Consider the following 57,671-nt stretch of genomic DNA (forward strand, 5'->3'; position numbering starts at 1 on the left):
GATTCATAAGAAAATCTCGGAGTGAACCATTTGAGTATAGTCCAGTGACAGGCAATTATTTTGCAAGAGGCTCACCCAAGGCACAGGATGTGCCAAGCTCATCAATATTCATTCACTTATCTAAGGAGAATCAATAAAAGCTATTGTTGAGACGATAGCAAGAGTCCTGTACAACACAGCCCCTCTCACATTTACTCTCACCAAAGTGTCTTCCTCGTATCAGAAGGGACATCCATAGCAATACTCAGTTAAGCAACTTTATAAGGGTTATAGTCAGATTTAAGCCTATTAAATTATGCATTGATACATCAACCATGCCACCTGTATTCTTTAGGAAACCAAGGCATTACAGACATGCTTACTTACTCACCCACTCAATCACTTAAGCAACCACGTACTCAAGTAAGTACATGATTAAATTGAATTATTTTGACTTATTCCTTATTTTACCTCATAGTTTCATGCATCTCTAATTTCGAGTCCAATGAATGCATAACCTACCCACATTTAAACTTCCAGCGCTCTATACTCTTGCTCTTATGCAAATGGCTCAACTTACAGGTAAAACCCCCGAAGCCTTACTCATTGAAAGCTTAAACTCATCATTCAACCTGCATAAGACCATAAATCAACTAGAATCTCGAGCCACAGAAAATCAAACAGTTCCTATCTATTCATCACAACTCAACATCATACCAACAGGCTCATCATATGGTATTTTGCTTGAGCTAGATAATGAATACTGGTTAAAGAATAAGCCATATACTAGCTTAGCGTTAGCACTCAAAGGCATCAAAGAATATGAGCAATTGGGATATACTCAACTCAGTAATTGGATTGCACTAAGCGGTGAATATCCCGTAATCACCTTAAAGAATAACAAAGGAAGAGCGCACTTGTGGTTAGGTCAAGATACAGCTTGCCGAATGTGGAGTACTTCCAGTATGAAACAGAGTAATGCCTATAAACTCACAACCAAGTTATCAGATGAACCCTACTGCACAATGTGTGTTAAAAACTATGCAAAGATAGCAAACCCCAAAGTGCAATTAGTTTTCGATGAGCAAAACAAACTAATCAGCCCCTTAACTCCAAACAAAGATGCCATATTTTAATGCGAGTGAATATACAGGCTCGTACATCCGATTTGGTATGGCCTTTCAAATACCACTAAAATAGGGAACCCTATATAACCATCAACACGGATGTTGAATATGATTGCCCTTTTAGAAACCAATATAGCCCCTGAAATCGTATCAAATGTTATTGATCGTATTAGCCTCACAGGACCTTTCCGAAAAGACGATGCTAAATCCACTTTCTTCGTTTCACCTCGCCTACATCGCAAACTTGACTTAGTCTGTGAATGTACTGGATTGACACGACAAGAAATTTACACCAAAGCTTTACGCGATTATCTGAACGGCAATTATTTAAAGGACATTGACCCTGAACTATTCAAAACCAATGTAATGTAAGCTTAGCCCCCTCTTTTTAAGGGGGCTTTACTTTGATAAGACTTACTACTTGGTATTGGTTAAGCTGCTTCTAGTAACATATTCATAAGGTGATACATAACCTCTACCCTCAATGTCTATTAAATACTGGCTCCACCACTGCATCATGCGCTTGCGCTCATACAAGTATTCAGCGACATGAGTATATGCCCCCACAATATCATTCCTCTCCTGATGGCTCATCTGCTTCTCAATTGCATCACGCTGAAATAGACCACACTCCCCCAAAGCTGAACGAGCCATAGCTCTAAAACCATGGAAACAGACTTCTTTCTGGGTGTCATAACCCATTCGTCTCAATGCAGCATTAAAGGTATTTTCACTCAGAAATGCTGCGCCGTTATAAGAGCTAGGAAAAACCAACTCCGAGCTACCGCCCAAGTTCTTTACCTGACACAATATTTCCACAGCTTGGTTAGATAGCGGGACTATATGAGGCTCTCTCATTTTGGCTCCACGATCCGAGTGCTTAATCCCATTTAGATGGGTTCTCTTACCAGGCAATACCCATTGCTTCTTCACCAAGTCAATTTCACTCCACCGTGCAAACCGAAGCTCTGAGGAACGAATGAAGATATGCAGACTCAGCTCTAGACATAACCTAGTCAGCACATAGCCAGTATCTGCTTTGATTCGTCGTATCAGCTCTGGAAGCTTCTGTAGAGGCAATGCTGGTCTATGGTTCTTGGGTGCTGATAGATCAAGGCTTTCCATTTCCCTTGCATGGTTTACTTCAATATAACCATACTGGACTGCATAACTAAAAATAAGGACAAGGTCTGCTCGAATACGCTGAGCATTATCAGCACTCTTCTCATAAATTTGGTTTAAGGCGAGCCTCAAGTCTTTAGGACGTATATCAGCAATTGAATAACGCCCCAACAAAGGAAATAGGTGATTCTCTAGTTTACGAATACGCTTATGTTTGGTGTGTTCTTCTAATGGTTTCCGCTTAGCGTATTGTTCGAGCCAAGTTCTAGAAATCAGCTCTAATGAGTTATCAATCTTAGGAGCATATTCTCCCTTACCGAGGATCTCGTCTAATTCCTTTCCCTCAGCAATAGCACGCCTGTAGCCCATTCGCTTTTCACGAGCCAAAGCTAAAGTCATTTCAGGGAATATACCCAGCTTCAGTTTATGGACTCTTCCAAAGTCATCCTTGAAGCGAAGCATCCACGTTTTTGCACCTGAAGGACGAATTACCAAATAAAGCCCTTCCCCATCAAATAAGTTGTACTCCTTATCTTTGGGTTTTGCTTTTTCAATTTGAGATGCTGTTAATGGTTTAATTGTTCTAGCCATGAGATTCCATACCGAGTACCCAATCAAAATTCAGGTACTCATGCAGGTACTCATTTTCTGCCACGACCACCCATTTTGTGGCTTATGAAATCTCTAAGAGATGGACTAGAAAACGATGTAATTCATTGTTTTTAGGCAATAAAAAAGCCCTTAAGTCTGATTGTGCTTAAGGGCTTTTCGTTTCATCTGGTCCCGAGGGTCGGACTCGAACCGACACGTTCTCTCGAACAGTGGATTTTGAGTCCACCGCGTCTACCAATTTCACCACCTCGGGATTAAGTATGGCTGGTTTACGCTGTGTATATTATCGTATTTTAAAAATGTGTCAACGCCATTTCCGCACCATTGCTCACTTTTAAAACAAACAGTTGATACACTGGTGTTTTTTTCAGCAAAATCGACCATAAAACGAAAAAAGTTTATACTAGCCCTAATCTATTTCCCAGATTTTGGCTATGCAACTCTCTGACTTTAACTTCGAACTCCCAGATCATCTGATTGCCCGTTACCCACTTCAGTCACGTACTTCATCACGTTTATTGCATTTACATGCCGATGGACAATATCAAGATCACTGCTTTACCGATATTTTAGAACTGTTCAATCCTGGCGATTTAATGATTCTAAATGACACCAAAGTCATGAAAGCCCGCCTGAAAGGCAAACGTGCTACTGGCGGAGCGGTTGAGGTGTTGGTTGAACGCATGCAAGATCAATTTATTGCGCATTGCCATATTAAAGCCAGCAACTCACCTAAAGCAGGTGCAGAGCTGTTTATCGGTGCAGATGAAGTCAAAGTGACGGTTCAAGGACGTCATGAAAACTTATTTATTGTAGAATTTTCTCAGCCGATCCTCACCGTACTAGATCGTTATGGTCAGTTACCGATTCCACCATACTTTAACCGTGAAGCTGAGGCGATTGATACTGAACGCTATCAAACCGTGTTTCATGACCCTGAAAAGCTGGCCAGTGTTGCTGCGCCAACAGCAAGCCTGCACTTTGACCAGCAGCTTTTGACTGAGCTAGAGAAAAAAGGGATACAAAAAAGTTTTGTGACCCTACATGTGGGTGCAGGTACGTTCCTGCCTGTACGTACCGACAATATCGAAAACCATATTATGCACAGTGAATGGTGCGATGTACCTCAGCACACCGTTGATCTGATTCGTGAAACGCAAGCTCGTGGCAATAAAGTCATTGCGGTGGGAACCACTGCAACCCGTGCCCTTGAAAGTTCGGCTCAAGCCCATGGTGGAAAAATTGGCGCGTGGACAGGCGATACACAAATCTTTATTTATCCTGGGTATCAGTTCTGTGTAGTGGATCGTTTAATTACTAACTTCCACTTACCTGAGTCAACATTACTCATGTTAGTTTCAGCACTCTCGAATCAAGAGAATATTTTAAATGCCTACCAACATGCGGTAAAACAGCAATACCGCTTCTTTAGTTATGGCGATGCCATGCTGATTGACCGTGCATAACTTTTCAAACAACCTTTAAAAGGCTACCTCAAGTAGCCTTTTTTTATAGATTACAAAAACATAAAGAATGGTTAAAATAACGCTATTCAATTTAAGTTGTATCACCATGCCCATGGATGCCATTCAGCAAATCCTGCATATTCAGCGTAAGAAAAATCAGCAAGTCATGCGCAATGTGGCGCGCCTGTGGGATATTGGACAGAAAGCTCAAACGCCTGATGAACTGCTGGATGCGTTACATCCTTGGGGTGAAGACCGCGATTTACGCTTTTATAATGTATTGCCCATGTTTTTGGTGATTGCCAGTGTTCTGGTGCTGTTTTTTGGCGGTTTACTACATCATTATTTTCCATTTTTCTTTAGTTTGCTGATCAGTGCGGCGTTGGGTTTTTGGGCATACCTGATTCATGAAAGCCAAGACCCGATTAATGAAGTCATTCAGTATTTGCGAGAGCGTATGCTCAGCCTACGTTACGATTTACACTTTCATCAATTGCCTGACAACTTTACTAACCCGAGCAGAACCTTTTCAGTAATGTCAGTAATGTCGCAGCTCAAAGCACTATTTCCAATGTTTTCCAAAGGTACAGAAGTCAATCGACTGGATTACTTTGCATCAACTACATGGCTGCATGACGGACAACGCTATCCTGTGATTATTTTTCAATATGATTATGTGATTGAGGTTGCAACCACCACCCAGCGCGGCGAGCGTAATGTGATTCGAAAAATCAACAAACGGCAATGGGGTGCGTTTATCTTTGATGCACCTGTACTGGGGTTAGCGATTAGCAATAAGGGCAATGATTTTTTCCCGCCTTATATCCAAGAATGGGAAACCAGTGATATTCAGACCAACCGAAAACTGGATATTTATGGCTGCGATGCACATGAGACTGCCAAACATATCACTCCGAGTTTCACATTAAAACTGTATGATTTTTTTGAAAAATTTACAGGTGATTTACTGTTTCACCCACGTGAAAGTATTGTATGTTATTTAGGGGAACAGGACTTATTTCGACTACAAAGCAAACAGATCGAGATTCAAGATATTTCTCACTTACGCGGGCATCTAAGAACGCTGGGCATGCTGGAATACGATTTGTTCAAAGAGCATATGCTCAAACTATTATCATAATTTTTATAGGATTTTATTCATGTTTGGCTTTATTGTCTTTTTCGGTTTTTTTATTCTGCTGATCGTTTGGGGCATCATGATCCGCAATAATATTGTGCGTTATCTGAATGCAACGCAACGTTCATGGGCAGAAGTGGCGAACTTTGAGCTACAGAAAGTCAAAACACTGGATCATCTTGAACAAACCCTGACTCAATATACTCATTTTGAAAAAAGTACGCTGGAAAAAGTGACTGAACTACGCCAACAGATCATGAATTTGAATCTGCATCATACTGACACCTCACATTTACAGCATATTGAACAACTCAACCAAGAATTGATCCGCAATCTAAATCTTGTGGTTGAAAACTATCCTGAACTCAAAGCCGACCAGCTATACAGTCAAATGATGCAGGAAATTCACGAACAAAATGAAAATATCAGTGCGGCAATTAGTATTTTTAACCGCAATGTGGAAGCCTTCAACAACCAGATTGAAGTCTTCCCGAATAATATGATTAACACGATAACGTTGTCGAAAAAACCAATTCGCCCGTTTCGTGATCCAATTATGAATCAGTCGTATAGCTACCGCCCCAACTTTTAACATCAGCACAATGATGAGCTGTCTGGTAATCAGAGCGAATAATATCGAACTTGATTTCGACCTTGATCTTTGGCCAGATACAATAGTTCATCGGCTGAACGGATAAAGCTTTCGACTGTTAAATATTGCTGAGTTTGTCCATGGGTATTCACCCCGATACTGACCGTAATTTTAGGGGTTTTGGGCGCACTCATCAGCGGAATTTCAATCTGATTGACAGCTTTTCTAAAATGCTCAGCCAACTGAATTGCTTCTTCCTGTGAGGTTTCTGGCAAAAGTACCACAAACTCCTCACCACCAAAGCGTGCCACAAAATCATAGGCTCGGTTAAACATTTGTTTTAATAACTGTGCCACTGCAATCAGGCAATGATCGCCTTGCAAGTGACCATGTTCATCGTTGTATTTTTTAAAATGATCAATATCAATAAACAGAATCGAAAGTGGTCTCTGGTTGCACTGTGCTCGTTTAAATTCTTGGTGCAAACGTTCTTTTAAGGCTTGTCGATTAGAAACTTGCGTTAAAGGGTCTTGTAATAAAAGCTCCTGATTGCGCTTATTGAGTTGTTCGAGCTCTAGTTCAAGTCGTTTACGTTCCGAAATATCAAACATAAACCCGATCAGTGCCATGGTTTTGTTATTTTCACGAAGCACATGCACGACATCACGAATCCAGACATAATCACCCTTTTGATTGAGCGCCCGATAATCAGCTTCATAATCTGTTCCTTTATTAGATAAGGCGATACACATATTGATTGTAGGCTCCCGATCATCAGGATGCATGCGATCAATCCAGTCCTGGGCTGTTTTACAGCTATCTGGCGACCAGCCTAAAATGTCTTCAATTTGTGGGCCAATATAGCTAAACTCCTTGGTGTTCCAATCCATTTTCCAGGGAATCGCTTTGGTTGTCTCAACCAGTGCTTTATAAAATTGCCATTCTTTTTGTTCATTCATATAATCTTCATCCTGTAATTTTTATATAAGAACAATCTATAATTTTTAGAAGTGTATGCTTATTGATTAAAAATTAATCAACAATATTTAATAAAAAACGCAACAAATCATTGCAGTCATAGAGTGCAAATCATTTACATTTTCAATCCTCATCCATGATGATTTTTCTTCATATTTTATGGGTGAATTTAACAGTTCCATACATCACAAAACTGGCGTTTATATACAGAATCAGGGAGAATAGCCCTCTTTTAGCTTGAACAATCAGCGAACTGTTTTTTCGCCTTGATTTGGATGTTATATGAAGTTTGAGAAGTTAACTCAGTCGGGTCGCGCCCGTCGTGGCCGTTTAAACTTGGAACACGGTGTTGTTGAGACACCTGTGTTTATGCCTGTGGGTACTTACGGCACAGTCAAAGGCATGTTGCCGCGTGACATTGAAGAAATTCAAGCCCAAATTATTTTAGGCAACACCTTTCATTTGTATTTACGCCCAGGCCTAGAAGTGATTAAAGCTCACGGTGGCTTACATGACTTTATTAAATGGAATAAACCGATTCTGACTGACTCGGGCGGTTTTCAGGTGTTTAGTCTAGGTGCAATGCGCAAAATTAAAGAAGAAGGTGTCACCTTCCGTTCACCGATTGATGGTTCAAAAGTGTTTTTATCGCCTGAAATTTCGATGGAAATTCAGCACACTTTAAACTCCGACATTGTCATGATTTTTGATGAATGTACCCCTTACCCTGCCACACATGACGAAGCGCAAAAATCACTTCAGTTGTCACTGCGCTGGGCAAAGCGTTGCAAAACCCATCATCATGATGAACTGAACAACAAAAATGCCTTATTCGGTATTATTCAGGGTGGCATGTACGAAGACCTACGCGATGAATCTTTAAACGGTCTTTTAGAGATTGATTTCGATGGTTATGCCATTGGTGGTCTATCTGTCGGTGAACCAAAAGAAGAAATGATTAAAGTACTGGATTATCTGCCAAACAAAATGCCAGCAGATAAACCACGTTACTTAATGGGTGTCGGTAAACCTGAAGATATCGTTGAGGCGGTGCGCCGTGGTGTCGATATGTTTGACTGCGTCATGCCAACCCGTAATGCACGTAATGGGCATTATTTTGTCACTGATGGTTTGGTCCGTATTCGTAACAGTAAATACCGTCATGACCAAAGCCCACTTGACCCGCACTGTGACTGTTATACTTGTCAAAACTTTACCCGTGCTTATTTGTTCCATTTAGAAAAATGCGGAGAAATGCTGGCATCAATGTTGGGTACTATTCATAACCTTCGCTATTACCAACGCTTGACTCAAGCCATGCGAGATGCACTCGATGCAGGTACTTTTGATGCCTTTGTCGAAGACTTCTATCAGCGTCGTGGTTTAGAGGTTCCAGCTTGCCCAGCCGACTAATTCGCAATATTTGCGCTAGAGAGCAAGACAAGGTAAATTGCTCAAATAAGTCAGTAAATTTTATTTTTATTAGGAAACACAAATGAGTCTGTTTATTTCTACAGCGTATGCCGCAGACGGCGCCGCACAACAACCTAGCATGATTGCCAATGTGGGTATGATCATCGTATTTGTTGCGATTTTCTATTTCTTGATCTGGCGTCCACAATCTAAACGTGCCAAAGAACACCGCACTCTGGTTGAAAGTCTAGGTGTAGGTAGCGAAGTGGTTTTTGCGGGTGGTTTGATGGGACGCATCCTCAAACTCGAAGGTGATTATGCTGTTGTTGAGCTTAGCCGTGGCAATGAAATCAAGATTCAACGTGCAAGTGTCGTTTCAGTATTACCAGAAGGCACTCTAAATAGTCTTTAATTTCCTCCTTAAGTCGTGCAATCGCACGGCTTTCTCATTTTAAGAAGATAGCAAATGCGTTACCCTGCATGGAAATATTTGCTGATTATCGTGGTTTTGATTATCAGTACATTATACGCACTGCCAAGCTTATACCCAGATGAACCAGCGGTTCAGATTTCAGGGGCGAAGGCTGGTACCAACATTGACCAGTCGGTCTTGCAAAAAGCAGAGCAAATTTTAAAAAGCCAAAATATTGCCAGTCATGACAACAGCTTTACCAACAATGCTGCCTTGCTGCGTGTCTCAAACTCAGATGCCCAGTTAAAAGCCAAAGATGTGTTGCGTCAGGCGCTTGGCGACCAATACGTTGTTGCCTTAAACCTTGCACCAACCACACCAGCATGGTTACAAAAAATTGGCGCCAAGCCAATGAAACTGGGTCTGGACTTGCGTGGTGGGGTTCACTTCCTGCTTGAAGTGGACATGGACAAAGCGTTATCTCAACGTATGGAAACCTCGGCAACTGATTTGCGACGTCAACTTCATGATAACAAACTGAAATTTAATAACCTTGCAATCAATAGCAACGTGATTAGCATTCAGTTTGCCAACAATGATGACCGCGATGCAGCCACTAGTTTCTTGCGTCGCAATAACACGGACTACACCTTGCAAGCATTGGCAACAGATACAGGTTCAACACTGAACTTGACCTATAGCGATGCGAAAAAACAAGAAATCCAGTCTTATGCAATCAACCAGAACTTAACGACGTTACGTAACCGTATTAATGAACTCGGTGTAGCAGAAGCCGTTGTTCAAAGCCAAGGCAATAACCGTATTGTGGTGGAATTGCCTGGTGTTCAGGATACTGCTGAAGCGAAACGTGTTTTGGGTCGTACTGCTAACTTGGAATTCCGTTTGGTCTCAGACCAGAATGATCAATATATTGATCCGTATTTAGGTAAATATAATGGTCAGCCATTACCTCCAGGTACAGAACTGTTTGCTTACCAGTCTTTAGACAGTGGTCGTCAGTTATTGCTTAACCGTAACCGTATCTTAACTGGTGAGCGAGTTCAAAATGCGACTTCTGGTTTGAGCCAAGACACAGGCGGTGCTGAGGTGAACATTACCCTCGACAGTGCAGGTGGTAAACTGATGTCGGATGCAACCCGCAGTGCTGTGGGTAAACGTATGGCAGTATTGTTTATTGAAAATAAACAAAAAATTGCTTACGTGAAAGATCCGAAAACAGGTGCACAAACCGAAGTTCGTACACCATATACTGAATCTGTAGTGATTAACGCAGCAACAGTACAACAAGTTTTGGGTTCACAATTCCGTATTACGGGTTTAAGTTCACCACAGGAAGCTTCTGAGCTTGCCTTGATGCTACGCGCAGGTGCTCTTGCAGCGCCAATGTACTTTGTTGAAGAGCGTGTGGTGGGCCCAAGCCTTGGTCAAGAAAATATCGACAAAGGGATTCTATCGACTGAAGTCGGTTTTATTCTGGTTGCGATCTGGATGGTGGTGTTCTTCCGTGTCTTTGGTGTGATTGCCAACTTTGCACTGGTGATTAACATTGCCATGATTCTTACGGTAATGTCTTGGATTGGCGCATCGCTGTCACTTCCAGGTATTGCCGGGATCATTATTACCATTGGTATGGCGGTGGATGCCAACGTCTTGATCTGTGAGCGGATTCGAGAAGAAATCAAATGGGGAGCTTCGCCCAAACAAGCCATTGTGGCGGGTTATGAGCGTGCCTATAACACCATTTTCGACTCAAACTTGACCACATTTATTGTTGCATTCATTTTGTTTGCCATCGGTTCTGGCCCAATCAAAAGCTTTGCGGTCACGCATATGATCGGTATTGTCTGCTCAATGTTCACGTCGATTACTGTGACCCGTGCCATTGTGCAGTTAATTTATGGCAAAAGCCGTGACTTGAAAAAGTTGAGCATTTAAGGAGATCGATGATGACCAATGTGACTCAACCTAAATCAAAACAATACGGTCGCCCTGACAATGAACGCATTATTGGCTTTATGAAGATCAGCAAACCTGCTGCCTTCGCGTCAATTTTAATTACCATTGCCAGTATCTTCTTTATTGCCTTTCGTGGTCTAAACTTAGGTTTAGACTTTACAGGCGGTATTGCTGCGGAAGTAACCTATCAGAAAGCCGTTGACCAAGATCAGGTGGTGAAATCACTTGAATCGGCAGGTTTTGAACATGCCGTGGTACAAACCCTCGGCAGTAATACGGATTTGTTGATTCGTATGCCTGTGCAAAAAGTCAAAGTAGATGACCTGAGCAATACTTTGGCAAAAGCCGTACAAGTGCCAAATAACACAGCAACCCTGCACAAAGTCGACTCTGTCGGTGGTCAAGTAGGGAATGAGCTGTATGTACGCTCTGCGGGTGCGGTCGCACTTGCACTGGTACTGATGCTGATTTATGTGACCATTCGCTTTGAGTTCAAACTGGCAGTCGGTGCGATTCTGTCTCTATTTCACGATATCTTGGTGATTTTAGGGGTGTTTGCACTGATGCAATGGCCGTTCGACCTGACCACTTTGGCGGCGGTACTGGCGGTAATTGGCTTCTCACTCAACGATAACATTGTGGTGTCTGACCGTATCCGTGAGAACTTCCGTAAGATTCGTGGTGCATCGCCACGCGAAGTGGTGGATATTGCACTGACAGAAACTTTGCGCCGTACTGTACATACCTCGGTAACCTTGTTACTGGTTGTCGTTGCCATGCTGGTTATGGGCGGTGAAGGTTTACGTTGGTTCTCTGTAGCCATGTTTATTGGGGTATTTGCAGGGACATATTCTTCGATTTATATCGCAACTGCCTATGCTTTGTGGCGTGGTTTGAACCGTCAGGACTTCATTGTTCAAGTGAAACCTGAATTTGAAGATGAACACAAATAATTTAGTGTTTTAGATTTACGCTTCAAAGAAAAAACAGCATCTTCGGATGCTGTTTTTTATGGCTGAATATAGCAAATATCAGGGACTATGCCTTCCCGATCTCGCCATGCGACGGTACACAGTGCATCATTCCAAATCATATGCCGATAGGCAAATTGCCCCAATTCAGAGTGCTGACAGTTACCCTGTTGCTGCCCTGCCACTGCTTGGGTATTTAAGGTATTTAAACTCAAACGGATACCCAGACCACAGGCTTTTAAAATCGCTTCCTTGGCTGTCCAGACCTGAAACCAGTATTCAGGGCTTTGTCCTGTGACTTGCCAGTACTGATATTCCTCAGGATGAAAGGCATGTTCTGCCAACGCCTGAAAACGCACCTTGCGCTGTAACGACTCAATATCCACACCGACATCTTGCACATGCCGACTCAGTGCCAAAGCATAATGCTCACGGCCATGACTATGATTAAATGCCAGTTCAGGATAATTACTTAGAAATGGTTTGCCATGCTCAGTTCTGTCAAACTGCAAATCCTGTTCAGCAAGAGTAAGCTGCCTTGCCAAAATCTGCGCACGATAGGCATAAATCAATTGTTGCTGATACTGCTTAAATGCAGCCCGACTCACAAAAGTATCGGACGGTTCTGGGGCAAGTTGGGACAGCAATTGCAAATAAATTTCAATTTTCATGTCACTGCCCCTTTCAGATTTTTAGAATTTAGCAAGATCACCTTTCAGAGCAACCCCTGCCATAGCCGTGCCTTTATGACATTCATAAGTAGTCGTGCTACGTGTTTGATTAGACTTGTAGTAACTGACAATATTGGTCACGGCATTGGCACCACTTTGTTTTGCGGCGGTTTGCAGCTGAATTAAAGCTGAACGCAATACCCAGTCACACGATTCCTCTGCCGACTTCATAAAAGCATTGGTCTTTTTGTTCGTCACTACACCTTTTTTCAGCACCTGACCGCCTGAACGTGTGCCCATCAAGTAGAATTTGACTGAGCCATCAAGTGTGCCATCGGCTATTGCGCTTTGCACTGCCTGATTAAAATTTAGATTATATACATCATCGGCAGCATGAGCAGACATACCCAACCCCATAAATAGCGCCGTAACGCATGCGATTTTTTTTATCATAGCGAGTTACCCTTATGAATAACGTTGAAAAATCAGTGAGGTATTAATCCCACCAAAAGCAAAATTATTGGTCATGATGGTCTGTGCCATCATTTGTTTTGGCTGCTGTCGAATATAATCTAATTCACCACAGAGTGGGTCAAGCTGATCAAGGTTTAAAGTCGGAATAAATTGCTGACGCAACAGCATTTCAATACTCAACCATGCTTCAATCGCGCCACACGCTCCCAAAGTATGCCCAAAATAGCTTTTTAACGAGCTAATCGGTTTATATCCCAATACCTGTGCCGTGGCTTGAGTTTCTGCCACATCGCCATGATCAGTGGCTGTGCCATGTGCATTGACATAATCAATCTGTTCAGGGCTTACCTTCGCATCTTTGAGTGCCATTTGTATACAACGCGCCATGCTTGCCTGATCGGGACGGGTCACATGCGTGCCATCGGTGTTGCTGGCATAGCCAATCATTTCGGCATAAATCTGCGCGCCACGTGCCTGAGCATGTTCTAATTCTTCCAAAATCAGACAACCTGCACCTTCACCAATCACCAGACCATCACGCTGAGCATCAAAAGGACGTGGTGCCTGTTCAGGATGTTCATTCATGCCACTGGTGGCGAGCAGCACATCAAATACGCCTGCACCTGGTGCGCTGAGTTCTTCTGCACCACCTGCCAGCATCACAGTTTGCTTGCCATATTTAATCGCTTCATACGCCTGACCAATCGACATAGAGCCTGAAGTACAGGCGCTTGAAGTTGGTAGAGATAAACCCTTAATGCCAAAATGTACGGTCATGTTGACCAGACTGGTGTGCGCCATCATGCGGATATAAGTAGTAGCATTCATCTGGCTCATATCATTGTCCAGAATCATTTTACCCATTTCGCAGACCGCATCGACACTGCCTGCCGATGAACCATAGGCAACCCCTGTGTCACCACTGCTTAAAATTGGATGATTCAGCAAGCCTGCATCTTCCAGTGCACGCTCGGCGCTAATCACCGACATCAGTGCCACACGCCCCATGCCACGCATCACTTTACGGTTAAAATGCTTAGGAATATCAAAATGATCGACTGGTGCACCCAAACGAGTACGTAAATCGGCATATTGATCCCATTCCTGCATATAGCGCACACCACTTTGACCTTGAGCAAATTTGGCAAAAATCTCATCGGCTGTTTGCCCCAGTGAGGTAATGCCTGACATGCCTGTGACCACAACCCGTTTCATCAGATCAGACCTCCATTGACCGAGATCACCTGACGGGTGATATACGCGGCATCATCTGAACATAGGAATTTCACCACACTTGCCACTTCATCGACCTGCCCCATACGCTGCATTGGAATCATTTTTAAGGCATGTTCTTTGACTTCATCCGTGACCATTTCAGTTTCAATCAACCCTGGCGCAACACAGTTCACTGTGATTTTGCGTTTTGCCAGTTCCATTGCCAGTGCTTTGGTTGCCCCAATCAGCCCTGCTTTTGCCGCACTGTAATTGACCTGTCCACGATTGCCCATAATGCCTGATACGGATGACATAGTGACGATACGCCCACCTTTTCTCAGGTGAATCATCGGCATGATCAGTGGTTTGACCACGTTATAAAAACCGTCCAGTGAGGTTGAAATCACTTCGTCCCAGTCATTGTCGGTTAAGGCTGGAAATGCGCCATCGTGGGTTAGACCTGCATTGAGGATTACCCCATAAAATGCACCGTGTTGTTCAATGTCCTGTTCCAGACATTGGCGTACCACTTCACGGTCATTTACATCGAACTGTAACGCATGACTGCTCCGTCCTAAAGCCTGAATCTGACTGACAACCGCTTCGGCATCTTGCATGCGTGAACGGGCATGTACAGTGACATCAAAGCCTGCGGCAGCTAACTGTAGTGCAATGGCACGCCCAATGCCACGGTTAGAACCCGTGACCAAAATTCGTCTGTTCATGACGCTTATTTTCCTAATTGTGGTGGTTCATGTGGCTGGTAAACACTAAGTACAGCAGAAATACAATGCTGCTCATAATGCAGTTCACATTGAAACTGTCCCAAACCTTCATGCAGATATGATTGTTGTGCCCGAATGGTCAAGATCGACCCAAGTGCAAAATGTGATACAGGCAACTGCATTTTGCGTGTACCGAGTAAATAACCAATTTTTGGCGCTTCACCGCCCTGTTGTCCATGCCGACCAGCAAAGACACTCACGGTTTGCGCCATGATTTCAATGGCAGCCCAGCTTGGCAAACCTTCCGCTTCACAAAACATCAGTTCAGGACGAATGGTCAGTTGTGTTACAGCATAGTCTTCGCCAAACTCGCTGACGGTATCGACAAACACCATGGGTGCCTGATGGGGAATAAACGCCGTTGCATCCTGAATCATGTCTGCTGCCTTGCAAAAATTAGACTAATGTTACTGCCGCCAAAGGCAAAGGAATTACTCATGGCATAATCCACGCGCTGGTTATGCTCAGGTTGCTGCACATAGTTCTGATCTGTCAGTCCAGGGTCAATCTGCCCTGCCTGATGCAGTGGTAACCAAGACTGATCGAGCAGAACTTGCTGGCAAATAAAGGCTTCAAGCGCACCTACCGCCCCCAGACAATGCCCAGTTTGATGTTTGGTGCTGCTCAAATATACTGGATGTGAGCCAAACACCTGACGCACGGCTTTAATTTCCATCGCATCATTTTGTGGAGTTGCCGTACCATGCAAATTTAAATAATCAATGTCGGATGGCTGTAAACCTGCGGCAGCCAAAGCTTGTTGCATGGCTTGCTGTGCACCGCGCCCTTCAGGATGTGGTGCAGAAATATGCCACGCATCCATCGACTCACCTGTACCCACCAGCATCACAGGGGCAGCGTCTTTGCTGAGCAAAAATAAACTGGCGGCTTCACCGATATTAATACCATCACGATCTACCCCGCATGGGCGGCAAATACTACTCGACAAACTTTCCAGACTGTTAAAACCATTTAAGGTAAGCTGACACAAGGTATCCACACCGCCGACCAACACCGCATCAGCGAGATCGGCATTGAGTAAACGCTGCCCTGCGGCAAAGGCTTTAGCGCTAGATGAACAAGCGGTGGAGATGCTATAGGCGATGCCTTCCCAGTTTAAATACTGTTTCAAGCCCTGCGCGAGGCTATTCATTTCCTGTTTCTGGTAGAAAATCGGCGCATGCGCCTGACCTACAAAATGCTGCTGTAGGACATGTTCATTATCGGCAATGCCCGAAGTCGATGTGCCGACAATCACCGCCAAACGCTGACGGGGAAACTGTGCGGTATAGGCATGCACCTGTGCTTCAATTTTCTGTAATGCCGTAATCGCCAAACGTAAATTACGTGAGTCCAAAACCTGTAACACATCAGGTAAATCCTGCTGAAATACCTCGCCTGTATAAGCACCCACCAGACAGCTTTGCGCGAGCAGCAAATCTTCGCGAGTACTCAGGCAACTTTCACGTTGGGTCAAGGCTTGGCGCACGTCATGTGCACCGACACCTAAAGCCGATAAACTGGCACTACATTGAATGCCCACTGCTGCTAAATGTTGAATCTGCACTGACATTAATTCCCTACCTGTAAAGCATCATCCATCGGGCTAAACACAATGGTGTACGGTACATGCAAATTGTCCAGTTGAATACTCTGTGCCTGCTTTTGAATGGTCAGTACATGCTGCTTGGCAATCTCGATCTGCTGGGTATCGCCCTGCTGTTTCACTTCGACCTGTGGTTGCCCTGCTTCTGCAAACTTGGGATAAGTTGCAAACAAAATATCACGTACCACAAAGTCAAATGGTAACAAGCGCATTTGCTCAATGCGCTGTTCCACCCTGACCTTTTGTCCGTCAAATTGCAGTTTAAACAACACCTGTCCTGTCAGGCTCAAACCCAGCATCGACAGGTTTTTGCCCTGCTGCTGCTGATACAACAGAAAGCTAAAACTTTGCTGTTTCCACTGCACTTCAACCTGATCTTGGCGTTGGTACTGCTGCGCTTGCCACTGTGGCGCTGCCAAAGCAGGCGCTTTAGGATAAAACGATTGGCAGGCACTCAGGCTCAATACAAGACCTAGCAGTGCAATCCGTCCGTATCTATGCATATTAGCCTCCTAAAAGCTGTTCCTGAGGCAAGCCTTCACGGCAATATTCAGCAATCATGCTCAGACGGCGCTTGGCATTTTTATGAATCGGGTTGCTGATATCCCACGCATAGCCTGCCAAAAGTGATGACACCATTTCACGCAGTTTAACATGCTGATCTGAGCTAAAAACCACCTCCTGAAATTCACCGCTATACCATGACTCGACATAGGCACGGAACACTTGAATACCCTGACGTAACGGTTGCTCGTACTCTGCTAACCAGTCCACCGCTTGTCCTTGTAACACCCGTTCCACCAATGGCACAGCCAAACTGGATGACTTAAGTGCAATGGTCACCCCCGATGAAAAAACAGGATCTAAAAACTCGCCCGCATTGCCCAGCAAGGCATAATTTTTCTGCGCCAAATGTTTTACATTCGCAGAATACCCCACCAGCGTCCGCACTGGAGTATCAAACTGGGCTCGGCGCAGCACATGTGACAGTGCAGGATCGTCTTGTAAAATACGTTTAAACAGAACTTCCAAGGCTTCAGGCGTATCTGTACATGTATAACCATAATGGTCAAAAAAACTTTGCTCTGCCACCACACCAAAAGAAGAACGCCCGTCAGCAAACGGAATCAGCCAGTACCATGCACGATGATCTTTTTCATGCACGGTAATCAGGATTTTTTCCCGATCAAACTCAGGATCATCCAGAATCCCATCTTCAATATGAGTAAATACCGCACGGCGTACGGGAAAATCGGACGGGCTTTCCAAATCTAAAAATTTTGGCAAGATGCGCCCAAAACCACTGGCATCCAGTAAAAATTTGCCTTGAATCTGATAGACATTTTCAGCTTCATCGCGTACTGTCAGTACAGGCTGCTCAGCGTCAACATCCACAGCAATCACTTCATGCCCATAACGAATGTCTGCACCATAGCTTTGCGCCTGATTCGCCAGGAGCTGATCAAACGGTGCACGGCGTACCTGCCAAGTTGTGCCTGGCCCTGAGGTAAATTTCTCGCGAAAATCATAAAAACTGTGCTGCTTGCCACGCAAAAAACTCGCGCCATTTTTATATTGAAAAGCAAATTCATCCACATGCTCACGTACAGTCTCGAGCAAACCTGCTTCTTCTAAAAACACCATACTTTGTGGCAATAATGATTCGCCAATCGAGAAACGTGGAAAATACTGACGTTCCAAAATCACCACCTGATGACCCTTTTGACGCAGTAATGCTGCTGCCGAACTGCCCGATGGGCCTGCCCCAATAATCAAAACATCAGTGTGCTGTAATTGTAATTCGGTCATTTTACATCTGACTCCGTTTGTGTTTTTAGTGTGCGAATCATCTGATACTTGGGATCAGCCATGGTAAATAATGTCGCGTAAAGAAAAGAGAAAATCACCCCAAGCAGTACGGTCAGACCAAAACAATGAATGGCATAAGTATGACTAAAGGACAGCAAGCCAAAACCGAGTAAGGTCGACAACATACACAAAAATAATGCCATGCTGACCACTTTGGGATGATCGTGCCCATGCCGATAGAAAATCGCATAGTCCACCCCGATCCCGATAATCAGGAACGTGCCCATAATGCTAAACACATTAATTTCCACGCCAAGCCATGCTTGAACCGCAAAGGTGCTGAGCAATGCCATAATCACAGGCAACACCAATGGCAACACCGAATGCAGCCCATAAATGACTCCTAGACCGACCACCAAACCAATCAGGGCAAGTAATAGTAACCACTGCGCCTGCACGCGATAATCACGGAACATATTGGATAAGGTGGTAATCGGCTGCTGTAACTGCACATTGGCAGTTTGCAGCTGCTTTAATGCAGCGACATCATGAATCCCTTGTAACAACATCAAACGCTGTTTGGAATTTGGCTGCAAGAAATACAGTGGATGCTGACGAAGATCCTGAATGGTCAACAATGGCTGTTGTGATAATTGTTTTTGCCATGTCAAAACTTCTGCGACAGGCAAATCTAATGCTTGAGCATAGGCGGTCAATGCTGACACAGGAATGTTGGCTAATAACTGACGATTTTGCTGCTGTTCGGCTTGTGATGGCAGCCATTGACCCAGTGCCTGAAAACCTTGTAGCTTGCCCTGACTCTGTAACTGTTGCAGTTGTTGAATCAGTTGCTGTTCACGCTGTTCTAACTGATCTGTCGATGATGCATGAATTACAAAATAATCCGTTGCTTGCTGCTGCGAAAAACGCTGGCGAATGTATTGATCTTCCTGCTTCAGCTGAGCATCCATACTTTGCAGATTGCGAATATCATCATTGCTTTGCAAACGCAGTACGCTCAAACCAGCCACAAGCAAAATGGCAATAACACTGACATAACGTAAAGTCGTCTTCGCCTGAAAATATTCGCGTGCCTGCCCAATCCAGTGCAAGCGCCGAATCGCAGGTTCAGCATTCAGTGGTGGCAAACGTGGTAACAGTAAAATACTGGTGATCCATGCCGATATTAAGCCCACAACTGAAAATACCGCAATTTGGCGAAAACCTGGAAATGGGGTAAAGCTCAGTACCAGATACGCCACCACGGTGGTCATCAAGCCCATAAACAGACTCGGCAACAATGGCATCAGAATCTGAAAGCCTTTGAACTGTCGATGCTGTGACTGCAACGCCATAAAATAAAATGAAAAATCGACACAGACCCCGATCAGACTCGCGCCAAACACCAGCGTAATCAGATGAATTTCACCAAACCAAGTGTGGGTTACAGCAAGTGCCACCAAGCTACCGCTACTGACCGCAATAAATTCAGTCAGCATTGGGCGCAGCGAACGGAAACCAAACCACACCAAGAAAATCAGCCCCAGACTTGAGCCTAGCCCAATGGTCGAAATTTCCTGTTGTGCCGACTGCGTTCCGAAACTGGCAAAGATTAAGGTTCCCGTCCAGTGACTGGTGACCTGCTGTGCCTGTAGCTGTGGTTTAACCTGGTCAATCCACTTCGAGACTTTTTCCTGATAATCAATGTTATATGGACTGTCTTTCAGCTCAAGAACCAACAGGCGCGAGACCTTACTCACATCGTGCAAAGTGGCAAAACCCTGCTCAAGCTGAATATTTTGGCTATTGTGCTGCGCCAACCCCATCACATAACGAGGAAACAACAATAACGGATCATGCTGTAACAGTTGTGCAGTGACAGGCATGCCTGGGCTCATCAGTTGCAGTAAACTTTGCTCTGACAATGCCGCATAGTCTTTTTGCTGGAGCAACTGCCGGTCTTGTGACGTCAGCAAGCCTGCGCGATGCTGAAACAGCAGCTTGCCAAACTGTTCACTGTCAAACTGTGGTCGTAGTGGCTGAATCAAACCACTCTGCGCCACTTGCTGCTGCAAGCGCTGCGTTGCCTGATCCAGTGCCTGACTATTTTTAGCATCCAGTACCACAAACAGCTTGTTATTGAGTTGCTGATTCATATATTGCTGCGTGTCTGCCAAATCTGCCTGCTGGCTAAACTTCGGCAATAACGCAAAAATATTGGTTTGAATATGAATGTCTTTTTTCAGCCAAAGCCAACCCATACTCACAGCACAGCACAGTAAAATGGTCAGCCAAATGGCGGTGGCTTTATTTTGCCAATTGGAATAACGCATGTTCTTGGGCTGTTAGATTTTGAGGTTGGCTAGTCTGCTGACTAAAATGGATTTGTGTGATATTACGGTCTTTTTCCTGAATCACGATCTGATTCACATAACGTCCGCCTTGCACATTGACCTGATTAAACAGTTTTTTGAACAAACTGCTTTTTGGCGTTAACGTTACTGCCCAAGCCTGATTGTTATGTGTGGCACTGACTATATTAAAATTGCTGGCCAAGGCTTTTTCATCACCTGCCATCAACTGTAAAAACAGGGTCGCCACCGAACCATACGGTGACTGCTGTACATTGATCTGGCTCATGGTACGTTGGGTCTTCTGTACCAGTTTTTGTGGGGTTACCACCAGATCAGCCTGTACAGGAGTTTGCATTTGCCAAAGTACACCCTGCTGCTTGCTAAACACCACGTTGCCTTTCGAGACATAGGTTTTATTCAGCGAAGCCAGTTGCTTTTGCTGTTCAAAATGCGCATGTACCACTGGCGTTGCAGACACTTGCTGGAAAATGTCACGGACTTCATTGATCGGTGCGGCAAATACGGCTTGACTGCTGACAGCCATGAACATGCCAGCACAGAACATCACACGGGTGTTGAATTTCATTTTGTTGCTCCTGTCGGCTGAAAATCCGACCATGCATTTAAGCGATCAAACAACACTTGTGGAGATTGTAAGCACAGTTCACGGGTCTGCGCATTGACCGCAACCTGCGTGGTATAACCTTTGGTCAGACGTTTACCTGTTTCAGCATCAAACACCAGATAATCAATTTTCAGGCGGTTTTCCCATTCTTTTAAAATGGCACGTACCCGAATTTTCTGCTGAAACTGAATCCCGTAAACATAGCGCACATGGCTTTCGATCACGGGCCACAAATAACCCGATTCCTGCATTTGCAGATAGTTGTAGCCGAACTGATCCAGCAAGTGACAACGGGCAATTTCAAAATATTTCAAATAATGCCCATGCCACACCACATTCATGCTGTCCACATCATGAAACGGGACATCAATGCTCACCTCAGCGTACATCTGCATTCTCCACTTGGTTGAACCATGTACTATTCAACAACTGTAACTGCTCGAAACGATCAACAATCTGTTGCAAATCGCATTGTAATGGTCGGTCTTCTTTTACGAGGGTAAAGCTCTGCAACGTCCACGCAACAAATTGCTGCAATACGGGACTGAGTTGCTCGGTCAACCCACGTAAATGAATCGCCTGCACACTCGCACAGCACAGCGCCGCCACCACTTGTTCAGTCAAGACCAACACACGGGTTGCATCACGGGCAGCAATCGTGCCCATGCTGACTTTGTCCTGGTTATGACATTCGGTTGAACGCGAGAAAATGGATGCAGGTAAGGTTTGCTTCAAGGCTTCGGCTGTCCATGCCGACACCCCGATTTGTACCGCTTTAAAACCATGATTTAGCGGCAAACGCTCGGCTTCTGCACCTGTCAAGTTGCGCGGCAAACCATGATTCATCTTATGATCGACCAACTGCGCCATCTGACGATCGAGCAAATCGGCAATATTGGCGACCATCAGTTTCAGGCTGTCCATGGCTTGGGCAATATGTCCGCCATAAAAATGCCCGCCATGCAGCACACGTAAGTTCACAGGATCAATCAGCGGGTTGTCATTGCTCGAGTTCAGTTCATTTTCAATAAACTGACGTAGCCAGACTTTAGAATCTTCAAATACCCCAATCACATGCGGCGCACAGCGCAGCGAATAGCGGTCTTGCAAACGTGGGCTTTGTCGCTCGGTTTGTGCCTCTGAATTCAACACCTGACGCAAAATACGGGCAATCTTCTGCTGCCCGACATGTGGCTTCTGCGCAAACAGCACTTCATCGAAATGACTTGGATTACCTTCCAGCGCCAAGACATTGAGCGCGGTAATCAGGGTTGCGGCATAGGCAGTTTGTTCAGCTTTTTTATAGTTCAAACAGGCAATTGCAGTCATTACTGCTGTACCATTCATCAGTGCCAGACCTTCTTTCGGGCGTAGACACAGCGGCTCCATCTGATAATGCTGATAGACTTGCTGCATCGGAACAATCTGCCCTTGCCAGTAAACATCACGTTCACCGACCAATGCCCCTGCAATATAAGACAACGGGGTTAGATCACCACTCGCGCCGACTGAACCTTCCGATGGAATCACAGGCACAATATTTTCATTCAGCATCCACACCAAGCGCTCCAGTAGCGCCAGCGAAACACCCGAATAACCGCGCGCCAGAGAACATAAACGGACTAACAACACTGCGCGCGCAGTGACTACGTCGAGATTATCTCCCATACCGCAGCCATGAAAACGCGAAAGCTGTAGCGGCAATTCATGTACCTGATGTTTGGGAATTTCCACCAGACAGGAATCACCATAACCTGTGGTGACGCCATAAATCACGCCATCTTCATCGAGCAGTTGATCGAGAAAATCAGCCCCTCGTTGAATCAATTCACGCCATTCTTTTGAGCTGGGTAAAGCCACAGCCATCTGCTGCTGTGCAACCTGCACCACCTGTTCGATGCTTAATGGTTGTTCACCAACAATAAGCGTTGTCATTTTTTAATATTCCAAAACTGATAAAAATTAAACCATTGATACGGCGCACGTATGCAATGCCACTCCAACAAATCCACATACTTGCGTGTTACAACTGCCATCTGTGGCAAACGTGCTTTACGCGGTAAGTCGACGCTTTGGGCAATCGGATGGAAATGCACTTCAAAATTATGCTGTACGCGATAACAAAAACTGGCAATCACAGGAACTTTCAGCAAGTTGGCTAAAATCCATGCGCCTTGTGACCACGGTGCATCCTGACCTAAAAAACTCAAAATCTGTATGCGCTGTGAATGAATCGGCACGCGGTCAGCAGCAATCATCACCCACTCACCTGCATCGAGCTTGTCCTGCAAAATCATGGTGGTTTCCATGCCCAGTTCATCCACCGAAATCAGCGAGACATTGGACTTGGAGCTGATTTTCCGCAGGAAGGCATTAAACTTGTCGGCATGCTTCTGATAGACTAGTACATTGATTTTCTGCTGATGTTCGGATTTCAGCGCGCGCAGTAATTCGATATTGCCAAAGTGTGACACCAAAATAATCAAGCCCTGCCCATAGTGACAGCGCAAATGTTCATGCCCATAAATCTGTAAGCGCTGCTCGGAAATTTCACCGAGCCAGCCCTGCATTTTGTCCACAATGGCTTCTGCAAAGGCAATAAAATGCCGATAGCTGTGCCGCCAAGTTGGCATCTGTTGAAACGGTGATTGTTGCTCAGCAAAGCGATGTAACTTTTGCAAATAGTCCAGTGAAGCCCGACGCGCACTCGGTGAAAGCAGCCAGTACCACATTACCACTACATACAATAACGCCTGAATCAGCCAGCGCCCGAACAGGCGATACAGCCAAAGCACCAACAACAAAGGCAGCACACCACCTTTTTCCTTGATTTCATTCCATGCAGGTGGTCGTGAATCAGACATTAATCCCGACCTTTCAAACGTTGCGGAACTAAGCTCGGTAACCGACACAACATCCCTGCGAACAGGCGCGAATGCATTTTTGTCAGTTCCCAGTTATCTTCCCATAGCCGAAAATGCGAAATGCCCTGTTCAGGGTAAATCACAGGAGTCGCCACATTTTCAAAATGCACACCAGCCCAGCTCAGACGCACCAGAATCTCACTGTCAAACCCCATGCGTGCAGGCAACTGTACCTGATCCATAATCGCCAGTGTGGCTGCTAACGGATAAACTCGAAAACCGCACATGCTGTCATGAATTTCAAAAGACAGGCTGTTAATCCACACCCAAATATGCGAGGCATAACGTCCGTACAACCGTTTTTTCGGGACACTTTCATCAAAAATCGGCTGACCAATCACCATCGCTTCAGGATGCTGCTCAGACACTGCCAGAAACTTGGCAACATCCTGCCAGTGGTGCTGACCATCGGCATCAAGCTGCAAGGCATGGCTACAACCCAGTTCGGCTGCACAACGTAATCCTGTCATGACCGCCTGCCCTTTTCCCATATTTTTCGCATGCTCAACCAGCACGACATCACTATATTGTGCAGCCAAGTCGCGTAAAATCTGTGAGGTTTCAGCATTACTGCCATCATTGACCAGTACTATCGGCAAGGCAAACTGGCTCAGATACTCAACCAAAGCAGCAAGATGATGCGGATGGTTATACACAGGAATCATCAAGGCAGCGCGATAGCTCATGACGTTGCATTCTCCTCAACCGCAAACAACAACCGCCCTGAAGCAATATTTTTGTCTGCAAGCTTTAACTCAAAACTGACTTTATGCTGCTTACGACTCAACCTAAGCTGCAACACTTGATACGGGCGAATCAGATCTTGAAACTTTAATTGTTCAAAACCCTGACACCAGCGCAAGTCTGCCCAAAGTTCGCGGGCGATATGTTGTAAAAATGCAATCTGCCCCACGCCAGGGTAAATCGGAAAATTGGGGAAATGCCCCTTGAAACATGCCAGTTCAGGAGAAAACTCTAACTGTAAAATGTGCTGCTCATCCTGCTGTTGTCGTGACAAAATCACTGGCTGACTCGCTTCTTGAAACAGCTTGATCAGGTCGAGCTTATTCAATTTTGACTGACTATTGACAGGTAACTGACTCAAAAAACGCCACTGTCGGGGAATAGCAATCCGCTCCAGTAAAGGCTGCAATTGTTGTTTTAATTGAGTCACAAACGGGTGTTTACTCTGCTGTTGTAGCTGTTGCCGTGCTGCATCATTGAGGACTGCCACACAGACGAGAAGCTGGCGCTGCTCACGCTCGATCAGTAAAACATGACACTGGCTAATCGCCTCTAGTTGCAGAATTTTACTTTCAATTTCATCAAGGCTCAGGCGTTTTTCTTCAAGTTTTACAATACGATCCATCCGCCCTAACAAATGAAATGCACTCTGTAGATTGTTCGGTTCAAGTAGCTCAACTCGATCTCCTGTTGCCACCCAGTCTGCATCACAAGCATGTGGGCTACGCATCCACAACTGCTGCTGTTCATCACGACACACTTCGACATCGGCAAAGGGTTGCCACACCGCTTGATCGGCTGCACGGTGGGCAATACCGCCCGTTTCAGAACTACCAAAAATTTCGATGATTGGTACATTCACCCCCGCACGCACACCATCTTCAAGTTTTCCTCCTGAAGAATATAGCGCAGCACAATGTACGAGCAGCACATCACTCGGCCAGCGCTTGAGCAGTGCAGGACTCGAAATCACATAATTTAGGTAGCTAATTTCGGCAAAACGCTGTTGCAATTGCACAACATATTCAGGGTAAATCAGTTGCTCCCGATAGAAACTACGTCCCGTGGCGAGAGGTAACAGCACCTTAAACAGCAAACCGTAAATATGCTGATGGCTGACCGTGGCAATCGCTACTGCAGATTCAGGTAAGCTAAAACTTTGTGCCAATCCCTGAACTTCACAAAGTAATTGTTGTAACGAACGTACAATCTGTTTCGGTGTACCTGTTGAACCTGAGGTAAAAAACACAATTTCGCTGTCATTGATCAGCGTATCGGACAAAGGCTGAACTGGCTCAACAGTTAAAATACGCTGGCGTTGAATAAAAGCAATACCTTGCTCTGCCAATTGCTGCTGCAGCTGCTGCACCTGATTTGGCGGTAAAATTAAACGTTTATGTGCCAACAACACCGCAAAAAACAGCACCAGAAACTCATAACTGTCTTGCTGCCATAAAGCAAAACTGGACTCAGGCAATTGCTGAATCGCCTGTGACTGACTGGCAACATCTTGCCAAAATTCGGCAAAACTCAGTGTTTGTAATTGTGTATCAAAACACAGTGTGGCATCTGCGGTTAAATAATCATTAAAATGACAAAGATTCATGGTTGGTGTAGTCGTTGTTGGCGCTTACGCAAAATAAACTCAGTAGTGAGCAAAACGCCCATGAGCAAATAAGAAATTAAACCGTTATATAATACCCAAACCTGCATCGGGGCAAAATATACTGTCCATAGAGCGGTCAATGCATTGATCAGGAAGAAACTACACCAGACTTTGGTAACCTGACGTGTCCAACGTACACCCGACTCAGGTAAATCAGGTTCAAAGACACGGGCAAAACGTTCAATCATGGAAGGTGGACGCCAAAGTGTCAGCGCAAAAATAGACAGTGCCGCCAGACTCATAGCAACGGGATACAGCTTGAGCCATGCCTGATTGCGCAGCAGCAAACTTAAACCACCACAGAGCATGGCTAAATAGGTCAGTGGCAACAGTGGACTTTGTCGGGCACTAAAATAACGAATAACCCCGACCACAAGTAGCAACAGACTAATCTCCCACAGTTTCCCATGAGATAAACTCCAGCCCACCAAAAACGGATACGCCACCAATACAATGGCGGTCGCCACTTTTAACAGCTTGGACATTCTTTTGACATATTTTGAATGACTAACACAACATCTTCGATGGTACGTACATTTTTAAAGTCTTCAGGTTTGACCTGCTTGCCTGTCAATTGCTTGATTTTGACAATCAAATCAACTGCATCAATGCTGTCGACATCGAGATCCGAATACAGATTCGAGTTCATTTGAATTTTTTCAGGCTCGATCTCAAACAGATCTTCCATCCACTCACGTAACTGAGCCAAAATGTGCTCTTGAGTTAACATTTTTCCCCCTTAAGCGGCCTGACTTTCAACCAACTTCACTAAACTTTGAATTGAACGAAAATGCTGCTTGGTGTCCTCTGACTCAGCATTTAAATGAATGTTATAGCGTTTTTTCAGCGCCAAACCTAACTCTAAGGCATCTATTGAATCCAGCCCTAAGCCTTCATTAAACAAAGGGGCTTCATCATCAATATCGTCAATCGAAATATCTTCGAGTGCCAAAACATCAATAATCATCTGTTTTAGCTCGTCAGCAAGATTGCTCATGTACATAACTCTTGATTAAACAACTGGTGTAAATACTGATTCAAGGCACGCACATTTTTAGGCGTGACCGTTGTATCGGCTAAAATGTCTTCGATCCGAATTGGATCAAGGACTTGTATTTGAATATGAAAAGGTTCACTTGGAATGTGATACCACTTTTCATTTTTGGTCAAGGTCGATGGGCTACAGCGAATCACGACAGGGCGAATCGGCACCTGTGCCCGCAAGGCAATATTGGCAGCACCGCGCTGAAAATCATTCAGCGTCTGATTTTGCTCAGTGCGCGTCCCTTCAGGAAAAATCACCAACGATGCCGCATCAGCTTGTTGCAAACGCTGCACACAGTCCTGAATAAACTGCTCAGAGCCTGCATTTAAAATATACGCCGCGTTTTGCACAGGTCCTCGGGTAAACGGATTTTGCCACAGTGCTTGTTTGACCACGCAATTGGCTTTGGGCATCAACCCGATTAATAGCATCACATCAATCAATGTCGGGTGGTTGGCAATCACCAGTTCTTGCTGACTGTTTTGCAGCTTGTCCAAACCTTCTACACTGTAGGTCATGACGCCAAGTTTGGTCATAGCTTCAATAAAGCCATGAAAACCATGTCGAATCACCTGTTGGGTTAGCTCAACACGGCGTTTCGGATCAGACGTGTACAGTTTCACCGCAGGTGCAATCACCGTACCAATCGCGACGCCACCCACTCCAAAACTGGCAAAACCCAAGCCTGTCGCTGCCATACGCCATAGATAGTTAAGTTGCTGTTTGGACTTCCCTTTTAACATCGTTGCCATTTCCCTGATGCTGACTGTGGAGTACCCGTTTGCCAAAACTGTAAAAACTCCTGTGCATCCTGATCAGGAGATTGATGACTGGTCTCTATTTTCAAGACTGGATCGAACTGCACATTCGGCTCAGCCAGACTGAGTACAGCTGCCATTGAAAAGGCATCAAAACTATTCACACCTTCATACACATCGGGCAAGGGTGCATCATAATACACCACCAAAACCCGCTGCGCGTTCACATGCGTTTTCAAAAATGCATAGGCTTCAACCACCGCTTCTGACCATGAACAGCTCAAACTGGTCGAAGGTGTAGCATCTTGGTACAAAATAGAATACAAACCTGCTATAGCATTATGCACAGACGTAGAAAATTGTGTCGGCGATGGTGTATGACCTTGTAAAACATCTTGTAAAATATTTAAGGTTTTTTGTTCATCACCAAAATGCGATGCCCAGACAATATAATCAATGTCATAAGCTTGCAACGCTTGTACGGCACTATTGAATGCCAGTTTCGCCAAAGCAGACAAACGTCGGCGCTGCATGGCAGGAATCGCCTGCAATGCTTGCAAATCAGCATGATGATCTGTGTTATAGAGTTGTTGTACTTGTAGTTGTAAGTTCACACTCTACACCCCGAACTGACCAAAAAATGGAATCTATTATAAATAAACAAGGGCGCTAAAATAGCAAAAAAACATTTAAAAAAAAATGAAAACAATAAATTTCAAGAAAAGATACACTAAAAGTATAATAACTCTATTTTCTCTCAATATTTTAAGTAAAAAAAAGCTATCCGAAGATAGCTCTTTATATAACGGCTTAACGCTTAAATTTCTTTTCCGCTTTCTTGAATTTCTGAACGTAACGACGTTTACGTGCAGCAACACGTTCATCCACCTGTGACTTACGCCCTTCAAACGGATTTTCAGAAGTTTTAAAATCAACACGAACAGGCGTACCTTCAAGCTTGTACACTTTACGGAACACATTCTCCAAGTAACGACGATAATCCGCAGGCGTCTTATCAACCTTGTTACCGTGAATCACGATCGTCGGTGGATTTTGCCCACCCATATGCGCATAACGCATTTTAATACGACGACCACTGATCATTGGCGGTTGATGCGCTTCGGTCGCATCATTCAAAATCTGTGTCAATTTTGCTGGAGAAACTTTTAAATTCGCCGACTCGTATGCACGATGAATAGAAGGATAAAGCTCCCCAACTCCCGTACCATGCAAGGCTGAAATTAAATGAATACGCGCCCATGGAATAAAGTCAAAACGGCGATCAACATCCAACTTACATTGCTTGCGGTCATATTCGGTCATGTTATCCCATTTATTAATGGCGATCACCATGGCACGACCTGCTTCCAATGCGTATCCAATCAGATGTAAGTCTTGCTCAACCACACCTTCGCGGGCATCTAAGACCACAACGACTACGTGAGCATCTTTCATAGCTTGTAAAGTTTTAACAACTGAGAATTTCTCAATCATTTCATCAACTTTACCTTTGCGACGTACACCCGCAGTATCGATCAACGTGTATTGACGACCATCACGTTCAAATGGAATATAAACCGAATCTCGAGTCGTCCCAGGTTGGTCAAATGCGACCACACGGTCTTCACCCAACAAGCGGTTAACCAGTGTTGATTTACCCACATTTGGACGACCAATAATAGCTAAACGCAATCCAGTCGCTTTGTCATGCTCTTCAGGATTTTCATCTTCAGGCACATCAACCAGCACATCTTCGAGCATCTGTGAGACGCCACGACCATGACTCGCTGCAACATGCAGTGGTTCACCAAAGCCCAGTTTGAAAAATTCAGCCACTGCAGCTTCAGCATGCACGCCATCGACCTTGTTGGCAACCAAGAAAACTTTCTTGCCTAAAGTACGCAATTCACGTGCAATCTGTTCATCAGAAGCCAATAATCCCGCACGCGCATCCACCACGAAGATAATAATATCTGCTTCGTGAATGGCTGTTTTGGACTGTTCTGCCATATAGGCATCGATGCCCTGTTCACTTTCGCCAATACCCCCAGTATCGACCACAATGAACGATTTGTTTTGATAAACTGCATCACCATATTTGCGGTCACGAGTCAGACCAGCAAAGTCGGCAACCAGTGCGTCACGACTTTTGGTTATCTGGTTAAATAACGTTGATTTTCCGACATTCGGACGCCCAATCAGCGCAATAACGGGTTTCATAAATTAACGATTCTGCCAAACGCTTAACGCGCCCTTTTGAGTTGAAACATAAAGTTGGTTGTCAATCACACGTAAAAATGTAACTTGTCCCTTGGTATCGGAACGACCAATCAAATTACCTGTATTTGGGTCTAATAGGCTAAGAGCACCTTCATAATCACCAACAACAAGGTCTGAACCCAACATCACTGGATTACTAAGATTACGGTGCAAAAGCTGTGTATTTTCCCAAAGTTTTTGACCGCTCATCAAATCATAAGCAATCACTTTGCCATCGGTTGTGCTGACAAAGACTTTATTTTGTGTCACTTCAGGGCGTTGGTTACTGCTTGCATCTTCACTCCACAGCACTTGTTGCCGTGCAAGATCAGTCACGGCAACCTGCCCTTGGTAACTGGTCGTGACCATATACTGCCCCATCATCACAGGGTCGCCACTGATACCATTTAAACGCTGTACGTCTGAACGACCTTCCGCAACTGCAACACGACGCTGCAAACGCGGTACACCACTAATCACATCAATGATATAAACATACGCATTTGAAGTTGCAATCAGCACATTGTTTGGATCGAGCATGACAGGTGCTGCACGACCACGCAAGCTAAATGAGACATTCGGTAAACGGTATGTCCAAAGCTGCTGACCTGTGCTGACATCATGTGCATAGACATTACCATCATTACTCACAGTAATCACACGTCCTGCCTGAATATGCGATGGTGCAATAATCGCACCTGAAAGCTGAGCTGCCCATTTCATTTGCCCTGAAGTTTCATCGAGTGCAAACAGTTCACCTTTTTCATTACCGACAACCACAATCCCTTCACCAACTTCAACACCCGCACTTAAGCCATGTTTTTTGGTGAGTTTGGTTGACCAAAGGCGTTGTTTGCCTTTGTAGGCTTCTACATAACCTTTTGGATCCACCAAGAATATTACGCCATTGTCTGCGCCCATTTGTAAACGCAATGGATCATTTTTATTGGTTTGGGTTACATGCTCAGAAAATACAGGGACTAAAGTTTTTGCTTGCACTATTTTTGGAAGTTTATTGGGTTTAATTTCTTCCACTTTAGTTTTATTGCTAGAGCAGCCCACCAAAGCAACAGCTGCAAGTGTTAGCGCAAACGGTACGGTAAATTTTTTATTCATTTAAGACTCATCCACTTGTGTTTTCAAAATTGGGCGTTCGATATCAGGATCATTCACTAAAACGCCAACACTTTCGAGTTTAATTTGTAAAATTTGTCGTTCTTGTTTACGCGCAACAATGGCATCCCATGCACTTTGATACGCTTTGCGTGCTTGAGCAACATCATTTTTTGCAACGTAAATATCGCCACGCGCTTCATCTGCTGAGGCTTTAAACGCTGGGACTTTGATAAGGTCCAATGTTTTTAAAGCATCATCATATTTTTTTTGCGCTGCTTGTGTATAAGCCAAATGCAGATTAACCAACTGAAGTAAGCCTTCATCATCAACCTTCACATTTTGTACTTTTTTCAGCTCACGTTCTGCTGCAGTATAGTTGCCTTGATCAAATGCCACTTTAGACATGACCAATTCAGCTTGGATTGCCTGCACAGAGTCAAGGTTCTTTTTCAGAACTGTGTCAGCAGATGGCGCAAGTTTGTTATACGCACTTTGGTCACCTATTAAACTCTGTGCTTCATCCATGAGCTGCTGAACACGTGCAGTTTCATTTTGCGCGCTATGTAGCTGTTTTTTCTGCCAGTAATTCCAGCCAAAAAATGCAATCAATGCAACCAGAATACCACTGACTGCAGCAGAACCATATTTCTTGCTCAGTGATTTTAGATTATCGAGTTGCTCTTCTTGTGTTAGTGCACTCATGTGACTGTCCTTCTGACTTTCCTATGCAGCTTATTCAGCAAATTTTTCAATTAAAAATGGCACGATGTCCGCAATTTTTAGCTCGACTTGCTCTGCCGTTGCCAATGTTTTGAGACTGACTTGCTGATTTTCCCACTCGCGCTCACCCAAAATCATGGCAAAAACCGCTCTAGATTGATCTGCCTTTTTCATTTGGCTTTTCATACTGCCTTGAGAGCCTGTTTTCACTCGAATTGAGCTGTTTGCAGTTTCAAGCTGATTACGCAATTGCTCTGCCAACACCAGCGCTTTACCTTGGCAAGCAGGATCGGCAAGTAAGAATACTTCACAATCACGTACGACTTGCACTTGTTCAACCTGTTCAAGCAACAACAATAAACGTTCCATGCCCATTGCAAAACCAACCGCAGGCACAGACTGATCTGCCTTACCTTTGAGCTGTCCCACCAAGCCATCATAACGTCCACCTGCACAGACTGTGCCTTGTGAACCCAAATGTGTGGTTGTCCATTCAAATACGGTTTTGTTGTAATAATCTAAACCGCGAACCAGTTTCTGGTTAATCACAAATTTCACACCTGCATCAGTTAAATACTGCTGCAATTGTGAAAAATGCTGCATGGTGTCTTCTTTTAGGAAGTCATGCAGTTTCGGTGCATTTTCCAGAATTTGCTGGGTACGCTCGTTTTTCGAATCCAAAATACGCAGTGGGTTAGTGCTTAAACGGCGCTGAGAGTCTTCATCCAACTCGTCTTTATGCGCAGTCAAAAACTCAACCAATGCATTACGATATTCGTTACGCTCATCCATTTCGCCCAAAGTATTCAGCTCAAGCTGAACTTTGTCGGAAACACCCATGCGCTGCCACAAACGTGCAGTCATTAAAATCAATTCGGCATCAATATCTGGCGTTGCGACCCCAAAGGTTTCCACACCAAACTGATGAAACTGACGGTAACGACCTTTTTGTGGTTTTTCATAACGGAACATTGGGCCGATATACCACACACGCGGCGTAGCACCACGCAACAAATTATGTTCGAGCATGGCACGCACACAACCTGCTGTCCCTTCAGGACGCAAGGTGAGTGACTCTGGTGGATTACCTTTGTCGAAAAAGGTATACATTTCTTTTTCAACGATATCGGTTGCATCACCAATAGCACGTTTAAACAAACCCGTATGTTCAACCATCGGCAAACGGATTTGTTGATAGCCATAGGCATCCATTAATGATGCAAGATGCTGCTCTAGACGTCTCCATGCAGGCGTTTGCGAAGGAAGAACGTCATTAAAACCTTTAATTGCGACAATTGAACTCATGATGAACTACGAATAATCTCTTTAGCTTTAGCTTCTTCAAGCTCTTGAACACGTTGACGAACCATTGTTTCAATTTCATCAACCAACTGATCGGTATCAATAAGATGGCTTTTCTCACCATTTCGATATACCAATGATCGAGGGCTTGCCCCAACCACACCAATATCGGCTTCTTTGGCTTCACCCGGTCCATTGACCTTACAGCCAATCACCGAAACATCCATTGGTGTGCGAATACCTTCTAAGCGCTGTTCCAGTGCCTGCATCACTTTAATGACATTAAATTCTTGACGCGAACAACTTGGACACGCAATAAAATTGATCCCGTTTGAACGAAGTCCAAGAGATTTTAAAATATCAAAACCAATTTTGACTTCATCTTCAGGCTCAGCCGCCAAGGAAATACGCATGGTATCCCCAATACCTTCCAGCAGCAGACCACCCAGAGCAATCGCAGACTTAACTGTCCCTGTGCGGTAAATACCCGCTTCGGTCACACCCAAATGTAACGGGTTATCAATTTGTTGAGATAATAAACGATAAGCATCCAAAGTTAAAAACACATTTGATGCTTTTACGCTGACTTTAAACTCATGAAAGTCTAAACGATCTAAAATATCAATGTGGCGCAGTGCCGACTCAAGCAATGCCTGCCCTGTCGGTTCACCATATTTTTTCTGCAAATCTTTTTCTAAAGAACCTGCATTGACCCCAATTCGAATCGAAATACCATGATGTTTAGCCGCAGCCACGACTTCACGTACTTTTTGATCTGAACCAATATTACCAGGATTAATACGCAAACAGTCTGCGCCATAGTCAGCAACAGCCAGTGCAATTTTATGATCAAAATGAATATCGGCAACCAAAGGCACTTGTACCCGTTTACGGATAGCACCAAAGGCTTCAGCAGCTTCCATTGAAGGTACCGAAACACGCATAATATCCGCACCTGCCTGCACACAGCGCTCAATTTGCGCCACGGTTGCATCGACATCGCAGGTTTCAGTATTGGTCATACTTTGCACCGTAATTGGTGCATCACCACCCACATACACAGAACCAACACGGATTTTGCGTGTTGGACGGCGTTTAATTGGATTTTCGATCATGACTTGGTCAACTCTGTTGCATTAACGTGATAAACGGAAGTCTGCCTGACCATTTACCGTATAAGGTGCCAAAGGAATAGATTCATTATTTAGGGTTAAAGTTACAGCACTGGCATTGTCAAGACGCACCTGAAATGGTGAAACACCTTTAAGGCTTAAATCCGCAGCCTGACGACCTGCTGCCAATACTTTACCTGTTGAGTCCACAATATTGACCGAAGTCGGCTGTGAGAATTTCAAATTGAGCTGATCACCTGTTGTTGCTGTATTTTGATCAACAGAAATCACTTGTGTGTTGGATTGTGGGTTTGACGCAGCTGCTGGCTGTTTTTTAGCTGCCCATTTTTGCAAGCCTAACACGACTAGCCATAATACAAAAATCACCACAATGGCAATCACAGTGCGTTTTAGCCATTTTTTATTGCGATCACTATTTGAACCAGGTAGCTTGCCCATGATTTTAATCGGTGAATCTTTTAAGGCGTGATTTGGCAACAAACCTGTGTCATTGGCATAGATTTCATCGAAACGCTGAATAATCGCTGAAGCATCGACATTTAAATATTTGGCATATATACGATAATAACCTTTAATAAATGTCGCTTCAGGCAATGATTTATAATCATCACTTTCGAGCGCTTCTAAAGTTTTTATCGGCATATTCAAAGCTTTTGAAACATCAGTTAATTCACGTTTTTGAGCAAGGCGGATATGACGTAAGTATTCACCTGGACGCTGAACGTTGCCTAAAGTATTAGGGGTTGCTGATGTACCCGTCGATTGCTGTGAATTTGGATTTACTTCCATACCGCCTCAGTACTGTACTGTAATTGCAAATAACGTTGATACTCTTGGCTATCGGGGAACAAAGCCCGTAATTGATTGACCAAAACCTGCTTGCTCATATTATCACCATTGGCGCGAGCAAGACGAATACCAACCCATAGACCGCGTGCGCTTTGGTCTTTATCACCGACCAATCGCACATAATCACCATACGCTTCTGTTGCCAGCGCAAACTGTTGACGCAGGTAAAAAATTTCCGCCAACTCTAACATCGAAACTGTAGAATTTCGATTTACTTGCAGGACTTGTCTGAATGTTTTTTCAGCATTCGACACATCACCCAGTTTTAAATAAGTCAAACCTAGATTTTCTAGCGCCATTCCACGCTGCTCATAACCTAAAGTTGAACCTGCAAGCTTGAGTTGTTCAAGCGCGTCATTATAACGCCCTAACTGAAACAGATAACGCCCATAATTGTTACGTGTTTGTGCATCTTGAGGGTCAATCGAAATCGCACGTTTAAAATATTCTTCAGCCTTCGCCACATTCTCAGGGCTACCCTCTTGCTGCAACAAGACTGCCATAAGCATGTTAGCACGCACATTGCGAGTGGTCTCTTGGAACACATCATCCAGCGCACGTTTCGCTGCATCTAAATCACCTGTACGCAAATACTCAGCGGCAATCTCAACTCGAATTTCAGCAGCTTTTTTCTTGTCACGCTTAAACTTGCTGGTTGGCGTACTAATATCTGCATAACTCGGTGAACTATCTTTTTTCACGAACCCGAGTGTACCTTGACAGCCTTGTAAACCTAACAACAAAGCACCCACACCCAGTAACATCACGCCATGTTTTACAGTTTTTTTCACGCCAAACCACCTCAGTGAATTATTATCCTTTTGAGCGTATGATCTCATTTTTTTCTGCAATTTTCTTTTGCCATTGTGCCGCACGACGGGTACGGTCAGCAACTTGGCCAACCAACTGACCACATGCAGCATCAATATCGTCACCACGTGTCTGACGAATAGTACAGACAAAGCCTGCATCTGACAAAGTTTTTTGGAAGGCAATAATACGGTTACGGCTTGAGCGACCATATGGTGCATGCGGGAACGGATTAAAGGGAATCAGGTTAATCTTACTTGGTAGATTTTTTAATAATTTAAGTAATTGCTGCGCATGCTCAGGCTGATCATTTACACCATCGAGCATCACATATTCAATGGTCACATGCTTACGTGCACTTTCATTACCGTCTTTGGCAATATAGCGCTGGCATGCAGTAATTAGTTGTTGTAATGGATATTTTTTATTGATTGGAACTAATTCATTACGTAATTCATCATTTGGTGCATGTAAAGAAATGGCTAAAGCCACATCAATATCTTGTGCGAGCTGGTCAATTTTTGGCACAACACCTGATGTCGATAGTGTCACACGGCGCTTAGACATACCATAAGCAAAGTCATCTAACATAATACGCATTGAACTTAAAACCGCATCGTAGTTGAGTAAAGGCTCACCCATACCCATCATCACCACATTGGTCACTGAACGTTCGCGCTCTGCAACAGGCACATCTTCCATATAAGAAAAGTTTGCCATCCAAAGCTGACCAATAATTTCTGCTGGCGTTAAATCACGCTGGAAACCTTGTTTACCTGTCGAACAAAATGAACAATCCAGAGCACAACCCACTTGCGAAGAAATACACAAGGTTTTACGTAAACCTGTTTTATCTTCCGCAGGAATCAGAACGGTCTCAACTAAAGAGCCCTCGCCTTCACCTACGCGAAATACCCACTTACGTGTGCCATCTTTAGAGTAATTACGATGAACCACTTCAGGCGCTTTAATTTCGCAAATCTGCATCAACTTATCGCGAAGCTTGCCTGAAATATTAGTCATTTCAGCAAAATCAGTCACAAAGTACTGATGCATCCATTTCATGACCTGACCTGCGCGAAACTTCTTTTCGCCCAAATCTTCAAAAAATTTCTCAAGTTCTGCCCGTGACATGCCAAGTAAGTTAACTTTTTGCACTGGATTCGCAGGCTGATGCAATGTGGCGGTGTTGTGCTGTCCATCTACAATCAAAGATGAACCAACTGCTTCAAGAGCCATGTGTATTACCTAAACAATGTCAAAGAAAAAACAAGAGTGGCTATCTAGAGCCAAGAGATTTTCAAGAATAAAAAAACCAGATAAGCAGTATAACACTTATCTGGTTTGAAGTATCTCGATTAACGAGTGCGTGGGCAAACTTCAGTTTGAGCGAAGAAATAAGAAACTTCGCGAGTAGCAGAAGCTACTGAGTCAGAACCGTGAGCAGCATTTTCATCGATGCTTACAGCGAAGTCTGCACGGATTGTACCAGGTGCAGCTTCTTTAGGGTTTGTAGCGCCCAAGATTTCACGATGCGCAAGAACTGCGTTTTCGCCTTCAAGAACTGAAACAACCACTGGACCAGAAGTCATGAACGCAACGAGGTCAGCAAAGAAACCACGTTCTTTGTGTTCTGCGTAAAAACCTTCAGCTTCAGCTTGAGAAAGATGTTTCATTTTAGTTGCAACGATTTTTAAGCCAGCTTTTTCAAAACGGGCAAAAATGTCACCAATGTGGTTTTTAGCAACAGCGTCTGGTTTTACGATAGATAAAGTACGTTCAATTGCCATGTCTGGCTCCTTAATTCAAAAAATCAAGATAAATTTTTGCCGCATTATACCGAGGTTAGTCAGAATAATCAGCTAAGAAAATGTAAAAGTTTAGATTTTTAGCCGTTTTTAGTTGCTTTCATCTATCCATGCCATCTGAATGGCTTCAAGCAAGCCTTCTGTCGACTTATTTGGGTCATCGCTAAAATCTGGCAAGGCACACACCCATGTATGTAAATCGGTAAAACGAACCCACTGTGGGTCAACATCAGGATGTGCCTCTAATAACTCAATTGCAATGTCTATGGTGTCTGTCCAGCGTAAGCCCATCATCTGTCCTAATGTGTATTGTCATGCGGTTACTTTAAAATTTCACCCTCTGTTTTACAACATCAGATTCAACATTGGCGCGCAAGAAATCACAGCCCAGCCAACCAAGCCACCCAAAGCCGCCCCGATAATCACGTCGGTTGGATAGTGCAACCCTAAAACCATACGCGAGAGTGCAACCAAAACAGTAAACGGCAACATACATAACAATAAAACAGGCTGAATATATCCCAACACTGTAGTGACCATGACCGCATGCAAGGTATGTCCAGAAGGAAAACTAAAATGATCCAGTGGGCGCTCACCCAAAACAATCACCTGATGTACCTGATAAGGTCTAGGGCGAATGGTTTTATGTTTAAGTAACTTATAGAGCAATGTCCCTGTTGAACCCGCCAACAACAAATAACTGATTTGCACGATATACGCCAAGCCATGACTGATCCAGACAATGCTTAACATCACATACCAAAACCAGCCATCGCCCAAACGACTAATGAGTTTAAAAAATTGGCTGATTCCCTGTGAATGGGAAAAATGATTCAGATACAAACAGCCTTTAAGATCAAGTGTCAAGATGTATAGCTTAGCTCGTTGAAAACTAGTCATCGTACTCTCCTCATCTACCACAAAAGATGAATCGGCTTAGTTCTAGGTCATCACCAAACCATACAAAGCCTGCTCAAACTGCTGTACAGGGCGTTGCCACCCTGCATCTTTGACTTGCATACGCGCCTGCTGCCCCATCAGATGCAACTGCGTTAAAGCAGGTAAATTCTGCATGCGCTGTATCAAACCCTGCCCATCTTTTAAATCAATCAACCAGCCTGACTGTTCATTTTGGACATATGCATGTGCACAAGCATAATCATAAGCCAAAACAGGTAGACCACTAGCCATGGCTTCCAAAACTACGTTACCAAAAGTTTCTACCCGACTGGCAAACACAAACACGTCACTACTGGCATAAGCTTCAGCTAGGCGTTGCCCTGTCAGATTTCCCATAAAAACAACCTGCTGCTCTGGGTCTAGCTGTTGCAGGCGTTCTTTGTCAGGCCCATCACCCACAATCACCAATCGAACGGTCTGCTGCTGACGACGTGCCTGCAAATATCCATCAATCAAAACATGAATTTCTTTTTCAGGAGAAAGTCGCCCAACATACAGCAACACTTTCGTTTGGCTATCCACACCCCAGTGCTGGCGCATGTCTTCACAACGATTCTCTGGAGAAAATAAACGATGATCCACCCCACGGCTAATCACTTGGATCGGGCAAGTGATGCCATGTGCTTGCAAAGCACGTGCCGTGTCATGACTAGGCACACAGGTCAAATTGGTATTGTTATGAAACCAGCGTAAATAATGCTGAATGGGTTTGACCAAAAATGCTAAATCAAAGAACCGACTAAATTCTTGAAATGGCGAATGAAAACCACTAGAAATCGCAATTTTTTTCATTTTTGCCACTTGCAATGCCAAAAGTCCCAAAGGCCCTTCTGTGACAATATGCACCACATCTGGCTGAAACTGTTCGATCGCTTTGGCAACTTTCAACCATTGTGGGCGACCAAATTGTAAACTTGGGTACTTCGGAATTTTATGTGCCGTAACTAGACATTCTTGCTCTGCTAGAAATATCGTACAACTGCGACTCTGCTCTGGGCGAATGAGCATAATTTTATGCCCTTGTTGCTGTAAACCTTGACACAGATGCAACAATGAAAGTGCCACACCATTGATTTCAGGTGGCCAAGTTTCTGTCACGATTGCAATCTTGAGTTTAGGACGAATGAGTTGTTCTACTGCACGTTCCTGTACAGGCTGCTGACCAACGCGTTTAAACCGAAATTTAAATGGCATATCTAACTGGCGTTTCAATGCAGCAGTCGATGGCATGAGCATGGTTCCACCATATAATTTTGTTATTTTATGGGTACCAATCTAATCTTATTTTCTTGCAGTTTAATGATCAGTCGATGACGTTTTTTTGACAGTTGTAACACTCAAATTTTAGACACAATTGTTGATTAATTTTTAACAAAATGCCCGATTAGTAAGCACAATTAAATAGTAAATGCACCAATACATTGCAATGATTTCTTCAACAAAAGTGGTCGTTTATTTATTAGCCATGAATACACATTTTTCTTTATTTTCAATCACATAAAAATTTAAAAAAATAATATTAAAAATCAATAATATGGAATATTACAATTATATTAAATTCAAAAAAATCATGATATTACATCTTGAAATATGGCATTTGTTTTGCTTATAAATTACACTGGGCTGAGGAGCCTATTTTAAAAACAATACACAACACCATAAGGGAAATTATGAAATTATTTTCAAGAACATTCGTTGCATCATCTTTGTTTGCCTGTGTTTCTCTAGGAACAAGTCAAGCCTATGCAGTGGATACACTTGCAAAGATCAAAAATTCAGGAAAATTAGTCATTGGCTTCAATGATGCTGCTATGCCAATCTCCTATACCTACAATGGTGGTGCAACAGGCTATGTGATCGACATTTGCCGTACCGTTGCCAATGACATCAAAAAAGAGCTCAACGCTCCCCATTTAAAAGTTGAGTTTGTTGCTCTTAATCCAAGTCAACGCATACCAAACATTCAATCAGGTCATGTTGATATGGAATGCGGTGCGACGACAAATTCCTACAAACGCCAGCACGAAGTGGCTTTCTCCACCAACTTCTATTACACCGAAGTTCGTATGGCAGTCAGAAAAAGTTCGCATATTCAAAACCTTGTTGACCTTGACCACAAAGCCGTTGTAACAACTGCTGGCACAACATCAGATACATATATCAAGCGTAATGAACGTGGTAAAAATATTAATGTTATCAATGTTTATGGCCGTGACTTTGATGACTCATTTGCAATTCTTGCTAGTGGAAAAGCTGAAGCGTTTGTCATGGATGATAATATTCTTGCAGGACTTATTGCCAAAAGCTCAAACCCACATGCTTATGAAATTGTAGGCCCTATTTTATCTTCTGAACCTTATGCCATCATGCTGCCAAAAGGTGATGCCAAGTTTAAAGATATTGTTGATACAAGCGTCAATGGTCTATGGAAATCTGGGCAAATGGGCAAGCTTTACCATAAGTGGTTCCAGTCCTCAATTATGCCTCACAATATTAACTTGAATATGGCGCCAAACCGTTCATTCCTGAATTTACAACGCCGCCCAACCGATGCGGGTATCTAAATTGAGCAAGTAATTGCACGATTATTTTTGAGCTAGGCACTAAAAAATATCAAATAAATTAGGCTTTTTGTACTTTGGGCTTCTTTCATCATTGTTTACACTCGCTTTGTTTTACTTTCTAGAAAGTAAAATCAAATAGGTTGATGAAAGAAGTCTATTAAAAATTAAATTATGTTTATTAATACTTTTTAAATCGCTTATAAATATTTATACAATCGCAAAATAATAAAATGATACTTATCTAAGAGATCATAAATAAGTATCATTAGAAATCAGAAAGATAAATTAACATAAATCATATCTCTGTAAACGCCTGCTGGAGTACGAATAGAGGGCTGTTCTTCCAGATGAACAGCAATAATATATCGATTTGTACCTGTAGCATTGGCAGTTAATGGCACATTCCACAGATTTTCGACAGGACCTGAGATTGTTAATTTGGTTCTTAGTTTATACGCTCCATTTGATACGTAACTTGTACCATCAGCACTCCGCAAATTCATACTGCTAAAAAGAATCGAGTAACCACGATCACAATTCACACTAAATGAAGTTGCAGATTGACTATGATAGTAACTCGCTAGCATCATCTTCGGTTCTGTTACATTACCTACGGAACATGAAGCAGCATATGTTGCACTAATCGCACTACCGACTAAACATAAAATAAATACTCTCTTCATTCGGCCTCTCCTACTTGCAAGTAAGCTCTATCGCTTTTGCTGGATTATGATCTGCAACTTGTGCAGGGACATTTAATTCACTGGTACAAAATGCATCCTCCGCTTGTTGTGCTTTTAACTGGTATTTATGACCTGGTAATAACCCATATAAATACAATTGACCCTCAGCATCTGTTGGATAAATTTCATCTTTATTATTATCTAAATAAACTTCAGTTGCTCTCGGGAAAATCTCGCCTTTCGCATTTAATAATTTAACAACGACCTGTTGAGTTTGATAAATTGGAAAATCAAAGAAATAACCTCGCTGATTAAGAGCGATTAACTTTTTACTTGATGTTTCTATTTTGCTTTCAATTGGAATCTGATCTTGATTAAACGACAAATCATATGTGATATACGGCAATATATTATGAACAAAGAAATAACCATTTTGTTTAGTTTTACCAACAGGTACCAATGAACGATAAACTTCAATATCTTTATAATCCGAAACTTTAACAAGAGCAAAGGCATCATCAATTGATTTAGTGAAATTAAATTGATTATCTAACCAAACCAATGCTCCCTTATAATCCACTTGGGTGTCATAATAATCTGGGTTTTGAGTATGTAAAACCCGCAGATCGCCATATGAAGTTTTTAATATTCCAGAAGCATTGTAGCCTAACTGCCCATTAGAGCGATTCATCCCCACAGAATAACCAAAGCCATTCTGCCCTGTAATAGATTGAGCAAAGGTCGCACGAGTATTACCATCCACAGATTGATCAATATAAACTGATTTATTTTTATCAAAACTGAATGTTAATGAGATATTTGCACCATCATCAGGATTATTACCAAAATCTTTAAAATAAGACACACCAAGATAAAGCTGTGATGTCAATCTTTTTGTAATTCCGACATTTAACATTTTTGTATTTGGCAATGCCCGGGTTGAATCTGGATAATAACGACGATCAATATAGTTAAAATTTATATTATCTAAGAATGGAATGTTATAAATACTAAGATAAGCTAAATTATCAAATTTAGGAATAATCGTATCGGGTGTATACCCCAATGACTGAAACTTTTGTGAGGAGTAACGACTCGACACTCCGAAAGAAAAATAATTAAAATTTCGACTGACTGATGCCCCTAATGCATATCCATTTTCTCCATGCCCATGACTTCCCATAGCAGAAAAATCAAATAATGCATATTTAGGAGCCGCCTGCGTCCACATTAAACCAAGTGTCTGTATATCTGAACTATAAGCAGTAGTAAATCCTAAAGATGTCTTATCTGTCACACCCCGTCTAAAATATGTGCTTGCAAAAAATTCTCGGTAATCAGAACTATTTATATCGTAGTTATATCGTATTTTACCGAAAGAAATATTATATTCATTCAGTCCTGCTTGTAATAATCGATTATTAATCAGAATTGGAAAATTCTGTACACTTCGATTGCCTAATACATCTTGCACCACAATCTGAGCATTACCTGACTGTTGAATGGTTGCACCAGTTTGTAGAACATAATCACCTGCAGTGACATTTTGTCGATAAATATTAATTCCGTTAATATATAAATCGATGGTTGAAGGAACTACCGCACTTCCTCTTAACACTGGCGCATTCCAATAAACCAGATCAGACCGTTCAGTATAGTTAGTTCCAAAGCTAATCCCACCAAAACGAAATGAACTAGCCAAAGGATTAAAGACTGTCGTGCTATCCCCCACTATAAGCTTAGTATAACGATCAGGAAAATCCATGCTAAATTCCGTATTCAATCGAACAACTGAAGCTTCCCCACTATTCACCTGATCTCGATAAATCACAGAGTTTTTAAACATCCAATAATCTTTAAAAACCCCCAATTCATAAAGATTATTGAACTCATGTGAACCTTTAGCCTTATCAAAATAAAAATCATAGTTTAAAAAAGCACCCAAGTTTGCTTTATTGGGTAAAGGTACTCGATTTTTATCTACATATTCTAAAAAATAGTCTGGTGGCACTGTGATTTTCATGGCTTGCATCGCTACATCCAATTCAGATCGAATAGGAGATGTTGTCACCAGACAATATTGATTCTGATTTATATTTTTTTTAAATAAATCTACTTTCAATCTAAGCCGACTCAGCACATTGCATTCAACGTAAAATTGATCCGCTTCTTGAAGTACAAGTATTTCTGTATTTTTATCAATCCCATTTAGCCAGATATCCGCTAAAATCGGCTCTGTGCTTGTTGTTCCTGCATGAACAAATGAACATATAAATACCCCATTCATCACCATAATTATTTTCTTCATAGCCTATTCCTTAAGCTGTAGTTCTAATGGTTTTTCACTTTTATCTGTTTTTATTAGAACTTTATAACTATTAATATCTTTAGAAGATTTTATCTGACCAAATTTAAAATTATTTTCCTGTTTTGTTAACAAATATTTCCTATCATAGTTCACACCAATTTCTTTATTTTTTTGATCCAATATTTTGAGTTCTGTAATTTGCACATGAGATTCTGCATTATTTTTAATATTTACTAGCAAATTATTATTTTCAAATCTTGGTATGGCTTTTAAATCTATTGCTTTTTGTTGTCCCACAAAAAGTGGAATCGAAAGACTCATCATGAATTGAACTGTATTTGCTTTTAAGGCAGGTGGCACTTCCTTAAAAAAAATACGCCAGGTCCCTTCTTTTTCTAGGCTTGGTAATTGTCTAAAGCCAACCCGTATAACTTGCTCTGAGTTTGGTTTTATTACAAAATTTTTCGGGTTAATAATGATATTTGTATCTGGCTCCAGCACATCCTCTCCTTTTTCGTTTTGTGACCATTTCATTGCAGATGCTTCAAATATTTTTTTCTCCCCCCCTTCCGTCAAGGAAAGTGTGACCACAGTACTCCTTTGCTGTTTATTTGAAATATAGAGTTGTGTCGGCGTTACACTAAAGTCAGCCCAAAGCTTTTCTACACTCAAGAAAAACATGAATAAAATCCATAATATTTTTTTCATTTCAAACCCATCCCTTTGATAAGAAATATTTTTCTTCTATAAAAACTGATCTATTTATTTATAAAAAAGGCCCTACCAAACCGTATTCAGTAGAGCCATCAGTGAATGAAACATTAGAAGTAGACATTAATCGTATAAAGATCGCTATACGTATCTGCTTTAACATTACCGATCGTACCTGTTAGCACTTTTACATCGTATTGATTCATTGTACTTAATGCCATAGGTTCGCCAGTTTTTGCTTCGCCAAGATTAATACTGGGTCCACCACTACGTGTAGTAGTAACTGTTGTAGGAATAGTTGTCGTATTAGCTCCAGTGCCTTTTAGGAAACTTGCATTAGGACCTAAACCAGCATGATTGGTTGTATTCACCAATAAATTATAGTCTGCATTCGCACCCACCCAAAATGAGCCTGTGCCAGAAGCTGTGCTAGAACCTCCTGAAGCACTTACTGTGATTTTGTCGTCAGCTCTGAGTACGCATTTTTTTGCAACAGTTAATTCAATTGGAATTGAATCTTTACAAGACGATGTACCAGTGCTTGTATCACATTCTTGATTACCAGCATGAGCAACTCCTGTAAAAGCAGTCAATGCAGCGGCGGATAATAATGTTTTCATCATTATATTCATAACCCATCTCCCTTATTTTATTTATTCGCAATTATAAAATTTCAAATCTCTTATAAAATTTAGAGCTAGAGTTTTATAAGTGCTGGGTAAAAGCTTATATTCTTTTTTTCAAATCATAAAAAAAATGGTAAAATTCATGTTCCAACATCGGATATATACTGATTTATTATAATTCCTTGTTTATTTTACTTATTTAAATATAAGCCAAACAAATACCAAAATGATTAATATATTATTTTTTCAAATATAAAAAATATAGATTCTTATCCTTGCTTTTTTAAATAGAAAAATCACATATATACAGTATTCTTAAATTTTCTATAAGAAATACATTTCAACACATAAATTAAAGTAAAATCACATAAAGTCCATATTTTTCATAAAAAATCATATTTTTTCAAAAAAATGAGACTTATTTCACATTTTTAACTGTGCTTAGATACTGAATTCCCGTAAATATGAAGCAATCTACTGTGCTATCAAGCCTGAACAGCAGAATACGAAGTTAGGCAAAGCTCTCCTGCTCCTATGGTAGGCAATAAAAAACCCTAACTCAAAGTTAGGGTTTTTTACATTTGACGGAGTTAAACCTTAGTTTTTCTCTTTGTCGACGATTTTATTTGCTTGAATCCAAGGCATCATCGCGCGTAATTTACCACCAGTCACTTCGATACCGTGAGCAGCATTTTGACGACGGCGAGCAGTCATTGATGGATAGTTCAACGCACCTTCTTGGATGAACATTTTTGCATATTCACCAGATTGAATACGTTTCAATGCATTACGCATTGCTTCACGAGACTGTTCGTTGATCACTTCAGTACCAGTCACATATTCGCCATATTCAGCGTTGTTTGATACTGAATAGTTCATGTCCGCGATACCACCTTCGAACATCAAGTCAACGATCAATTTAAGTTCGTGCAAGCATTCAAAGTAAGCCATTTCTGGTGCATACCCAGCTTCAACCAAAGTTTCGAAGCCCATTTTTACAAGCTCTACCGCACCACCACAAAGAACTGCTTGCTCACCGAACAAGTCAGTTTCAGTTTCTTCACGGAATGAAGTTTCGATGATACCTGTACGGCCACCACCTACGCCTGAAGCGTAAGAAAGTGCAACGTTACGTGCATTACCAGAAGCATCTTGGTGAACAGCGATCAAATCTGGAACACCTGAACCACGCTGGTATTCAGAACGTACTGTGTGACCAGGTGCTTTCGGTGCAACCATGATTACGTCCAAGTCTTTACGCGGAACAACTTGGTTATAAAGGATAGAGAAGCCGTGAGCAAACGCAAGCGTTGCGCCTTCTTTGATATTTGGCTCAATCACGTCACGATAAAGTTGTGATTGGAACTCATCTGGAGTCAAGATCATCACCAAGTCAGCTTGAGCAACAGCTGCTGGAACTTCAGACACTTTCAGACCTGCATTTTCTGCTTTTTTCCAAGAAGTAGAATTTGCACGTAGACCTACAGTTACATCCACACCAGAGTCTTTAAGGTTTAATGCATGTGCATGACCTTGTGAACCGTAACCAATAATTGCTACTTTTTTGCCTTGGATGATAGATAAGTCACAATCTTTATCGTAAAAAATTTGCATTTGTTTTCTCCAGTAAAATCTTTTAAACCGTTAATACTTTTTCGCCGCGTGCAATACCTGACACGCCTGAACGCACCACTTCCAAAATGGTATTTTCAGCTAAAGCATCAATAAATCCATCGAGTTTTTCAGTAGTACCAACAATCTGAATGGTATACGTTGTTGGCGTAACATCGACAATTGAAGCACGGAAAATATCTGTTGTGCGTTTAATTTCATCGCGCGCTGCACCCAATGCTTTTACTTTAATTAGCATCAGTTCACGTTCAATATGCGCACCCTCGCTCAAATCAACCACTTTTACAACTTCAATTAATTTATTCAGTTGTTTGGTAATTTGCTCAATTTTATGATCATCACCATACGTGGTTAATGTTAAACGCGACAAAGTTGGATCTTCAGTCGGTGCTACATTTAAGGTTTCAATATTATAGCCACGCTGACTAAACAAACCGACTAAACGAGAAAGCGCACCTGATTCATTTTCAATGAGTACAGAAATAATGTGTCTCATTTTGTACGCTCCCCTTTATGTAACCACATGTCCTTCATAGACTGACCAGCGATCTGCATTGGGTAAACATGTTCAGAACGGTCAACCATCACGTTAATAAACACACATTTATCATTAATCGCCATCGCTTCTTCAAGTTTGGCTTCAAGCTCATCAGCATGGTTAATTTGAATACCAACATGCCCATAAGCTTCCATTAACTTGGTAAAGTCTGGCAATGATTCAACATATGAACTTGAGTGACGACCTTCATAGTTCATGTCTTGCCATTGTTTTACCATACCAAGAGCACGGTTGTTCAAACATAGAATCTTAACATTCAAGCCATATTGCTTACAGGTTGAAAGTTCTTGAATACACATCTGAATCGAAGCTTCACCCGTAATACACACCACTTGCTGCTCAGGTTTTGCCAGTTTCGCTGCCATAGCGTATGGCAAACCCACACCCATGGTACCCAAACCACCTGAGTTGATCCATTGACGTGGCTGATCATACTTATAATAAAGCGCAGCAAACATCTGGTGCTGACCAACGTCAGAGGTAATAATCGCCTCACCGTTAGTAACTTTATATAAAGTTTCAACCACTTGCTGTGGCTTCATACCGCCATCAACCGCAGGAGCATATTTCAGCCCATGAACTTGACGCCATTCATTGATCTGGTTCCACCACTGAGCTAAAGCTTCTGGGTTTGGCTTAGAAATATTGAGCTGTTTCAACTGACTCAACATTTCCTGTAACACAGGTTCAACCGCACCCACAATTGGAATGTGCGCTGAAATAGTTTTAGAAATGGTTGCAGGGTCAATATCAATATGCACAACTTTGGCATTTGGACAGAATTTTGCAGGATTATTGGTAACACGGTCATCAAAACGTGCGCCTACCGCAAAAATCACATCGGCATTGTGCATCGCCATGTTGGCTTCATAGCAACCATGCATCCCCAACATCCCCACAAATTGTGGATCAGTTCCTGGGAAACCACCCAAGCCCATGAGTGTATTGGTGACTGGGTAATTCAGCAAATGTGCAAGTTCAGTCAATAACTCTGCGGCATTACCTTGTACAACCCCACCACCACTATAAATGATTGGGCGTTTTGCCAAGAGCAGCTCTTCAACTGCCTTACGAATTTGCCCAGAATGCCCACGGTAAGGTGGCTGATAAGAGCGCATCTTCACTTTTTCAGGGTATTCGTAAGCAAATTTTTCTGCTGGATTGGTTGCATCTTTTGGAATATCAACCACAACAGGTCCAGGACGACCACTTGCAGCAATATAAAATGCTTTTTTAATAATGCCAGGAATTTCGCTTGCATGGCGGACCTGGAAGCTGTGTTTCACAATTGGACGTGACACACCCACCATATCTGTTTCCTGGAAAGCATCTTCACCAATAAGGTGGGAAGAAACTTGTCCAGACAGAATCACCATAGGAATCGAATCCATATAGGCTGTCGCGATTGGTGTAACAGTATTGGTTGCACCAGGACCTGAAGTAACAAGTACGACCCCAGTTTTGCCTGTGACACGCGAATAAGCATCTGCCATATGCCCAGCCGCCTGTTCATGGCGTACTAGGTAATGCTCAATTTTATCTTGTTTAAATAGCGCATCATAGATGTGCAAAACTGCGCCACCAGGATATCCAAAAACGTGTTCAACACCTTCGTCCGCAAGTGCACGAACGAGCATTTCACCACCAGATAGAAGTTCCAACGTGATTCACCCTAAATATCTTTTTTCTATGTAATGGGAGACATTACATATGTGTTTAATTCATACAAAACTGTACTCTTATAGCACAAATTTCACGCCTAGGCGCTGCAATAGGATAAAAATCAGATGCAACAGCGATATAAGCTGTAAATACTGCATCTTTAAGGTAAAAATATGTTGGGATAAACATATCTTTAATTCAACATATAGCTCGGCTAGAGGATATATGCCTATTGCACAATTCGTTTACTTATCCGAAGGGTGATCAGATAAATAAGTTTAGCATTTTTGTTGTTTCATTCCCGATTGTCAAGACTTCTATGTGTTTTTTCACAAATTGCTTAATGCCACAGACATACTCACCGTTTATCTGACGATAAAAAATCTGAAGTTAATCCTGATTTGACCCTAGAAATTCATTTTTTCAGCAAAAAAACACGCTAAAATTTAAAACGTGTGACTATTTAAAATCAACAAGGGTTTCTATGAAAACGCTAAAACAAATAACGATCGCCAGTATGATTGGATTGAGCTTCATGGGGTTAAGTCAGATCAGTTTCGCTCAGCAAGATTACTATAAATGGGTTGATGCTCACGGTTCGACTCATTACACCACAACCCCCCCACCCAAAGCCAAAGGTGTAAAAACTCGCGGTAAAATTCAAACGCATGGTTGGGCAACCACACCAACAACTAATAATACCAATGCACCCTCACAAGGTAATAACAATAATGCACCCCAGAAAAACACGTCACAACCTGCAACCAATCATGCTCCATCGGCTCAAAATCAACCCACAAATCAACAATCATATCTAAATAATCAAGAAAATTTACCTGCGAGTGTTCCTAAAGCACAATAATTCATAAATTTGACTGCTGTTTTCTCATATTTATGGATAGACAGACGAGAATTTCTTGCGCAAAATTCACTTTTAGGTGCATTTTGCGCTATGCTTTGCGACAAACTATTTCCACATTGTTCTTATTACGTTTATGACTACACCTCATATTGACCCTGAATATCAAGCCAGTGCGATTGAACCTCAAGTCCAACAAGATTGGGAAAATCGTAAAGTCTTTAAAGTTGCTGACACAGTAGAAGGCAAGCATCGCTATATTCTGTCTATGTTTCCTTACCCAAGTGGTAAGCTGCATATGGGTCATGTGCGTAACTATACAATTGGAGATGTCATTAGCCGTTTCCACCGCTTAAAAGGCGAGCAAGTTCTACAGCCTATGGGGTGGGATGCTTTTGGTTTACCTGCAGAAAATGCAGCAATTGCCCACAAAGTTGCCCCTGCGAAATGGACATTTGAAAATATTGATTACATGCGTAATCAGTTGAAAAGTTTAGGGCTTGCGATTGACTGGGATCGAGAAATCGCAACATGTACCCCTGAATACTATCGCTGGGAACAATGGCTATTTGTTCAGCTTTATAAGAAAGGTTTAATTTATCGTAAATCTTCAACTGTAAACTGGGATCCAGTCGATCAAACTGTACTTGCTAACGAACAAGTGGTTGATGGTCGCGGCTGGCGTTCAGGCGCATTGGTTGAAAAACGTGATATTCCAATGTATTACTTTCGCATTACTGATTATGCGCAAGAATTACTCGATGATTTAGAACAATTAAAAGCAGGTTGGCCTCAACAAGTCCTCACCATGCAGCGTAACTGGATTGGTCGTTCAGAAGGTATGGAAATTCTGTTCCCTTCTGCCGATGAAAGCATCTATGCTGACAGCTTGATGGTATATACCACTCGCCCAGATACTTTGATGGGTGTCACTTACGTTGCTGTTGCAGCAGATCATCCTTTAGCGAAAAAAGCCGCTGAACTTCGCCCTGAACTAAACGATTTTATTGAAGAATGTCGTCATGGTTCTGTTGCCGAAGCAGATTTGGCAACCGCTGAGAAAAAAGGTCGTGCGACTGGCTTGTTTGTGAAGCATCCATTGACAGGTGAAAATGTTGAAGTCTGGATCGCCAACTATGTGTTAATGACCTATGGTTCTGGCGCAGTGATGGCTGTGCCTGCCCATGATGAACGTGATTTTGAATTTGCCAATAAATTTAACTTGCCAATTAAACAAGTAATTGATGCTCAAGGCAAAGATGATGCCGAGTTCAGTGCAACCCAATGGCAAGAATGGTACGGTTCTAAAGACGGTAAACTGGTTAATTCGGGTGAATTTGACGGTTTAGATTTCCAAGGTGCATTTGATGCTTTCCTTGCTAAGTTAGAACCACAAACATTAGCCAACAAAAAAGTTCAGTTCCGTTTACGTGACTGGGGTGTTTCTCGTCAGCGTTACTGGGGTTGTCCAATCCCGATGATCAACTGTGACGACTGTGGTCAAGTGCCAGTTCCAGAAGAACAACTTCCAGTGATTTTGCCAACCGATGTCGTTCCAGACGGTTCAGGCAACCCATTGGCAAAAATGCCAGAGTTCTATGAAACCACTTGCCCATGTTGTGGCAAAGCTGCAAAACGCGAAACCGATACCCTAGATACCTTCGTTGAGTCGTCTTGGTATTATGCACGCTATGCTTCTCCAGATTACACCGATGGCATGATCAAACCTGATGCAGCTCAAACTTGGTTGCCTGTGAACCAGTATATCGGTGGTGTAGAACATGCTATCTTGCATTTACTATATGCACGCTTCTTCCACAAATTGATGCGTGATGAAGGTGTGGTACAAGGCAACGAGCCATTTGCAAACTTGCTCACTCAAGGCATGGTATTGGCCGATACCTTCTACCGTGAAGATGCATCTGGCAAGAAAACATGGTTTAACCCTGCTGATGTTGAACTTGAACGTGATGACAAAGGTCGTATCCTGTCTGCAAAATATCTAGCAGACGGCCAGCCTGTGATCATTGGCGGTCAGGAAAAAATGTCAAAATCGAAAAATAACGGGGTTGATCCTCAAGCGATTATTGACCAATACGGTGCCGATACTGCACGTGTCTTTATGATGTTTGCGGCTCCACCTGATCAATCTCTTGAATGGTCAGATGCGGGTGTTGAAGGTTCAAACCGTTTCTTGAAACGCGTATGGCGTTTAAGCAGTAACTTCTTCGAGCAGGCTTATGCAACCGTTGAGCTGGATAAAGCCAATTTATCGAAAGAAGCGCAAGACTTACGCCGTAAAGTGCATGAAACCATTGCTAAAGTGGGTGATGACATTGAACGTCGTTACGCATTTAACACGGCAATTGCGGCACAAATGGAATTGCTGAATGCGATTACCAAGTTTGAAGTAAAATCTGACAATGATGCAGCAGTTGCACGCGAAGCAGTGATTACTTTACTGACTTTACTTGCTCCATTTGCACCACATTTAAGTCAAACCGTTTTGGCTCAGTTTGGCATCGACTTAACCACAACTGCGTTTCCAAGTGTAGATGAGTCTGCTTTGACCCGTAATACACAAACGATTGTGGTACAAGTGAATGGTAAACTTCGTGGTAAATTAGAAGTGAGCGTCGATATTTCTAAAGAAGATCTATTGGCACAAGCCAAAGCTTTACCTGAAGTACAACAATTCTTAACAGGTGAGACCAAAAAAGAAATTGTTGTGCCAAACAAATTGGTGAACTTAGTCGTTTAATTATTTGAGGAATACGCATGCACTTAGTCCCACGTTTAGCATCTGTCGTTTTAACTCTTGGCCTAAGTGCAAGCTTAGTCGGCTGTGGCTTTCATTTAAAAGGTCTCAGCCCGACCTCAATTCCTGTCGCTTATCCACACATGAAATATAATAACAATAACCCACCTCAAGGTAATACTTTACAAACTAAGCTTAAAATCTATTTATCAGGATATGGCATTCAATTTGATGATGCCAAAGAAGCTTATACGCTACACATTCTTGAATATACTTATCATCGTCAAAGACTCAATGGGCGCGTTGCTGAAGTTATTTTGCATTTAAATGTGACCTTCCAGATTGAAGATGCACAGGGTCGCCCTGTCACGACACCACGAAGCATTAATAGTGTAAAAAGCTATCAATACAATGTCGCGACTGTAAACGTGGATGATAACGAACAAGATGCTGTAATTACTGTCTTGATTGATGATGTTGCTCAGCAAATGGCACGTCAGATTGCAACCAATCGCCTTCCACACATTCAACCAGCACCAGCTTCTGCACCCACTGTAACGCCCTAATTTAGTGTTGTTATGAAACTCGATTATCTCCAAGCCCTCAAACGCGTGACCGAAGCACAAGGGGCTTGGGTCATGCACGGTCAAGAACCTCTGCTTGAACAAAATTTGTTAGATGCTCTGCGTCGCCATTGGCAAAGTCAGGAAATTGAACGACAACGTTATGAAATTCAAAGCGTTCAGGATTGGAAAAATGTCTTTAATGCCTTAAATAGCTTATCGCTCTTTTCTCAACAACTGGCGATTGAAGCGCATGGCAATATTAAACCAGATGCGGCTAGCTTAAAGTTGCTCAAAGAATATTTGCAATATAATGAGCAAAACCTGCTTGTCGTGGTCATGCCTAAACAAGATGCTCAAAGTTTAAAATCAAGTTTCTTTCAAACCATTGAAGCCAATGGCGTACTGGTTTCCTTACAAGCCAACTATCCACAAGACCGTCAACGGATTTTAGCGACTGAAGCTGAAAAACTGGGAATTACCCTTAATCAAGACGCTTGGCAATGGTTACTTGAACATCATGAACATAACTTGCTTGCTGCCAAAAACAGTTTAATTCGGGTCAGTGATACCTTCCCTGACTTGCAACAGATTGGTATTGATCAGCTATATGCATGTTTACAGGATCAATCACGCTATAGCACTTATGATCTCAATGACAGTATGCTACAAGGTGATTTTGCACAATCCGTGAAGATTTATCAGTATTTATTGGCAACAGGTGAAGCCATGAGCCTGATTTTATGGTCAATCAGTAAAGAAATGCGTTTACTCATGCAACTGTATGAACAGCCACAAAATGCCCTGCAACTCGGCATTTGGAAAACGCGAGTATCTTACTATCAGCAAGCTTTGCGGCGTTTATCACCACAGCGTTTTTTAGGCTGGTCAAACTTACTTTTACGAATTGATGCGGCAATTAAAGGTATCTCTGAAGAAAATCCAGAGCATTTGTGCTTGCAAGCCGTTGCCGAACTCTGTGGCAAACCTTTATTTAATTAAAATAGACCCATAAAAAAAATCAGCTCAAGAAGAGCTGATTTTTTTTATGGCCGAAATAATCAGAAAATTATTCGTCATCCATCATAGATTGGCTCATACCAACCGTATTGAAACCTGCATCAACATACATGATTTCACCTGTGATACCAGAAGCCCAAGGTGAACACAGGAACAATGCTGCATTACCGACTTCATCAATAGTCACATTACGTTTAAGCGGAGAAATTTTTTCGTTCGCATCTAACATTTTACGGAAAGATTTAATCCCAGATGCAGCCAAAGTACGGATTGGACCTGCTGAAATCGCATTGACACGAATACCATCAACACCCAAGCTAGACGCCAAGTAACGTACGCCTGCTTCAAGTGATGCTTTCGCCAAGCCCATCACGTTGTAGTTTGGCATTACACGTTCAGAACCTTGGTAAGTCAACGTCAACAGACAGCCCTGACGTACTTGTAACAATGGCTTAGCTGCACGTGCCATCGCAATAAAGCTATACGCACTAATATCGTGAGCAACGCGGAAACCTTCACGATCAGTCACATCAGTAAAGTCGCCATCCAATGTATGCGCTGGCGCAAAACCAATTGAGTGAACCACACCGTCTAAACCATCCCAGTGCTTTGCAAGATCAGCAAATGCCTGATCAATCTCTGCATCTACAGCGACGTCACAAGGAAACACCAATTTTGAATCAAATTGCGCAGCAAATTCATCCACACGTTTTTTTAGTTTTTCATTTGGGTAAGTAAATGCCAATTCAGCACCTTCGCGGTGCAAGGCTTGAGCAATACCAAATGCGATGGATAGTTTGCTTGCAACACCAGCAATTAAAAAGCGTTTTCCTGCTAATAGTCCTGCCATGAATTTTCTCTCATCAAGATGATTTATACATGCATAATGCCAATTCTTCAGGCTTTTAGAAATTGCATAATGCGCCTATTTTTACGATTCACCATAAAAAACGCACCTGATTTCGGGTGCGTTTATGCTTAAAAATACATTGCATTAATTACGTGACATACCAATCAGACGTAAAAATGAAATATACATCCAGACCAAAGTCGCCAATAACGCAATTGCACATGTCCATTCAAATGCTTGTGGAGCACGTTGAGCGGCTGCACTTTCAATCAAATCGAAGTCTAAAATCAGATTTAAAGATGCAATAACCGCAACAAATGCAGCAAAACCAAGGCCTAATACATTACTTTCAAACACATAAGGAATGCTTGAGCTAAAAATCATGCTCATCATCATTTGTACAACGAACACAATGCAGATTGCTAACGTTGCTGAAAGTACAATTGCTTTGAATTTTTCAGTCGCGCGAATGATCTGCATTTTATACAGACTAAATAATACCAAGGTAGTGACGAAAGTTGCCAATAATGCCTGCAACGGTGCACCAGGATATTTAGCTTGAAACACAAAGGAGATCCCTCCTAGAAATGCACCTTCAAACAAAGCATAAGGAATTGCGAGTGTACGGGCTGTTTCTGGTTTAAAAGTGGTAATCAGTGCCAAAATAAAACCACCAATCGCACCGACCATGGCACCCACACCAGCCAAACCAAAATTCATGCTCATCGCGCAGTAGAAAAAGAACACTAGGCCTAAACCCGCTGCAATACTGGTGAGCATGACTGACTTATTGACAGCACCCTGAATGGTCATCGGGTGCCGATAATCGCTGTAGGTTTCTACACGCGTTAAAATAGGATTATTACTTTGCATCATTGAACTCATTGTTATATTTAAATGGATACCTCTCAATTTTAATCATTAACGCTGATTGAATATAGATTTTACGATGTATTTTTGTAACGATACTTGTATATTTTATTTTTTAAAATCAATGAATAACCATAAATCAAATACCTCGTTCATGCTTATTTAAAATAAAATTCTGCATCTGCATATAACGCAAAAAACCGCCCATTGTGGCGGCTTCGCTTCATTTATTCTGATGTATTCAGTGACATAAGAAGCAGGTTGCTTTAAATCCAGCTTAAAAATGAAATACATCTGCAGCTTTTATATTCTCCAATTAAAATGAAATCAGTTTGGCCGGGTTAAAAAAGGCATTAATTTCATAAGCACCTTTTGCCAGAGGAATGGCCAAAGGCGCCAATTCTCGACCAAATAACATGTCTTTATGTGGAATTTTGGTCAACATTTCATAATCGTGCGATACACCAATAAAATCATCTGCGATAGCTTTCCCAATCCGTACGGTTTGCGCAACACCATGCCCACTCCAGCCATGTACAGCATAAATCGGGAAACTCTCACCAAACTTACGGCAGTCTGTTGCACC

Annotated in this window: 57 protein-coding genes, 1 tRNA gene and 1 pseudogene (1 of these 59 only partly in view); 14 read left to right on the plus strand and 45 right to left on the minus strand. The window is 42.6% G+C overall.

From position 1 onward, the window contains the following. The first annotated feature begins 488 nt into the window (after positions 1-488). Positions 489-1,115, plus strand: a complete 627-nt coding sequence (locus E0H77_RS06640) for a hypothetical protein (RefSeq protein ID WP_131376063.1) — start codon at positions 489-491, stop codon at positions 1,113-1,115. A gap of 99 nt (positions 1,116-1,214) precedes the next feature. After that, entirely contained in the window at positions 1,215-1,478 is a 264-nt protein-coding gene (locus E0H77_RS06645; protein WP_131376066.1) for a hypothetical protein, read from the plus strand. Positions 1,479-1,523: 45 nt separating this feature from the next. Here E0H77_RS06645 and E0H77_RS06650 read toward each other — a convergent pair whose 3' ends face one another. Next, positions 1,524-2,819: a tyrosine-type recombinase/integrase gene (locus E0H77_RS06650; RefSeq protein ID WP_131376069.1), complete on the minus strand. Its 1,296-nt coding sequence runs from the start codon at positions 2,817-2,819 to the stop codon at positions 1,524-1,526. A gap of 187 nt (positions 2,820-3,006) precedes the next feature. After that, positions 3,007-3,093, minus strand: a tRNA-Leu gene (locus tag E0H77_RS06655). 181 nt (positions 3,094-3,274) lie between these two features. Here E0H77_RS06655 and queA point away from each other — a divergent pair. The 3 genes from queA (at position 3,275) to E0H77_RS06670 (ending at position 6,036) form a co-directional block, all read left to right on the plus strand. Continuing rightward, positions 3,275-4,306: a tRNA preQ1(34) S-adenosylmethionine ribosyltransferase-isomerase QueA gene (gene queA / locus E0H77_RS06660; RefSeq protein WP_131376072.1), complete on the plus strand. Its 1,032-nt coding sequence runs from the start codon at positions 3,275-3,277 to the stop codon at positions 4,304-4,306. A 106-nt stretch (positions 4,307-4,412) separates the two neighbouring features. Then, positions 4,413-5,447 carry a hypothetical protein gene (locus E0H77_RS06665; RefSeq protein ID WP_131376075.1) on the plus strand — a complete coding sequence of 345 codons (1,035 nt, stop codon included), beginning with the start codon at positions 4,413-4,415 and terminating at the stop codon, positions 5,445-5,447. Between the two features lie 19 nt (positions 5,448-5,466). Beyond that, positions 5,467-6,036, plus strand: coding sequence for a LemA family protein (locus E0H77_RS06670; protein WP_131376078.1), 570 nt, complete (start codon positions 5,467-5,469; stop codon positions 6,034-6,036). 29 nt (positions 6,037-6,065) lie between these two features. On the opposite strand, the gene E0H77_RS06675 is transcribed toward E0H77_RS06670, so the two are convergent. Next, positions 6,066-6,995, minus strand: a complete 930-nt coding sequence (locus tag E0H77_RS06675; protein ID WP_131376082.1) for a sensor domain-containing diguanylate cyclase — start codon at positions 6,993-6,995, stop codon at positions 6,066-6,068. A gap of 301 nt (positions 6,996-7,296) precedes the next feature. On the opposite strand from E0H77_RS06675, the gene tgt reads away from it, so the two are divergent. The 4 genes from tgt to secF all read left to right on the plus strand — a co-directional run bounded on the left by tgt (position 7,297) and on the right by secF (position 11,769). Next, positions 7,297-8,427, plus strand: coding sequence for a tRNA guanosine(34) transglycosylase Tgt (tgt, locus tag E0H77_RS06680; protein WP_131376085.1), 1,131 nt, complete (start codon positions 7,297-7,299; stop codon positions 8,425-8,427). Between the two features lie 82 nt (positions 8,428-8,509). Continuing rightward, on the plus strand, positions 8,510-8,839 hold the full coding sequence (gene yajC / locus E0H77_RS06685; protein WP_131313644.1) for a preprotein translocase subunit YajC: 330 nt from the start codon (positions 8,510-8,512) through the stop codon (positions 8,837-8,839). A 54-nt stretch (positions 8,840-8,893) separates the two neighbouring features. Continuing rightward, positions 8,894-10,795 carry a protein translocase subunit SecD gene (gene secD, locus E0H77_RS06690; protein WP_131376087.1) on the plus strand — a complete coding sequence of 634 codons (1,902 nt, stop codon included), beginning with the start codon at positions 8,894-8,896 and terminating at the stop codon, positions 10,793-10,795. Positions 10,796-10,803: 8 nt separating this feature from the next. Next, complete coding sequence (gene secF / locus E0H77_RS06695) at positions 10,804-11,769, plus strand: protein translocase subunit SecF (RefSeq protein WP_131313646.1); 966 nt, start codon at positions 10,804-10,806, stop codon at positions 11,767-11,769. Between the two features lie 56 nt (positions 11,770-11,825). Here secF and E0H77_RS06700 read toward each other — a convergent pair whose 3' ends face one another. The 32 genes and pseudogenes from E0H77_RS06700 to E0H77_RS06855 form a co-directional block, all read right to left on the minus strand. Beyond that, positions 11,826-12,458 carry a 4'-phosphopantetheinyl transferase family protein gene (locus tag E0H77_RS06700; protein WP_131376090.1) on the minus strand — a complete coding sequence of 211 codons (633 nt, stop codon included), beginning with the start codon at positions 12,456-12,458 and terminating at the stop codon, positions 11,826-11,828. Positions 12,459-12,479: 21 nt separating this feature from the next. Beyond that, positions 12,480-12,911, minus strand: coding sequence for an excinuclease (locus tag E0H77_RS06705; protein ID WP_131376093.1), 432 nt, complete (start codon positions 12,909-12,911; stop codon positions 12,480-12,482). A 12-nt stretch (positions 12,912-12,923) separates the two neighbouring features. After that, positions 12,924-14,147, minus strand: coding sequence for a beta-ketoacyl-ACP synthase (locus tag E0H77_RS06710; RefSeq protein WP_131376096.1), 1,224 nt, complete (start codon positions 14,145-14,147; stop codon positions 12,924-12,926). Continuing rightward, on the minus strand, positions 14,147-14,872 hold the full coding sequence (locus E0H77_RS06715) for a 3-ketoacyl-ACP reductase FabG2 (protein ID WP_131376098.1): 726 nt from the start codon (positions 14,870-14,872) through the stop codon (positions 14,147-14,149). The genes E0H77_RS06710 and E0H77_RS06715 overlap by 1 nt, the downstream gene beginning before the upstream one ends. Before the next feature lie 5 nt (positions 14,873-14,877). Then, positions 14,878-15,309 carry a hotdog family protein gene (locus E0H77_RS06720; protein ID WP_131376101.1) on the minus strand — a complete coding sequence of 144 codons (432 nt, stop codon included), beginning with the start codon at positions 15,307-15,309 and terminating at the stop codon, positions 14,878-14,880. Next, positions 15,306-16,505 carry a beta-ketoacyl-ACP synthase gene (locus E0H77_RS06725; RefSeq protein WP_131376104.1) on the minus strand — a complete coding sequence of 400 codons (1,200 nt, stop codon included), beginning with the start codon at positions 16,503-16,505 and terminating at the stop codon, positions 15,306-15,308. Before E0H77_RS06725 ends, E0H77_RS06720 begins: the two co-directional genes overlap by 4 nt. Beyond that, on the minus strand, positions 16,505-17,041 hold the full coding sequence (locus tag E0H77_RS06730) for a DUF3261 domain-containing protein (RefSeq protein WP_131376106.1): 537 nt from the start codon (positions 17,039-17,041) through the stop codon (positions 16,505-16,507). Before E0H77_RS06730 ends, E0H77_RS06725 begins: the two co-directional genes overlap by 1 nt. 1 nt (position 17,042) lies before the next feature. After that, a complete protein-coding gene (locus E0H77_RS06735; protein WP_131376109.1) occupies positions 17,043-18,347 on the minus strand; it encodes an NAD(P)/FAD-dependent oxidoreductase in 1,305 nt (434 codons plus the stop codon). Next, positions 18,344-20,680, minus strand: a complete 2,337-nt coding sequence (locus E0H77_RS06740; RefSeq protein WP_131376112.1) for an MMPL family transporter — start codon at positions 20,678-20,680, stop codon at positions 18,344-18,346. Before E0H77_RS06740 ends, E0H77_RS06735 begins: the two co-directional genes overlap by 4 nt. Beyond that, positions 20,655-21,287 carry a LolA family protein gene (locus tag E0H77_RS06745; protein WP_131376115.1) on the minus strand — a complete coding sequence of 211 codons (633 nt, stop codon included), beginning with the start codon at positions 21,285-21,287 and terminating at the stop codon, positions 20,655-20,657. The genes E0H77_RS06740 and E0H77_RS06745 overlap by 26 nt, the downstream gene beginning before the upstream one ends. Continuing rightward, on the minus strand, positions 21,284-21,715 hold the full coding sequence (locus E0H77_RS06750; RefSeq protein WP_131376118.1) for an acyl-CoA thioesterase: 432 nt from the start codon (positions 21,713-21,715) through the stop codon (positions 21,284-21,286). Before E0H77_RS06750 ends, E0H77_RS06745 begins: the two co-directional genes overlap by 4 nt. Further along, positions 21,705-23,261: an HAL/PAL/TAL family ammonia-lyase gene (locus tag E0H77_RS06755; protein WP_131376121.1), complete on the minus strand. Its 1,557-nt coding sequence runs from the start codon at positions 23,259-23,261 to the stop codon at positions 21,705-21,707. The genes E0H77_RS06750 and E0H77_RS06755 overlap by 11 nt, the downstream gene beginning before the upstream one ends. After that, on the minus strand, positions 23,258-24,190 hold the full coding sequence (locus E0H77_RS06760; RefSeq protein ID WP_131376125.1) for a lysophospholipid acyltransferase family protein: 933 nt from the start codon (positions 24,188-24,190) through the stop codon (positions 23,258-23,260). Before E0H77_RS06760 ends, E0H77_RS06755 begins: the two co-directional genes overlap by 4 nt. Continuing rightward, complete coding sequence (locus E0H77_RS06765) at positions 24,190-24,936, minus strand: glycosyltransferase family 2 protein (RefSeq protein WP_131376128.1); 747 nt, start codon at positions 24,934-24,936, stop codon at positions 24,190-24,192. Before E0H77_RS06765 ends, E0H77_RS06760 begins: the two co-directional genes overlap by 1 nt. Then, entirely contained in the window at positions 24,933-26,600 is a 1,668-nt protein-coding gene (locus E0H77_RS06770; RefSeq protein WP_131376131.1) for an ApeI family dehydratase, read from the minus strand. Before E0H77_RS06770 ends, E0H77_RS06765 begins: the two co-directional genes overlap by 4 nt. Beyond that, positions 26,597-27,145: a COG4648 family protein gene (locus tag E0H77_RS06775; protein ID WP_131376134.1), complete on the minus strand. Its 549-nt coding sequence runs from the start codon at positions 27,143-27,145 to the stop codon at positions 26,597-26,599. Before E0H77_RS06775 ends, E0H77_RS06770 begins: the two co-directional genes overlap by 4 nt. Beyond that, complete coding sequence (locus E0H77_RS06780) at positions 27,130-27,390, minus strand: acyl carrier protein (protein ID WP_004902222.1); 261 nt, start codon at positions 27,388-27,390, stop codon at positions 27,130-27,132. Before E0H77_RS06780 ends, E0H77_RS06775 begins: the two co-directional genes overlap by 16 nt. A gap of 9 nt (positions 27,391-27,399) precedes the next feature. Continuing rightward, positions 27,400-27,657 (minus strand): phosphopantetheine-binding protein, encoded by a 258-nt coding sequence (locus E0H77_RS06785; protein WP_004902223.1) that lies wholly within the window; start codon positions 27,655-27,657, stop codon positions 27,400-27,402. Further along, positions 27,641-28,448: pseudogene (locus E0H77_RS06790) on the minus strand (lysophospholipid acyltransferase family protein). The gene E0H77_RS06785 and the pseudogene E0H77_RS06790 overlap by 17 nt, the downstream one beginning before the upstream one ends. Beyond that, positions 28,442-29,077 (minus strand): beta-ketoacyl synthase chain length factor, encoded by a 636-nt coding sequence (locus tag E0H77_RS06795; protein WP_131376137.1) that lies wholly within the window; start codon positions 29,075-29,077, stop codon positions 28,442-28,444. The pseudogene E0H77_RS06790 and the gene E0H77_RS06795 overlap by 7 nt, the downstream one beginning before the upstream one ends. Before the next feature lie 196 nt (positions 29,078-29,273). Further along, a complete protein-coding gene (gene der / locus E0H77_RS06800; protein WP_131376140.1) occupies positions 29,274-30,683 on the minus strand; it encodes a ribosome biogenesis GTPase Der in 1,410 nt (469 codons plus the stop codon). Positions 30,684-30,686: 3 nt separating this feature from the next. After that, a complete protein-coding gene (gene bamB / locus E0H77_RS06805) occupies positions 30,687-31,838 on the minus strand; it encodes an outer membrane protein assembly factor BamB (RefSeq protein WP_131376143.1) in 1,152 nt (383 codons plus the stop codon). Continuing rightward, positions 31,839-32,540, minus strand: a complete 702-nt coding sequence (locus E0H77_RS06810) for a YfgM family protein (RefSeq protein ID WP_131376146.1) — start codon at positions 32,538-32,540, stop codon at positions 31,839-31,841. Positions 32,541-32,570: 30 nt separating this feature from the next. Continuing rightward, positions 32,571-33,863 (minus strand): histidine--tRNA ligase, encoded by a 1,293-nt coding sequence (gene hisS / locus E0H77_RS06815; RefSeq protein WP_131376150.1) that lies wholly within the window; start codon positions 33,861-33,863, stop codon positions 32,571-32,573. After that, the gene (gene ispG / locus E0H77_RS06820; RefSeq protein WP_131376153.1) at positions 33,860-34,975 is read right to left on the minus strand and encodes a flavodoxin-dependent (E)-4-hydroxy-3-methylbut-2-enyl-diphosphate synthase; all 1,116 of its coding nucleotides are present in this window, start codon (positions 34,973-34,975) and stop codon (positions 33,860-33,862) included. The genes hisS and ispG overlap by 4 nt, the downstream gene beginning before the upstream one ends. A 21-nt stretch (positions 34,976-34,996) precedes the next feature. Further along, positions 34,997-35,782 carry a helix-turn-helix domain-containing protein gene (locus tag E0H77_RS06825; protein ID WP_131376155.1) on the minus strand — a complete coding sequence of 262 codons (786 nt, stop codon included), beginning with the start codon at positions 35,780-35,782 and terminating at the stop codon, positions 34,997-34,999. Next, positions 35,773-36,633 carry a type IV pilus biogenesis/stability protein PilW gene (pilW, locus tag E0H77_RS06830; RefSeq protein ID WP_131376157.1) on the minus strand — a complete coding sequence of 287 codons (861 nt, stop codon included), beginning with the start codon at positions 36,631-36,633 and terminating at the stop codon, positions 35,773-35,775. Before pilW ends, E0H77_RS06825 begins: the two co-directional genes overlap by 10 nt. Before the next feature lie 22 nt (positions 36,634-36,655). Continuing rightward, positions 36,656-37,891 carry a dual-specificity RNA methyltransferase RlmN gene (gene rlmN / locus E0H77_RS06835; protein ID WP_131376159.1) on the minus strand — a complete coding sequence of 412 codons (1,236 nt, stop codon included), beginning with the start codon at positions 37,889-37,891 and terminating at the stop codon, positions 36,656-36,658. 119 nt (positions 37,892-38,010) lie between these two features. Continuing rightward, on the minus strand, positions 38,011-38,442 hold the full coding sequence (ndk, locus tag E0H77_RS06840) for a nucleoside-diphosphate kinase (RefSeq protein WP_004749754.1): 432 nt from the start codon (positions 38,440-38,442) through the stop codon (positions 38,011-38,013). Positions 38,443-38,550: 108 nt separating this feature from the next. Further along, on the minus strand, positions 38,551-38,751 hold the full coding sequence (gene iscX, locus E0H77_RS06845; RefSeq protein WP_004749756.1) for a Fe-S cluster assembly protein IscX: 201 nt from the start codon (positions 38,749-38,751) through the stop codon (positions 38,551-38,553). Positions 38,752-38,805: 54 nt separating this feature from the next. Next, entirely contained in the window at positions 38,806-39,360 is a 555-nt protein-coding gene (locus E0H77_RS06850) for a phosphatase PAP2 family protein (RefSeq protein ID WP_131313673.1), read from the minus strand. A gap of 42 nt (positions 39,361-39,402) precedes the next feature. After that, the gene (locus tag E0H77_RS06855; protein ID WP_131376162.1) at positions 39,403-40,650 is read right to left on the minus strand and encodes a glycosyltransferase family 4 protein; all 1,248 of its coding nucleotides are present in this window, start codon (positions 40,648-40,650) and stop codon (positions 39,403-39,405) included. A 440-nt stretch (positions 40,651-41,090) separates the two neighbouring features. On the opposite strand from E0H77_RS06855, the gene E0H77_RS06860 reads away from it, so the two are divergent. Then, positions 41,091-41,984, plus strand: coding sequence for an amino acid ABC transporter substrate-binding protein (locus tag E0H77_RS06860; protein ID WP_131376165.1), 894 nt, complete (start codon positions 41,091-41,093; stop codon positions 41,982-41,984). A 272-nt stretch (positions 41,985-42,256) separates the two neighbouring features. Here E0H77_RS06860 and E0H77_RS06865 read toward each other — a convergent pair whose 3' ends face one another. The 7 genes from E0H77_RS06865 to E0H77_RS06895 all read right to left on the minus strand — a co-directional run bounded on the left by E0H77_RS06865 (position 42,257) and on the right by E0H77_RS06895 (position 50,164). Beyond that, complete coding sequence (locus E0H77_RS06865; protein WP_131313676.1) at positions 42,257-42,667, minus strand: hypothetical protein; 411 nt, start codon at positions 42,665-42,667, stop codon at positions 42,257-42,259. A 10-nt stretch (positions 42,668-42,677) separates the two neighbouring features. Then, positions 42,678-44,975, minus strand: coding sequence for a fimbria/pilus outer membrane usher protein (locus tag E0H77_RS06870; protein ID WP_131376168.1), 2,298 nt, complete (start codon positions 44,973-44,975; stop codon positions 42,678-42,680). A 3-nt stretch (positions 44,976-44,978) separates the two neighbouring features. Next, positions 44,979-45,683, minus strand: coding sequence for a fimbrial biogenesis chaperone (locus tag E0H77_RS06875; protein WP_131376170.1), 705 nt, complete (start codon positions 45,681-45,683; stop codon positions 44,979-44,981). Between the two features lie 113 nt (positions 45,684-45,796). Continuing rightward, on the minus strand, positions 45,797-46,318 hold the full coding sequence (locus tag E0H77_RS06880) for a hypothetical protein (RefSeq protein ID WP_131376173.1): 522 nt from the start codon (positions 46,316-46,318) through the stop codon (positions 45,797-45,799). A 591-nt stretch (positions 46,319-46,909) separates the two neighbouring features. Continuing rightward, entirely contained in the window at positions 46,910-47,926 is a 1,017-nt protein-coding gene (ilvC, locus tag E0H77_RS06885; protein ID WP_131313680.1) for a ketol-acid reductoisomerase, read from the minus strand. 22 nt (positions 47,927-47,948) lie between these two features. Next, positions 47,949-48,440: an acetolactate synthase small subunit gene (gene ilvN, locus E0H77_RS06890; protein WP_004902274.1), complete on the minus strand. Its 492-nt coding sequence runs from the start codon at positions 48,438-48,440 to the stop codon at positions 47,949-47,951. Continuing rightward, positions 48,437-50,164 carry an acetolactate synthase 3 large subunit gene (locus E0H77_RS06895; RefSeq protein ID WP_131376176.1) on the minus strand — a complete coding sequence of 576 codons (1,728 nt, stop codon included), beginning with the start codon at positions 50,162-50,164 and terminating at the stop codon, positions 48,437-48,439. Before E0H77_RS06895 ends, ilvN begins: the two co-directional genes overlap by 4 nt. 485 nt (positions 50,165-50,649) lie before the next feature. Between E0H77_RS06895 and E0H77_RS06900 the strand changes: the two genes are divergently transcribed. From E0H77_RS06900 to holA, 4 genes are all read left to right on the plus strand, one after another. Continuing rightward, positions 50,650-51,027 (plus strand): DUF4124 domain-containing protein, encoded by a 378-nt coding sequence (locus tag E0H77_RS06900; RefSeq protein WP_131376179.1) that lies wholly within the window; start codon positions 50,650-50,652, stop codon positions 51,025-51,027. A 133-nt stretch (positions 51,028-51,160) separates the two neighbouring features. Next, a complete protein-coding gene (gene leuS, locus E0H77_RS06905) occupies positions 51,161-53,785 on the plus strand; it encodes a leucine--tRNA ligase (protein ID WP_131376182.1) in 2,625 nt (874 codons plus the stop codon). 17 nt (positions 53,786-53,802) lie between these two features. Continuing rightward, a complete protein-coding gene (locus tag E0H77_RS06910) occupies positions 53,803-54,348 on the plus strand; it encodes an LPS-assembly lipoprotein LptE (protein ID WP_131376185.1) in 546 nt (181 codons plus the stop codon). 12 nt (positions 54,349-54,360) lie between these two features. Next, positions 54,361-55,347, plus strand: coding sequence for a DNA polymerase III subunit delta (holA, locus tag E0H77_RS06915; protein WP_131376188.1), 987 nt, complete (start codon positions 54,361-54,363; stop codon positions 55,345-55,347). A 67-nt stretch (positions 55,348-55,414) separates the two neighbouring features. Here the strand turns inward: holA and E0H77_RS06920 are convergent, their stop codons facing one another. The 3 genes from E0H77_RS06920 to E0H77_RS06930 form a co-directional block, all read right to left on the minus strand. Beyond that, the gene (locus tag E0H77_RS06920) at positions 55,415-56,215 is read right to left on the minus strand and encodes an enoyl-ACP reductase FabI (RefSeq protein ID WP_131376191.1); all 801 of its coding nucleotides are present in this window, start codon (positions 56,213-56,215) and stop codon (positions 55,415-55,417) included. A gap of 144 nt (positions 56,216-56,359) precedes the next feature. Beyond that, entirely contained in the window at positions 56,360-57,088 is a 729-nt protein-coding gene (locus tag E0H77_RS06925) for a Bax inhibitor-1/YccA family protein (RefSeq protein WP_131376194.1), read from the minus strand. Between the two features lie 313 nt (positions 57,089-57,401). Next, positions 57,402-57,671, minus strand: the 3' portion of a protein-coding gene (locus tag E0H77_RS06930; RefSeq protein WP_131376197.1) for an NAD(P)/FAD-dependent oxidoreductase. The gene runs 1,146 nt beyond the window's last position; only the last 270 of its 1,416 coding nucleotides appear in the window; its start codon lies off the right edge, out of view — the gene reads right to left on this strand; the stop codon is at positions 57,402-57,404.

The organism is Acinetobacter brisouioides (assembly GCF_004331075.1).
Taxonomy (GTDB): domain Bacteria; phylum Pseudomonadota; class Gammaproteobacteria; order Pseudomonadales; family Moraxellaceae; genus Acinetobacter.

Bases quoted from the DNA above. Each gene is read 5' to 3' on its own strand.
- E0H77_RS06640 (WP_131376063.1), top strand. From the start codon at position 489: ATGCATAACCTACCCACATTTAAACTTCCAGCGCTCTATACTCTTGCT.
- E0H77_RS06645 (WP_131376066.1), top strand. From the start codon at position 1,215: ATGATTGCCCTTTTAGAAACCAATATAGCCCCTGAAATCGTATCAAAT.
- E0H77_RS06650 (WP_131376069.1), bottom strand. From the start codon at position 2,819: ATGGCTAGAACAATTAAACCATTAACAGCATCTCAAATTGAAAAAGCA.
- queA (WP_131376072.1), top strand. From the start codon at position 3,275: ATGCAACTCTCTGACTTTAACTTCGAACTCCCAGATCATCTGATTGCC.
- E0H77_RS06665 (WP_131376075.1), top strand. From the start codon at position 4,413: ATGCCCATGGATGCCATTCAGCAAATCCTGCATATTCAGCGTAAGAAA.
- E0H77_RS06670 (WP_131376078.1), top strand. From the start codon at position 5,467: ATGTTTGGCTTTATTGTCTTTTTCGGTTTTTTTATTCTGCTGATCGTT.
- E0H77_RS06675 (WP_131376082.1), bottom strand. From the start codon at position 6,995: ATGAATGAACAAAAAGAATGGCAATTTTATAAAGCACTGGTTGAGACA.
- tgt (WP_131376085.1), top strand. From the start codon at position 7,297: ATGAAGTTTGAGAAGTTAACTCAGTCGGGTCGCGCCCGTCGTGGCCGT.
- yajC (WP_131313644.1), top strand. From the start codon at position 8,510: ATGAGTCTGTTTATTTCTACAGCGTATGCCGCAGACGGCGCCGCACAA.
- secD (WP_131376087.1), top strand. From the start codon at position 8,894: ATGCGTTACCCTGCATGGAAATATTTGCTGATTATCGTGGTTTTGATT.
- secF (WP_131313646.1), top strand. From the start codon at position 10,804: ATGATGACCAATGTGACTCAACCTAAATCAAAACAATACGGTCGCCCT.
- E0H77_RS06700 (WP_131376090.1), bottom strand. From the start codon at position 12,458: ATGAAAATTGAAATTTATTTGCAATTGCTGTCCCAACTTGCCCCAGAA.
- E0H77_RS06705 (WP_131376093.1), bottom strand. From the start codon at position 12,911: ATGATAAAAAAAATCGCATGCGTTACGGCGCTATTTATGGGGTTGGGT.
- E0H77_RS06710 (WP_131376096.1), bottom strand. From the start codon at position 14,147: ATGAAACGGGTTGTGGTCACAGGCATGTCAGGCATTACCTCACTGGGG.
- E0H77_RS06715 (WP_131376098.1), bottom strand. From the start codon at position 14,872: ATGAACAGACGAATTTTGGTCACGGGTTCTAACCGTGGCATTGGGCGT.
- E0H77_RS06720 (WP_131376101.1), bottom strand. From the start codon at position 15,309: ATGATTCAGGATGCAACGGCGTTTATTCCCCATCAGGCACCCATGGTG.
- E0H77_RS06725 (WP_131376104.1), bottom strand. From the start codon at position 16,505: ATGTCAGTGCAGATTCAACATTTAGCAGCAGTGGGCATTCAATGTAGT.
- E0H77_RS06730 (WP_131376106.1), bottom strand. From the start codon at position 17,041: ATGCATAGATACGGACGGATTGCACTGCTAGGTCTTGTATTGAGCCTG.
- E0H77_RS06735 (WP_131376109.1), bottom strand. From the start codon at position 18,347: ATGACCGAATTACAATTACAGCACACTGATGTTTTGATTATTGGGGCA.
- E0H77_RS06740 (WP_131376112.1), bottom strand. From the start codon at position 20,680: ATGCGTTATTCCAATTGGCAAAATAAAGCCACCGCCATTTGGCTGACC.
- E0H77_RS06745 (WP_131376115.1), bottom strand. From the start codon at position 21,287: ATGAAATTCAACACCCGTGTGATGTTCTGTGCTGGCATGTTCATGGCT.
- E0H77_RS06750 (WP_131376118.1), bottom strand. From the start codon at position 21,715: ATGTACGCTGAGGTGAGCATTGATGTCCCGTTTCATGATGTGGACAGC.
- E0H77_RS06755 (WP_131376121.1), bottom strand. From the start codon at position 23,261: ATGACAACGCTTATTGTTGGTGAACAACCATTAAGCATCGAACAGGTG.
- E0H77_RS06760 (WP_131376125.1), bottom strand. From the start codon at position 24,190: ATGTCTGATTCACGACCACCTGCATGGAATGAAATCAAGGAAAAAGGT.
- E0H77_RS06765 (WP_131376128.1), bottom strand. From the start codon at position 24,936: ATGAGCTATCGCGCTGCCTTGATGATTCCTGTGTATAACCATCCGCAT.
- E0H77_RS06770 (WP_131376131.1), bottom strand. From the start codon at position 26,600: ATGAATCTTTGTCATTTTAATGATTATTTAACCGCAGATGCCACACTG.
- E0H77_RS06775 (WP_131376134.1), bottom strand. From the start codon at position 27,145: ATGTCCAAGCTGTTAAAAGTGGCGACCGCCATTGTATTGGTGGCGTAT.
- E0H77_RS06780 (WP_004902222.1), bottom strand. From the start codon at position 27,390: ATGTTAACTCAAGAGCACATTTTGGCTCAGTTACGTGAGTGGATGGAA.
- E0H77_RS06785 (WP_004902223.1), bottom strand. From the start codon at position 27,657: ATGAGCAATCTTGCTGACGAGCTAAAACAGATGATTATTGATGTTTTG.
- der (WP_131376140.1), bottom strand. From the start codon at position 30,683: ATGAAACCCGTTATTGCGCTGATTGGGCGTCCGAATGTCGGAAAATCA.
- bamB (WP_131376143.1), bottom strand. From the start codon at position 31,838: ATGAATAAAAAATTTACCGTACCGTTTGCGCTAACACTTGCAGCTGTT.
- E0H77_RS06810 (WP_131376146.1), bottom strand. From the start codon at position 32,540: ATGAGTGCACTAACACAAGAAGAGCAACTCGATAATCTAAAATCACTG.
- hisS (WP_131376150.1), bottom strand. From the start codon at position 33,863: ATGAGTTCAATTGTCGCAATTAAAGGTTTTAATGACGTTCTTCCTTCG.
- ispG (WP_131376153.1), bottom strand. From the start codon at position 34,975: ATGATCGAAAATCCAATTAAACGCCGTCCAACACGCAAAATCCGTGTT.
- E0H77_RS06825 (WP_131376155.1), bottom strand. From the start codon at position 35,782: ATGGAAGTAAATCCAAATTCACAGCAATCGACGGGTACATCAGCAACC.
- rlmN (WP_131376159.1), bottom strand. From the start codon at position 37,891: ATGGCTCTTGAAGCAGTTGGTTCATCTTTGATTGTAGATGGACAGCAC.
- ndk (WP_004749754.1), bottom strand. From the start codon at position 38,442: ATGGCAATTGAACGTACTTTATCTATCGTAAAACCAGACGCTGTTGCT.
- iscX (WP_004749756.1), bottom strand. From the start codon at position 38,751: ATGGGCTTACGCTGGACAGACACCATAGACATTGCAATTGAGTTATTA.
- E0H77_RS06850 (WP_131313673.1), bottom strand. From the start codon at position 39,360: ATGACTAGTTTTCAACGAGCTAAGCTATACATCTTGACACTTGATCTT.
- E0H77_RS06855 (WP_131376162.1), bottom strand. From the start codon at position 40,650: ATGCCATCGACTGCTGCATTGAAACGCCAGTTAGATATGCCATTTAAA.
- E0H77_RS06860 (WP_131376165.1), top strand. From the start codon at position 41,091: ATGAAATTATTTTCAAGAACATTCGTTGCATCATCTTTGTTTGCCTGT.
- E0H77_RS06865 (WP_131313676.1), bottom strand. From the start codon at position 42,667: ATGAAGAGAGTATTTATTTTATGTTTAGTCGGTAGTGCGATTAGTGCA.
- E0H77_RS06870 (WP_131376168.1), bottom strand. From the start codon at position 44,975: ATGAAGAAAATAATTATGGTGATGAATGGGGTATTTATATGTTCATTT.
- E0H77_RS06875 (WP_131376170.1), bottom strand. From the start codon at position 45,683: ATGAAAAAAATATTATGGATTTTATTCATGTTTTTCTTGAGTGTAGAA.
- E0H77_RS06880 (WP_131376173.1), bottom strand. From the start codon at position 46,318: ATGAATATAATGATGAAAACATTATTATCCGCCGCTGCATTGACTGCT.
- ilvC (WP_131313680.1), bottom strand. From the start codon at position 47,926: ATGCAAATTTTTTACGATAAAGATTGTGACTTATCTATCATCCAAGGC.
- ilvN (WP_004902274.1), bottom strand. From the start codon at position 48,440: ATGAGACACATTATTTCTGTACTCATTGAAAATGAATCAGGTGCGCTT.
- E0H77_RS06900 (WP_131376179.1), top strand. From the start codon at position 50,650: ATGAAAACGCTAAAACAAATAACGATCGCCAGTATGATTGGATTGAGC.
- leuS (WP_131376182.1), top strand. From the start codon at position 51,161: ATGACTACACCTCATATTGACCCTGAATATCAAGCCAGTGCGATTGAA.
- E0H77_RS06910 (WP_131376185.1), top strand. From the start codon at position 53,803: ATGCACTTAGTCCCACGTTTAGCATCTGTCGTTTTAACTCTTGGCCTA.
- holA (WP_131376188.1), top strand. From the start codon at position 54,361: ATGAAACTCGATTATCTCCAAGCCCTCAAACGCGTGACCGAAGCACAA.
- E0H77_RS06920 (WP_131376191.1), bottom strand. From the start codon at position 56,215: ATGGCAGGACTATTAGCAGGAAAACGCTTTTTAATTGCTGGTGTTGCA.
- E0H77_RS06925 (WP_131376194.1), bottom strand. From the start codon at position 57,088: ATGCAAAGTAATAATCCTATTTTAACGCGTGTAGAAACCTACAGCGAT.